At 69.9% G+C, this 52,281-nt stretch carries 39 protein-coding genes and 7 pseudogenes; 28 read left to right on the top strand and 18 right to left on the bottom strand.

Annotated features, from left to right (window positions below; translation table 11 throughout):
• Positions 1 to 512: pseudogene (locus K7G60_RS25055) on the bottom strand (hypothetical protein); the annotation flags it as partial.
• Between the two features lie 365 nt (positions 513 to 877).
• Positions 878 to 1,288 carry an STAS domain-containing protein gene (locus tag K7G60_RS25050; protein WP_225803192.1) on the bottom strand — a complete coding sequence of 137 codons (411 nt, stop codon included), beginning with the start codon at positions 1,286 to 1,288 and terminating at the stop codon, positions 878 to 880.
• 112 nt (positions 1,289 to 1,400) lie between these two features.
• Between K7G60_RS25050 and K7G60_RS25045 the strand changes: the two genes are divergently transcribed.
• Positions 1,401 to 1,733: a helix-turn-helix domain-containing protein gene (locus K7G60_RS25045; protein WP_225803191.1), complete on the top strand. Its 333-nt coding sequence runs from the start codon at positions 1,401 to 1,403 to the stop codon at positions 1,731 to 1,733.
• A gap of 156 nt (positions 1,734 to 1,889) precedes the next feature.
• On the opposite strand, the pseudogene K7G60_RS25040 reads toward K7G60_RS25045, so the two are convergent.
• Positions 1,890 to 2,148: pseudogene (locus K7G60_RS25040) on the bottom strand (IS5/IS1182 family transposase); the annotation flags it as partial.
• Between the two features lie 334 nt (positions 2,149 to 2,482).
• Positions 2,483 to 2,956: an ATP-binding protein gene (locus K7G60_RS25035; protein WP_374115675.1), complete on the bottom strand. Its 474-nt coding sequence runs from the start codon at positions 2,954 to 2,956 to the stop codon at positions 2,483 to 2,485.
• Positions 2,957 to 3,475: 519 nt separating this feature from the next.
• Between K7G60_RS25035 and K7G60_RS39475 the strand changes: the two genes are divergently transcribed.
• A complete protein-coding gene (locus tag K7G60_RS39475; protein ID WP_374115674.1) occupies positions 3,476 to 3,901 on the top strand; it encodes a transposase in 426 nt (141 codons plus the stop codon).
• An 86-nt stretch (positions 3,902 to 3,987) separates the two neighbouring features.
• Here the strand turns inward: K7G60_RS39475 and K7G60_RS25025 are convergent, their stop codons facing one another.
• Entirely contained in the window at positions 3,988 to 4,647 is a 660-nt protein-coding gene (locus K7G60_RS25025) for a substrate-binding domain-containing protein (RefSeq protein ID WP_374115677.1), read from the bottom strand.
• Between the two features lie 65 nt (positions 4,648 to 4,712).
• Here K7G60_RS25025 and K7G60_RS25020 point away from each other — a divergent pair.
• The 3 genes and pseudogenes from K7G60_RS25020 to K7G60_RS25010 all read left to right on the top strand — a co-directional run.
• Positions 4,713 to 4,919, top strand: a pseudogene (locus K7G60_RS25020) (glycoside hydrolase domain-containing protein); the annotation flags it as partial.
• Between the two features lie 61 nt (positions 4,920 to 4,980).
• Positions 4,981 to 5,334: a discoidin domain-containing protein gene (locus tag K7G60_RS25015; protein ID WP_225803195.1), complete on the top strand. Its 354-nt coding sequence runs from the start codon at positions 4,981 to 4,983 to the stop codon at positions 5,332 to 5,334.
• A gap of 614 nt (positions 5,335 to 5,948) precedes the next feature.
• Positions 5,949 to 6,545 (top strand): DUF2165 domain-containing protein, encoded by a 597-nt coding sequence (locus tag K7G60_RS25010; protein WP_225803189.1) that lies wholly within the window; start codon positions 5,949 to 5,951, stop codon positions 6,543 to 6,545.
• 151 nt (positions 6,546 to 6,696) lie between these two features.
• Here the strand turns inward: K7G60_RS25010 and K7G60_RS25005 are convergent, their stop codons facing one another.
• The 4 genes from K7G60_RS25005 to K7G60_RS24990 form a co-directional block, all read right to left on the bottom strand.
• A complete protein-coding gene (locus K7G60_RS25005; protein ID WP_225803188.1) occupies positions 6,697 to 7,155 on the bottom strand; it encodes an FAD-dependent oxidoreductase in 459 nt (152 codons plus the stop codon).
• Positions 7,136 to 7,462, bottom strand: a complete 327-nt coding sequence (locus tag K7G60_RS25000) for a hypothetical protein (protein ID WP_225803187.1) — start codon at positions 7,460 to 7,462, stop codon at positions 7,136 to 7,138. The genes K7G60_RS25005 and K7G60_RS25000 overlap by 20 nt, the downstream gene beginning before the upstream one ends.
• 297 nt (positions 7,463 to 7,759) lie before the next feature.
• On the bottom strand, positions 7,760 to 8,101 hold the full coding sequence (locus K7G60_RS24995) for a DUF5713 family protein (RefSeq protein ID WP_225803186.1): 342 nt from the start codon (positions 8,099 to 8,101) through the stop codon (positions 7,760 to 7,762).
• 328 nt (positions 8,102 to 8,429) lie between these two features.
• A complete protein-coding gene (locus K7G60_RS24990; protein WP_225803185.1) occupies positions 8,430 to 9,338 on the bottom strand; it encodes a LysR family transcriptional regulator in 909 nt (302 codons plus the stop codon).
• A 95-nt stretch (positions 9,339 to 9,433) separates the two neighbouring features.
• Here K7G60_RS24990 and K7G60_RS24985 point away from each other — a divergent pair, with 95 nt between their 5' ends.
• Positions 9,434 to 10,315 carry a PhzF family phenazine biosynthesis isomerase gene (locus K7G60_RS24985; RefSeq protein WP_225803184.1) on the top strand — a complete coding sequence of 294 codons (882 nt, stop codon included), beginning with the start codon at positions 9,434 to 9,436 and terminating at the stop codon, positions 10,313 to 10,315.
• Positions 10,316 to 10,402: 87 nt separating this feature from the next.
• On the opposite strand, the gene K7G60_RS24980 is transcribed toward K7G60_RS24985, so the two are convergent.
• Complete coding sequence (locus K7G60_RS24980; RefSeq protein WP_225803183.1) at positions 10,403 to 11,188, bottom strand: MerR family transcriptional regulator; 786 nt, start codon at positions 11,186 to 11,188, stop codon at positions 10,403 to 10,405.
• A gap of 172 nt (positions 11,189 to 11,360) precedes the next feature.
• Between K7G60_RS24980 and K7G60_RS24975 the strand changes: the two genes are divergently transcribed.
• A complete protein-coding gene (locus tag K7G60_RS24975; protein ID WP_225803182.1) occupies positions 11,361 to 12,587 on the top strand; it encodes a serine hydrolase in 1,227 nt (408 codons plus the stop codon).
• 404 nt (positions 12,588 to 12,991) lie between these two features.
• Positions 12,992 to 13,087: pseudogene (locus tag K7G60_RS24970) on the top strand (IS5/IS1182 family transposase); the annotation flags it as partial.
• A gap of 82 nt (positions 13,088 to 13,169) precedes the next feature.
• On the opposite strand, the gene K7G60_RS24965 reads toward K7G60_RS24970, so the two are convergent.
• Together K7G60_RS24965 and K7G60_RS24960 are read right to left on the bottom strand one after the other, a co-directional pair.
• On the bottom strand, positions 13,170 to 14,888 hold the full coding sequence (locus K7G60_RS24965) for a lamin tail domain-containing protein (RefSeq protein WP_225803181.1): 1,719 nt from the start codon (positions 14,886 to 14,888) through the stop codon (positions 13,170 to 13,172).
• Positions 14,889 to 15,262: 374 nt separating this feature from the next.
• Positions 15,263 to 15,760: pseudogene (locus tag K7G60_RS24960) on the bottom strand (transposase family protein); the annotation flags it as partial.
• 144 nt (positions 15,761 to 15,904) lie between these two features.
• On the opposite strand from K7G60_RS24960, the gene K7G60_RS24955 reads away from it, so the two are divergent.
• A complete protein-coding gene (locus K7G60_RS24955) occupies positions 15,905 to 16,144 on the top strand; it encodes a hypothetical protein (protein WP_225803180.1) in 240 nt (79 codons plus the stop codon).
• 43 nt (positions 16,145 to 16,187) lie between these two features.
• Positions 16,188 to 16,656 (top strand): annotated as a pseudogene (locus K7G60_RS24950) (IS5/IS1182 family transposase); the annotation flags it as partial.
• 57 nt (positions 16,657 to 16,713) lie between these two features.
• On the opposite strand, the gene K7G60_RS24945 reads toward K7G60_RS24950, so the two are convergent.
• Positions 16,714 to 17,112, bottom strand: a complete 399-nt coding sequence (locus K7G60_RS24945) for an ATP-binding protein (protein ID WP_225803179.1) — start codon at positions 17,110 to 17,112, stop codon at positions 16,714 to 16,716.
• 276 nt (positions 17,113 to 17,388) lie between these two features.
• Here K7G60_RS24945 and K7G60_RS24940 point away from each other — a divergent pair, with 276 nt between their 5' ends.
• The 3 genes and pseudogenes from K7G60_RS24940 (at position 17,389) to K7G60_RS24930 (ending at position 18,846) form a co-directional block, all read left to right on the top strand.
• A complete protein-coding gene (locus K7G60_RS24940; RefSeq protein WP_225803178.1) occupies positions 17,389 to 17,805 on the top strand; it encodes an STAS domain-containing protein in 417 nt (138 codons plus the stop codon).
• A 110-nt stretch (positions 17,806 to 17,915) separates the two neighbouring features.
• Positions 17,916 to 18,144 (top strand): annotated as a pseudogene (locus K7G60_RS24935) (hypothetical protein); the annotation flags it as partial.
• 285 nt (positions 18,145 to 18,429) lie between these two features.
• Positions 18,430 to 18,846, top strand: a complete 417-nt coding sequence (locus K7G60_RS24930; protein WP_225803177.1) for a CBS domain-containing protein — start codon at positions 18,430 to 18,432, stop codon at positions 18,844 to 18,846.
• 139 nt (positions 18,847 to 18,985) lie between these two features.
• On the opposite strand, the gene K7G60_RS24925 is transcribed toward K7G60_RS24930, so the two are convergent.
• Positions 18,986 to 19,939, bottom strand: a complete 954-nt coding sequence (locus tag K7G60_RS24925) for a helix-turn-helix domain-containing protein (protein ID WP_225803176.1) — start codon at positions 19,937 to 19,939, stop codon at positions 18,986 to 18,988.
• 71 nt (positions 19,940 to 20,010) lie between these two features.
• Between K7G60_RS24925 and K7G60_RS24920 the strand changes: the two genes are divergently transcribed.
• From K7G60_RS24920 to K7G60_RS24900, 5 genes are all read left to right on the top strand, one after another.
• Positions 20,011 to 20,670 (top strand): DJ-1/PfpI family protein, encoded by a 660-nt coding sequence (locus K7G60_RS24920; protein ID WP_225803175.1) that lies wholly within the window; start codon positions 20,011 to 20,013, stop codon positions 20,668 to 20,670.
• 331 nt (positions 20,671 to 21,001) lie between these two features.
• A complete protein-coding gene (locus tag K7G60_RS24915) occupies positions 21,002 to 22,582 on the top strand; it encodes a sigma-70 family RNA polymerase sigma factor (protein ID WP_225803174.1) in 1,581 nt (526 codons plus the stop codon).
• Positions 22,583 to 22,983: 401 nt separating this feature from the next.
• Positions 22,984 to 25,347, top strand: a complete 2,364-nt coding sequence (locus K7G60_RS24910; protein WP_225803173.1) for a non-reducing end alpha-L-arabinofuranosidase family hydrolase — start codon at positions 22,984 to 22,986, stop codon at positions 25,345 to 25,347.
• A gap of 39 nt (positions 25,348 to 25,386) precedes the next feature.
• Positions 25,387 to 28,014, top strand: a complete 2,628-nt coding sequence (locus tag K7G60_RS24905) for an RICIN domain-containing protein (protein ID WP_225803172.1) — start codon at positions 25,387 to 25,389, stop codon at positions 28,012 to 28,014.
• Positions 28,015 to 28,631: 617 nt separating this feature from the next.
• Positions 28,632 to 30,419, top strand: a complete 1,788-nt coding sequence (locus K7G60_RS24900; RefSeq protein WP_225803171.1) for an ABC transporter ATP-binding protein — start codon at positions 28,632 to 28,634, stop codon at positions 30,417 to 30,419.
• A 96-nt stretch (positions 30,420 to 30,515) separates the two neighbouring features.
• On the opposite strand, the gene K7G60_RS24895 is transcribed toward K7G60_RS24900, so the two are convergent.
• A complete protein-coding gene (locus K7G60_RS24895) occupies positions 30,516 to 31,184 on the bottom strand; it encodes a WD40 repeat domain-containing protein (RefSeq protein WP_225803170.1) in 669 nt (222 codons plus the stop codon).
• 264 nt (positions 31,185 to 31,448) lie between these two features.
• Positions 31,449 to 32,597 (bottom strand): DUF418 domain-containing protein, encoded by a 1,149-nt coding sequence (locus K7G60_RS24890; RefSeq protein ID WP_308082117.1) that lies wholly within the window; start codon positions 32,595 to 32,597, stop codon positions 31,449 to 31,451.
• Positions 32,598 to 33,111: 514 nt separating this feature from the next.
• Here K7G60_RS24890 and K7G60_RS24885 point away from each other — a divergent pair.
• The 5 genes from K7G60_RS24885 to K7G60_RS39240 all read left to right on the top strand — a co-directional run bounded on the left by K7G60_RS24885 (position 33,112) and on the right by K7G60_RS39240 (position 38,742).
• Complete coding sequence (locus K7G60_RS24885) at positions 33,112 to 33,738, top strand: response regulator (protein ID WP_374115676.1); 627 nt, start codon at positions 33,112 to 33,114, stop codon at positions 33,736 to 33,738.
• Positions 33,735 to 34,856 carry a sensor histidine kinase gene (locus tag K7G60_RS24880; RefSeq protein WP_225803169.1) on the top strand — a complete coding sequence of 374 codons (1,122 nt, stop codon included), beginning with the start codon at positions 33,735 to 33,737 and terminating at the stop codon, positions 34,854 to 34,856. Before K7G60_RS24885 ends, K7G60_RS24880 begins: the two co-directional genes overlap by 4 nt.
• Before the next feature lie 565 nt (positions 34,857 to 35,421).
• Positions 35,422 to 36,846 (top strand): nucleobase:cation symporter-2 family protein, encoded by a 1,425-nt coding sequence (locus K7G60_RS24875; RefSeq protein ID WP_225803168.1) that lies wholly within the window; start codon positions 35,422 to 35,424, stop codon positions 36,844 to 36,846.
• A 61-nt stretch (positions 36,847 to 36,907) separates the two neighbouring features.
• Positions 36,908 to 37,606, top strand: a complete 699-nt coding sequence (locus K7G60_RS24870) for a helix-turn-helix transcriptional regulator (RefSeq protein ID WP_225803167.1) — start codon at positions 36,908 to 36,910, stop codon at positions 37,604 to 37,606.
• A gap of 560 nt (positions 37,607 to 38,166) precedes the next feature.
• Entirely contained in the window at positions 38,167 to 38,742 is a 576-nt protein-coding gene (locus K7G60_RS39240; protein ID WP_225803166.1) for a L,D-transpeptidase, read from the top strand.
• Positions 38,743 to 38,893: 151 nt separating this feature from the next.
• On the opposite strand, the gene K7G60_RS24860 is transcribed toward K7G60_RS39240, so the two are convergent.
• Positions 38,894 to 39,331: an MmpS family transport accessory protein gene (locus tag K7G60_RS24860; RefSeq protein WP_225803165.1), complete on the bottom strand. Its 438-nt coding sequence runs from the start codon at positions 39,329 to 39,331 to the stop codon at positions 38,894 to 38,896.
• Positions 39,332 to 39,663: 332 nt separating this feature from the next.
• On the opposite strand from K7G60_RS24860, the gene K7G60_RS24855 reads away from it, so the two are divergent.
• The 5 genes from K7G60_RS24855 to K7G60_RS24835 all read left to right on the top strand — a co-directional run bounded on the left by K7G60_RS24855 (position 39,664) and on the right by K7G60_RS24835 (position 51,250).
• On the top strand, positions 39,664 to 48,831 hold the full coding sequence (locus K7G60_RS24855) for a DNRLRE domain-containing protein (RefSeq protein WP_225803164.1): 9,168 nt from the start codon (positions 39,664 to 39,666) through the stop codon (positions 48,829 to 48,831).
• A 28-nt stretch (positions 48,832 to 48,859) separates the two neighbouring features.
• Positions 48,860 to 49,387 (top strand): SUKH-4 family immunity protein, encoded by a 528-nt coding sequence (locus K7G60_RS24850; protein WP_308082108.1) that lies wholly within the window; start codon positions 48,860 to 48,862, stop codon positions 49,385 to 49,387.
• A 108-nt stretch (positions 49,388 to 49,495) separates the two neighbouring features.
• Positions 49,496 to 49,924: a hypothetical protein gene (locus K7G60_RS24845; protein ID WP_225803163.1), complete on the top strand. Its 429-nt coding sequence runs from the start codon at positions 49,496 to 49,498 to the stop codon at positions 49,922 to 49,924.
• Positions 49,925 to 49,938: 14 nt separating this feature from the next.
• A complete protein-coding gene (locus tag K7G60_RS24840; protein ID WP_225803162.1) occupies positions 49,939 to 50,436 on the top strand; it encodes an Imm21 family immunity protein in 498 nt (165 codons plus the stop codon).
• A gap of 454 nt (positions 50,437 to 50,890) precedes the next feature.
• Positions 50,891 to 51,250, top strand: coding sequence for a hypothetical protein (locus tag K7G60_RS24835; RefSeq protein ID WP_225803161.1), 360 nt, complete (start codon positions 50,891 to 50,893; stop codon positions 51,248 to 51,250).
• A 9-nt stretch (positions 51,251 to 51,259) separates the two neighbouring features.
• Here the strand turns inward: K7G60_RS24835 and K7G60_RS24830 are convergent, their stop codons facing one another.
• A complete protein-coding gene (locus K7G60_RS24830) occupies positions 51,260 to 51,919 on the bottom strand; it encodes a deoxynucleoside kinase (protein WP_225803160.1) in 660 nt (219 codons plus the stop codon).
• Between the last annotated feature and the right edge of the window lie 362 nt (positions 51,920 to 52,281).

Raw genomic sequence — 52,281 nt, 5'->3', positions numbered from 1 at the left:
GACGGGCCGGCCGCGTAGGGTGGCGCGGCCCGCTTCCGCGTCGACTGTCTCCACGACCGTCCGGGACCGCCGGCCGGGGCCGGCGCCGGCGGCCGGGACCAGGCCCAGGGCGGGGGTCGGCGCCGGGCCGAGACCGGCACCCGCAGCCGGCCCGCCGGCGAGGCAGTGCGGCGTGCAGCCGAGGTGCAGGAGCCATGCGGCTCGCCGGGTGACGACCGCACGGGTTCGCGCTCCTCCGGCCGCGACGCGGACCACTCCGCCCCGGTAGCTGCGAGGGCCGGGGGCCCGATGCCGACCGAGGAGACGTGCGCGTAGGCGTTGTCGTCGGAGTCCGGGTCGCTGATGACGTCGTCCCGGATCTCGTCGACGGTGTCGGCGTCCTGGGCGGCCCGGGCGTCGACGAGGTGGCCCCGGATGCGGCGGACCGCGGTGGACCTCTGCTGGAGGGCAGGACGGGAGCGTTCGGCCGGCACTTGGCTCCGACGGACCTGGTGGACGGGGCGGATCTCCATTCGCCGACCCCAGTAGGCGCTGTCGATTCCGGCATCACCTATGGAACGGCAAGGATCACCGCGCGATCGTGCCTGTCCCGGACCCGGCGATCAACGGACTCGTGGTTATCGGTGAGAACGATCATGGTGCCCCAGGCGGTGATCGCCTCTTCCGGGAAGAGTGGCAAGCCCTGTGGGCCAGTCCTCCGACGAGCTTTGGAAAGGGCCGTCGAGGCGGCCTGGCGGGTGTTGTCGAGTTCCGTGAGGACGCGGGTGACGTGCTTCTCCACCGTGCGGGGAGGGCAGGAAGAGCGTGTCGGCGATCTCCTGGTCGGTGGCGTCTCGGGCGACCGGTCGGCGACCTCCTTGGCAGCCGTCGCGTGCGTTCACGAGGCGACGGCTTCGTCGACGGTTTCCCGGATCTGCAGAACGCCGTCCACGCCGGTGATCGCACAGAGCCGCCGGACCCGCTCCGACGGCGCCACCACGCGCAGCTTTCCCGTCTGGTGGATGAGGATCACCAGATTCAGGAAGGCGGAGTCCGCGAAGGTGACCCCGGAGGCGTCCAGGACCACCTTCGGATGCGTTTCGGTCGCGGTCTTCAACACATCGGCCAAGGGGCCGATGGAGTGCATGTCGTAATCGCCGCGGGCCTCGACGACCTGCGCCCCGCAGCACTCGTACTGGATCACCAGGTCCTGCCGTGACGCGTCCTTGGCGCTCTGCTCCGGCACCAGCTTCCTGCTGGGCGCGGTCAGGAGTGCGGACGCGACGGCGTCATCCTCGCTCCAGGGCACTCTCGGACTCCCTCCGGCAATCCCTCCGCGAAAGGGAAGGCGCGACATCGATTACAGGAAAACTATGTCATGCATTTTGGTTCTGGCAACTGAGGTCCGTAAAATCCGGGGCATGGTTGGATCCCCTGAATCTCACACCGGATGGACGTTCATCACGAACCACGCGCGTGTACTGGCCGCCATCGCGGACAACCCGAACGTTCGCATCCGTGACATCGCCGCCCACTGCCGGCTCACCGAGCGTGCCGTCTCGCGGATCATCGCCGACCTCGAACAGGACGGCTACCTCTCCCACACGCGAGAAGGCCGCACGAACACGTACCGCATAGAGCCGGACAGGGTGCTGCGCCACCCCGCCGAAGCCGGCCTCCCCCTGGCCTCTCTGTTGTCCCTGCTCGTACAGGACGAGTCCGAGCGCACCGGCCAGCAGTCGGTCCCCCACTGACACCCCCGGCCGACTCCGCCGGCGCGAACCGCATCCGGTCACCGAGCCTGGGTTCCGTCCCGACCGTGGCTGAGTGTGGCGGACGGCGGTCTGACCTGAAGCATGTTGCAGAAAGCCGTGTCCGATCAGGTCAGGGCCGGTTTGTGGCTGCTCTTGTCACGCGGTGAGGGCGGGGTGGTGCAGGGGGGCGACGGCCTGGATGACGTGGTGGAGGCCGTCGCCCCTGTCGGCGGTCGCGGAGGACCTCGTAGTGCTTCGTGCGGGCGAAAGCGTGCTCGACGCGGGCCCGGACCTTGCGCTGTCCGGCATTGTCCTCCTCCTCGCCCGGCAGCAGGCCCGTCCCCGGCCATTTGCGGTGCGGGACGACGAGCCCGGTGTTGAGGCAGGCGACGACCGCCGGCACGGTCACGCCCTCAGGCCGTCGTCGGCGAGATCCCGAACAGCGGTGCCGGGCCACGTCTTCAGGAAGATCCGGCGTCTCTGCCCGCTCCCAACACCCGTACGCAGGCTGGTACTTGGGTCGTGAGACCTCGCGAGGATCGTGTCCCGGCTCAGTCCACGCGTAGCACCAGGATCAGAACCACCGCTCCCTCACCGGCAAGTTCCACGCCATTCGGGGTTCCGCCACCGGTGTCCGCCACATCTCGTGTCCACACACATCGCACGTCACAGCTGGATGCTGTCATGACGACTCCGCACCCACCGCCGGCAGTGGAGCCCTCGACCGACCCGCATTCCGTCAGCAGTTCTCACAGCCGGCGACCGGCGGCCGCACCGCTGGGATCGTCGGCCAAGGCGATCGCCGCGGTGATGCGCTTGCCCACGGGCTCACGGTGCACGGCGAAGCTCTGGCCGACCGCCATCACGATCTCCAGCCCGTGCTGCCCCACCCGGGACGGATCGGGCTCAAGGAGGGCCGGCAGGGCGGGATTGCTGTCCCACACCGTCACCTCGACCGAGCCGCCGACGACCTCCAGGGTCAGCAGGCACGGGCCGGGCGCGTACTTGCGGGCATTGGTGACCAGTTCGCTGACCACCAGCTCCACCACGCTCATCGCGCGCTCGGACACCGGCAGACCGTGCACGGCCTGGACGTCGCTGAGGAAGGTGCGGGCCAGTTCACGGGCGACGGCGATGTTCTCGCTGCCCTCGAAGACGCCGGACGCCGACACGATGTCCGCCATCAGCGGCCGGCCGGCCGCAACGCCTGATGTCTGCCCCATCCTTCTTCCCCTTCACCACGCGCCCTTGTGTGCGCGGCCTCGTATACCCCCCGATCGGATCCTCACACCGAGCGGGCGTCGGATTTCCGCAAGGGAGGGGCGGTACCGGTCGGACCGCGTCGTCGAGGGCGATGTCGAGCCCGCGCCGTGTGCCGGCGAGGTCGAGCGGACGGGTGACCTGCCTGGCAGGGAAGCCGAAAAGGACGTGCTGCTCCGGCCGGCTCCGTGTGCCGGTCGGCTCGTGAACGAAGGCGGATTCGCCGAAGCCGACGCCCGCCGGATCCAGCAGGATCCGCTCGGTCCGCGGGGTGCGCACCACGTCGAGGGCTTCGCGCAGGCGTTATGTGTACTGCCGTGACGGGCAGGGCGGCGACGCCGAAGTGCACACGGTCGTCGTCAAGTAGGTGGCGCGCCGGAGAGCACTGGCACGGGCCGTGAGCATGAGGGGGACCCGGCTTGAGGATCTGTCCTCTGCCGCCTCCGCAGTAGGGCGCTCAGGGCGCCGGGAGTGTTCAGGACGTGGGCGTAGACCCTGGAGTCCAGGGAGTGCCTTTCGGACCATCGGATCGTTGGTCCGGTCGTGCGGGACGGCAGACTTCTGACGCCGCTTGGGCGGCGATCGCTCCGTTGCTGTCGTCTGCGGGGCGGGCTCGTGGCCGGTGGCGGGATCACCGACAGGTGCTCGAGGCCGTCGTGTTCACGTTCCGCACCGGCCTGCCCTGGAGGAACCCGCCGGAGCGGCTCGGGCCGTGGCAGACCGTTCACGGGCGGTTCGCCCGCTGGGCCGCGGAACGGCACCTTCGACCGCCTGCTGACAGTGCCCGATCCCGGGCGGAGGTGGACTGGCTGGTCGCGATCGACCCCACCATCGTCCGCGCGCATCAGCACGCGGCCGCCGAAGGGGGCTCGAGGAACGCGGCCTGGGACGCTCCCGCGGCGGGCTGACCAGCAAACTCCACCTCGCCGCCGTCAGCCTCGCCGGCACCCTCATCCGACTCGACACATGATCGACAGGGCGCCCCCAGGCAGCCTCAGACGACGGTGCCCCCGCAGGAGGTGCGGATCTTCAGCTCCGGCATCAGCTGGATGTGGTGGACGGGCAGCGCCGATTCGTCGTCGAGGCGGCGCAGCAGCAGCTTCACCGCCGCGGAACCCACCGCGCGCTTCGGCGGCGCGACCGCCGTGAGCGGTGGTGCGGCGAGCGCGGCGAAGACGTCGTCGTACGAGATCAGCGCCAGGTCGTCGGGCGCCCGCAGACCGCGGGCGCGCAGCAGCGGAATGAGCTGGACCGCCTCCTGGTCGTTGTGCACGAGGACGGCTCGCACGCCTTCGGCGACCGCCTCGGCGATCCGTTCGGCCACGGTCTCCGAGTCGAGGTTGGGCCGCTGGATGTCGACCACCGGCCGCGGGGCGAGCCCCAGCAGCCGGACGCCTTCCTCGTAGCCGGCCCGCGCCCGGTGGGCCGTCCAGGTGTCGTCCCGGGCGGCGAGGAGGACGGACTTGTGGCCGAGTGCGCGCAGGTGGCGGAGGGCGAGCAGCACGCCGTGGCGATGGTCGGAACCGACCGAGTCCAGGTCGGCGGCGGTGCCGTCGGGGGTCGTAGGCCGTTCGACGAGGACGGCGGGCACCGGCAGGCCGCGGACCCACTCCGTTTCGCCGGGGCCGGCGTCCGGGCGCCAGTTGGGGGTCAGCAGCAGACCGTCGAGCCCGGTGTCGAGCAGCTGGTCGACCTGGGCCCGGCGGCCTCGCAGACCTCATGGGCGGCAAGGCCACCACGATCGCCCGCCTGGACCACTTCTTCCACGACGCCGCGGGCAACTGGCTGCTGCGGGGCGGCGGGGCGCGGAAGTACGACCCGACCAACGAACCCGACATCCACGCTCCGTGGCTGTACAACGAGCTCGGCAAGCCCTGGAAGATCCAGGAGACGGTGCGTCAGCTCGTCGACACGGTCTACACCACCGGCCCGTCGGGCCTGCCCGGCAACGACGACCTCGGCACCATGTCGGCCAGGTGCGTGTGCCATCTCGGAAGCTCCGTCCAAGGCCGTCAACGGCAGCCTCTCCGACAAGTTCCGCACGCTGACGTCGTCGAAGTGGCTGCAGGTCGATCTCGGGGCGAGCGAGCCGGTCACCAGAGTCGTGGTCAAGCACGCGGCACTCGGCGGCGAGTCGGCGACCTGCAACACCAAGGCGTTCACCATCAAGACGTCGACGGACGGGACGACCTGGACCACGGTCGCGACCGTCACCGGCAACACCGCGGCGGCGACGACCCATCCAATGAACGTCACCGCCCGGTACGTACGGATCGAGGTGACCACCCCGACCCAGACGACCGACCAGGCCGCACGGCTCTACGAGCTCGAGGTCTACTGAGCCGGCCACAGACGGGCCGCCGCTTTCGCGGCGGCCCGTCCTTCGTGTCCGAGCGCCAGGGGTGCCTGTTGGGGCAACCTCCCTGCCAGGCAACCGACTTCAGCCTCTGGAAGAGCCCAAGTGCCTTGGGGGAGTAGCTGACGAAACGTTCTTGGTCTGCTGGCGGTATCGGCGGTACACCATCATGACCAGCAGGAATGACGTTCCAGCTCGACGGCGGAGCGATGCCGGGCCGTGCGCGGTCCGGATCTTGAGTGCCCGGCTTCGTCGGCGCTTCCCGTCACGTCGGGGTGCTGAACCGACCGTGCGACGCGGAGCCGTCCGAGGTCGGGAGTCGGTTCGCTCCGCGGCAGTTCCGTCGCCGGACGGGCACTGCCACCGACTGCGATGTCCAGCCGTGGTGGGGGTCACCCACAGGCATGTCGCCAGGCGCCGCTTCGGTCGATGGCGGTGTCCGCAGCCGCCTCTGCGACCGCTTCGGGTATCGGCATGGAGACGCTTCCCCGGCACGTGGAGGGACCGGTGCACGGCAGGGCGGTGAAGGGTCGTGCCAGTGGGGAAGGGACGGTACGACCCGCGGTCCAAGCCGCGGGACGGTGAAGGAGGACACGTCCATGACACAGTCTCACCGGCCGATCGGCCCCGACTCCGGCATCCGTTCCCCCGGAACGGCCCCCGCCGCCCAGCGGAACTGGCTCCTCCGGCTGGGCGCGCCGCCCGTCGCGGCGGCCGCGTTGACGGCGACCGTCGCGCTCTACACGGCCCTGGTGGCCTTCGGGAACATCACGGACTTCGGAACCAACCAACAGTTCGTCCAGCACGTCCTGAGCATGGACACCACGTTCAAGGACCCCGACCTGATGTGGCGGGCGGTCACCTCCCCCGCCCTCCAGAACGCCGCTTACGTCGCCGTCATCGTCTGGGAGACACTGGCCGCGGCGGTCCTGCTCGCCGCCACCTGGTTCTGGATCACGGGGCTGCGCCGCGACGCGTACGACCGGGCCCGCGCGGCGAGCACGGTGGGGCTGGTGATGGTGCTGCTGCTCTTCGGACTCGGCTTCCTCGCGATCGGCGGCGAGTGGTTCGCCATGTGGCAGTCGTCCGACTGGAACGGTCTGGACGCGGCAGCCCGCAACGTCACGCTGGCCGCCTTCGCACTCCTCTTGGTGCACCTGCCCGGCGTTCGCCGGCCAGGTGCCGAACGGACCTGACGCGCCCTGCGCCGCACAGGGGCCGCGGTCTGCCCGTCACCGGCGCGCCGCCCGCGGTCTGGATACGGCGAGCGGATGCCGAGGCGCGGGTGCCGGCCGCGCCGCGGGGCTGGGCGTGGGTGTGACGAGGGCGGCGGCGGTGCACGTGAGCTCAGCGAGGCGATCTCCGCCCGCGGACAGGCGGATGGCCCACGCCACGCAGTCGGCTACGCCAGGTCGTATGTTCTTGGACAGGCCTCGGCCGTCGTACCCGGCTTGTGGCCCCGTCTGCCCGGAACCCGGGAGTCCCGCCCGTGCCGGCGAGGTCCGCCGTCTCGGGCCAACGCGCCGCCGGGTGGGGCCGGTGCAGGGATCCGGGCAGCCTGCCCGACGCGGTCAGACCGGCGGTGAGCGGGTCGGGGTCCGCAGCGCGGGCGCCCGAATCGGCCGTGCCCGCCTCCAGGACGAGGACCCGTCGACTGTGCCGGCCGAGCCGGTGTGCGACGAGCGAGCCGGCGACACCGGCACCCACGACGATCACGTCGTAACGCGTCACCGGTCGCTCCCCTCGGCCCAACTCCCGTAACCTCCGGGATCCGCGGCGGGCGCGGTCAGACCGGCCGCCTTCCATACGAGGCCCTCGGCATAGGCACGCGGGGACACCAGCCCTCATGGACGGCCCGGCCAACTGCCGTGTACCAGAGGTGCGTGACCGCCTGGGCCGCTGCCCGTGACTCGCCGCGCAGAGTGGCCGTCGGCTTCTGCGGCTCGTGCAGGGCCTCGTTCAGCAGCCGCTCGTACCGTTCCGCTCCGAGCTCCTGGGCGGCCACAGCCCGGTACGTCTCGACGAGCCCGGTGACCTCCAGCTCCGCTCGGTCGAAGCCGGTCAACCGTGCCGACAGGGAGATGAAGCGCCGTGTCCCATCCGTGATGGGCACACCGGCATCGGTGCCCGCCGCCCGTCGACTCATGCCGCTGTGACCCCGGATGGCCTGATCCTGCCGCCGCTGGCTTGGCCTGCCCGGGCCCGCGGCCATCCGCGTGACGAAGCGTATCCGCTACTTGGAGTGACGGAAGGGGCGCGAGTGGTATCGCCTTTGGTGCTGGTTCCGGTAGGGCGACTTCCATGCCGGCAACCAGACCTGCGGCGTTGTGAAGAGCCCGAGTGCCTTCGGGGAACGGCTGCAAAAAGGTTCTCGGTCTGCTGTCGGAGGTGGTCGCCTTCCCGTCCTCGTTCACCAGTCCCGGCCGGCGGTCAACTCCTCCGCATCCGCTTCCGTGAACCCGTACGCCGAGGCGACGAAGCAGAACTCCTCACAGATCCATTCCCGCGCCACCGTCTCGATTTCGCTCCCGGCCGCCACGAACTCGCTGTCCAGCAGGTTGAACTCCTCCGTCGCAGCCTGGGTGAGCGCATACAAGCTCTCCAGTTCCGACGGCCGCTCGGTCTCAATGCGCTCGCACAGCCGCAGCAGGATCGCCTTACCCCGGTCGACCACGTGATCAGGGAAGTACGGGTCGCCGTACATCTGCCGCAGGAACGCGTGTCCCGCTACCTGCTGGTTTGTGATCGGCATGGCACTTCCCCACCTCTGCGAAAACCTGACGCGCCGATCATGCACAGCACCACTGACAACGGCACCCCAACGGGCGCCAGAGCCTACGCGACCAGGACTTCCACCACAGGCCGTAGCCCTCATGCGTGGCCGGGAGGTCCGGACCGCCGCCAAACGATGGCCACGGAGACGACCAAGGATCCAGGAAGCCTCCGGTCGCTGATGTCCGATCAGTCATGGAAATCCGGTCGGAGCCCCGCGAGTCCTCACGCCGCACGCACCCCGACTCCCCACCCGCTCTCGGCCGGCGGGCGCCGAAGGCGAACGCCTCCCGCCGGGACGACCGCGTTCACTGCGGGAAGTGGTGCGGCAGTTCGGCGGTGAGTGCCGCGGCTGCGGGGGAGAGCCAGCGCCGGCGGTGACGGGCCAGCTGGACGGCGACGTCGGGGAACCGCGGTCCGGGCACCTGCGTCAGACGGCCCGCTGCGAGCGCGTCCGCGACGTTGGCGCGGGCCAGCAGGCTGAGGCCGAGGCCCGCGGCGACACAGGACCGGGCGGCCTCCAGACTGCCGAAGCGCGTGATCCGGGGCTGAGTGCCTCCGGCCTCGGTGAGCAGCCGGTCGACGAAGCGGTCGCTGTACGAGCAGCCCTGTTCGTGCAGGAAGTAGTCCTGGCGGGCCAGCTCCGCCCAGTCGACGGGCGCGTCAGCGGCGTTGCGGGCGACGGGATGCTCGGGGGAGCAGACGAGCACCAGCGGCTCACGGGCCAGCGGCGTGCACGAGATGTCACGGAAAGCCGTCTCGTCCTCCAGGAGAAGTGCCAAGTCCAGCTCACCGGTGCGAAGCGCGGCGACCGCGGTCGCGGTCCCCATCGTGCGCAGGTCCACCTCGATCCCCGGGTGACTGCGCCGCAGCGCGGCGATGACTCCCGGCAGTCGCGCGGACACCAGTGTCTCGCCGGCCGCGACCACCACGTGCCCGGTCACCCGGCCGTCCGCGCCACCTGCCGAGGCGGCGACCGCCCGCAGCCGGGACTCGGCCTCCAGCACCGCTTCGACCTGTGCCAGCGCCTCACGCCCGGCACCGGTGAGTACCACTCCGCGCGGCAGCCTGTCGAACAGGCGCAGGTCGAGCTCCTTCTCCAAGGCCTGCACCTGGGCGGTGACGGTGGACTGGGCCAGGTGCAGCCGCTCCGCGGCGGCGGTCAGGTTCTCGGTCCGGGCAACGGCGGCGAAGGTGCGCAGCAGTCGAGTGTCCATGCTGTCGAACCTAACCCATTCCATCGGGTAAACCGATGGATCGGATCGAAAACCATCGTTTGTAGGGATGTCTGTGCGGTGCCACAGTAGGGGGCATGAACCTGAGGACACGCCCCGAAATCCTGCGCTACGCCGCCTTCACCACCGACCCCGCCGGTGGCAACCCGGCCGGCGTCGTCATGGACGCGGCCGCGCTGGACGAAGCCGCCATGCTCGCCATCTCCGCCGAAGTCGGCTACTCGGAAACCGCGTTCGTCACGGCCGCTGACGACACGGCACGCCGGTTCCGACTGCGCTACTTCAGCCCGCTCGCCGAGGTCGCCTTCTGCGGCCACGCCACCGTCGCCACCGCGGTGGCCCTGGCCGAACGGATAGGCCCCGGCCCGTTCGTCTTCGACACACCGGTGGGTGAGATCGCCCTGGACACCTCCGCCGAGCCCGAAGGGCCCGTGACGGCGACGCTCACCAGCGTCCCCACCCGCTCTCGGCCGGCGAGCGACGAGGAGGTGAACGCCTCCCTCGCGGCTCTGCGCTGGTCCCCGGAAGACCTCGACCCCGCACTGCCGCCGCACGTCGCCTTCGGCGGGAACGAGCACCTGGTCCTGGCCTCGGCCACCCGCGAGCGTCTCGCGGCCCTCGACTACGACTTCGACGCCCTGGCCGAGGTCATGCACCGTCACGGCTGGACCACGCTCCAGCTGGTCTGGCGCGAGACCCGGGAACTCTTCCACGCCCGCGACCCCTTCCCGGTCGGCGGCGTCGTCGAGGATCCGGCCACCGGTGCCGCGGCCGCCGCCCTCGGCGGCTACCTGCGCACTCTCGACGCCCTCCCGCCCACCGGGGTCCTCACCGTCCGCCAGGGGGAGGACCTCGGCCGACCCAGCCTGCTCCGGGTCGAAGCCTCCACCGCTCACCCGCGGGTACGGGTGAGCGGGCAGGCGGTGGCGATCACGGGTGCGAGCACGAGCACCAGCTGAGGAGAACCCCGGACGCACCGAGGACGTCCTCAGGCCGCACACGCCCGAGACGGGCCCCACCAGCCGAACCCGTTCCGAAAGGATCGGTCAGCGGTGGGGCACGGCGATGCCGGCGGCGCGCAGTTCCGTCTCGACCAGAGCGTTCAGCCGGGCTATGGACGGCGCCCGGTCCTCCATGTGGTGGTTGACCATCCCGTAGCGGGCGGCGGTGTCGGGACGCTCTTCGAACCCGGACGGCATCGACAGGAGTTCGCGTCGGGCCAGTAGTTTGCCGGCCAGTTCGCGGGCCAGTTCCTCGATCCGCGGGTCGTCCGGATCCCAGTTCCTCGCCTCCCAGCCGCGCTTGGTCAGCTCGACGGTCTCGGGGTCGGCGAGCGATTGTTCGAGCCAGGTCATGAAGCCGTCGAAGATCTCCGGGACCAGTGCGCGAGTCAGTACGAGGGCTTCTCGCTGACCGGTCACATAGGCGGGGTCGAAACCGAGTCCGGCCAGTGCTTCCAGGATCGCGCAGGCCCGGTCGGGCAGCAGGGCGCGGTCGCCGTGGTCGAGGCGGTGCAGCCTGTCGCGGCGCGCGGTCAGGTCCTCGATCCGGGCGGTGAGCTCGCGGTGGACCTCCTCCAGGGTGGCGGCGAAGGCCTCGGGGCCGGCGTCGAGGAGGTCGCCGATCTCGGCCAGTGGAACCCCGGCCGCGGCCAGGGTGCGGACCTGGACCAGACGGAACAACTCGTCCGAGCGGTAGCGGCGGTAGCCGGAGGCGTCGCGTTCCGGCTCGGCGACCAGGCCGAGTCGGTGGTAGTGCCGCACGGTCTTGATCGTGACGCCCGCGTACGCCGCCGCCTGACCGATCGTGAGCCCGAGCCCGTCCGCCGTCACCCTGACGCTCCTCCGTGTCGCTGGTCGTCGCGGGGCGAGGATAACGCGCCCGGGTCCGCCCTTGACCTTGACCCTGGGTCAAGGACGCAGCCTCTTGCCACGGCCCTTCGAAGGGCCGCGCGGCCACCGGGGAACGGCCGTGGGAAACGCCACCGCGAACAGGAGACACGCCATGGAAACGAACGACAGCGGCTTCACCGAGGCGGGACTGCGCCGGCTGCGCGAGGTGCTGGAAGGGCACGTGGAGTCCGGAAAGATCCCCGGTCTGGTCGCCCTCGTCGGCCGCGGGGGGCGGACGCACGTGGAGGCGATCGGCACGATGCGGCACGACGGCGGCCCGCCGATGTGCCGGGACACCATCTTCCGGATGGCGTCCACGTCCAAGCCGGTCACCATGGCGGCGGCGATGGTCCTGCTCGACGAGTGCCGGCTGCGACTGGACGACCCCGTGGACCCGTGGCTGCCCGAACTCGCCGACCGGCAGGTGCTCAGGCGGCCCGACGGCCCGCTGGACGACACCGTTCCGGCGCGGCGGCCGATCACCGTACGGGACCTGCTGACCTCCACCTTCGGGCTCGGCACCGACTTCGAGTCGATGGCCTCGCCGATCAGGGCCGCGACCTTCGAGCGCCTCGACTACAGCGTGGCCTCCGGTCCGGCGCCCCACCAGGACGAGTGGATGCGCCGCCTGGGCGAACTCCCGCTGCAGTACCAGCCCGGTGTGCGCTGGCAGTACGACCTCAGCAACGAGGTGACCGGCGTGCTCGTCTCCCGGGTCGCCGGACAGCCGCTGGAGGCGTTCTTGCGCGAACGGATCCTCGATCCGCTGGGTATGAATGACACCGGCTTCCACGTGCCCGCCGACCGGATCGACCGGCTGCCGCCCCTGTACGGGCCCGACCCGCAGACGGGCGAGTTCGCCGTCTGGGACCAGGCGGCAGGGGGACTGTTCAGCGCCCCTCCCGTGTTCCAGGGCGCGGGCGGGGGACTGGCCTCCACCGCCGACGACTACCACGCCTACTTCCGCATGCTGCTGAACCACGGAGTGCACGACGGCGAGCGCATCCTGTCCCGGGCCGCCGTCGAGTTGATGACCACCAACCGCCTCTCCCCGGAGCAGATGAAAGCCCGGGGAGCAATGTTCGACGGCGTCGCCCACCTGTCGTCCGGCCAAGGTGCGGCTGGTGGCTGGGGGTTCGGCATGTCGGTGGGCACCAGCCGCGACGACTACGCTCCCGTCGGCCGGTTCGGCTGGTTCGGCGGCACCGGAACCACCGCCTATGCGGACCCGACCCACCGGCTCACCGGCATCCTGCTCACCCAGGTCGGACTGTCCACCCCGGATTCGCCGCGGGCCATGGCCGACTTCTGGACCACGCTCTACCAGGCCCTCGACTGACGAAGTCCACAGCACCGGGGCGGACCGGGCGGGCGGGTCCGCGGAAGACCGGGGCGGACACGCCGGCCGAGGCCTTCACTTGACCGGGTCGCTCGGGCCCGCCGACGAGGAACGGATACCTCGCCCGCCGCCTGCATCCGCGACCGGCGGATCGCCGACCTGCGCGCCTCGCTTCAGCGTGCAGTCCCTCCGTCGGCCTTCGCCGCCGGAGGGGAGGCGGACACCGACCCTGCTTGAGACGCATGCGAACCTCATTACTGAAACGATCAGTAGAGACTGAGCTCTTTCAGAGTGGCCACTGATCGAGTGACCCGGGCCGAGTCAGGATGAGGGCCGCACCGCACAGGGCTCCGTGCCGTTGAGGGAGGTGTTCGACGTCTCAACCCCTCGGCACAGGAGCCCTGTTGGTTCTCCGTCCTGCCGCACTCGACCTGCCTCATGCTCTGGTCGAGTGGGTATCCATGCTCATCGTCACCCGTGAGGGTGACCGCCGCTGCAACAACGGCCACCACCCGCCGTCCACCAGTCGGCCGGCTCGAACCCTGCTGATCTCACTTCGCAGCCGAGCCGGTGGACCGGGGCTCAGTAGGCCGTTCCGTCGGCGTGCCGGCCGGGCGAGCTGGTCAGCGAGCTGATGGTGTTGTGCTTGACCCAGCCGCCGGTCGCCGAGCCGTCGGGGCTTCGGTTGATGGACACGCCGTCGGAGTCGGCCTGGCTTGAGGTGTAGGTCATCGACTGGACCGTCGTTCCGGTCGAGTCCCGCAGGATGACCTGGTCACCGCTGTTGGACAGGTTGAGGCCGCCGGTGCTGGCCGCCACCGCGACGATGCCACCGGGGATCGCGGAGCCCGCGCCGAACACAGTGATCGCCTTGCCGGGCTGCAGCGTCGTACCGGCCGCGAACGTGTGGCGCACTGCCGTCCCGTCCCGGAGGGTCCAGCCGGCGATGCCGATGGCCGTGCCACCGGTGTTCACGATCTCGATGGCCTCGCCGGCGGTGCTGCTGCCCGGTTCGTTGGCCAGTACCTCGTTGATGACGACGCCGGCGGGGCCGCCGCCGGCGGTGACGGTGACGTTCTGGGTCGTGGTGCGGGCGGCTCCGTCGTTGTCCGTCACCGTCAGCGAGACCGCGTAGGTTCCGGCCGATGCGTAGGTCACGGTCGGGTTCGTCGCCGTCGAGGTCTGGCCGTTGCCGAAGTCCCAGCTGTGGCTCACGACGGTGCCGTCGGAGTCGGTGCTGCCGTCGGTGAAAGTGCAGGTGAGAGCGGTGCAGGAGTGCGTGTACGAGGCCGTGGGCGGCTGGTTCGCGCCGCCGCCACCGCCTAGGACGAAGTCGTAGCGAGCCAGCACCGGGTAGTGGTCGCTCGTCGTCGTCGCGTAGTTCGGGACATAAGCCTGGGGCTGGAAGGCTTTCGCCGAGCCTGCGACGTACTTGGCCTGCACCTCGTTGGTGTTGAGCTGGTGGTCGATGAAGTCCGGATAGCCCGTCGTCGACGCCACGCCCGCCAGCGAGAGGGCCCGCGTCGGGAACGTGTAGCGTGCCGCGTCGTTCACGAAGTTGGCGTACGGCGAAGCCTTCCCGGACGTGATGGAGGTGTCGACGTCGTCGTTCCAGTCACCGACGACGAAGACGTTCTGTGTGGGGTAGGTCGTGTCGAGGTAGGACTTCAGGGCCTGCGACGCGGGGTTGCGCAGGTTCCACGCGTCCTGGGTGGAACCTGCCTTCGCGTGCAGGACGATGAAGACGAGGTCACGGGTGACACCGTCGAACGTGCCACGCAACGTGAACTCCACCGGCGGACGGCCGGCGAAGTTGCTGTTCTGGTCGGTCAGGATGACCTTCGCGCTCACCAGGGTGGCCATGCTGGAGCGCCAGACGAGGGCGACCTTCTGCTCGGTGTTGCTGAAGTCCGAGTAGTACTGCGCACCGTTCGTCACGATCGGGTCGTTGGCCACGACCCCGGTGTACCCGGGCATGCCCGCCACGAGGGTGTCGAACGCCGAGGTGCTGACGACCTCGGAGAGGCCCCACACATCCATGTCGGCGCCCGCCATGACGTCGCGGACGTTCTGCTGCTGAAGCGCCTCGTCGGTCGGGCCGAAGTCCGGCGCACCGAACCACTCGACGTTCCAGTTGCCGACGTCGAGCTGTGTCGACGATCCCTGCGACGGAACCGAGGCGGCGGCGTTCGCCGTAGGGGCGGTGGTGAGCGTTGCCAGCGTCACGGCGGCGGCCAGGCAGGCGGTGCCGAGCGCGGCGGTGCGGCGGGGGCGTCTGGCAGGTATGTGACGAGGTGACACGAGGGTGCCTTTCGCGAGCGGTTGCGGACGGTTCGCGGAGCACCGCACCGGGGGCCTGTGGGGGGACACGCCGTGGCGGCAGGGCAGTTCTATGCGGGTCGGGTTGCGCGCGGGGGACCGGAGGGTTTCCTCCGCATGTCACTTCTACGCGCGTTGCACAGTGTGCACCGGGCGCCGGGTGCGGCGCCATATCTCCGACAAGGGCCATCTGTTGGGCGGCGCTCCCCGCGGCTGGCACCGGAACCTGCCCCCGAGGTCTTCGGCGCCCCGAGGCCGCGACCCTACTCAATACCTGCGCCGCCGTCTGCGAGGACTGTGCCGAGCGCGTGCACGGGGAGCCCTTGTCGCGGGTTCCTGAAGACTGGGCATTCTCGGCGTTGACGCTCCAGGGTGAGGACGGCTGCGGCGATGGCCGTCATGCGATTGGGGCTGCAGCGGGCTTTGCGGAAGATGCGCCAGGACTTGAGTCGCGCGACGCTTCGTTCGACCGGCGCTCGCGCCGCCGACAAGGCCCGGTTGATCGTCCGCTGGGTCGTGGTGAACTCCCGGCCGGAAAGCCGTCTGATCGGTGTGGTCACCCAGGGGCCGGCCCCGATGCAGGCACGGTCGGCGAGGACGGGGACGCCCTGGCGTTCGCAGATCCGGATGACGCGGTGGGCGCGGGCCGCGGTCAGGTCGTGCGTGCGGCCGGGCAGGGCGGGTGAGAGCCACAGCAGGTTGCCCGCGGGATCGGCGACGACCTGCACGTTCACGCCGTGACGGCGGTGCTTCTGCGAGAAGTCGGCCCGGCTGTCGCCGACCCGGTCGCACTCGGCGGGCGTCCCGTCGGGCAGGACGTCTTCCGGATCGTCCTCGCGCAGCACGCGGCAGAGGTTGGCGGACACCGGCAAGGACGATCCCCACCGCCAGGTGAGGCTGAGCTTCCTGGGCTGATCGAGACGGTCGAGATCGTCCTGGGGGCCGCCGATTCTCCTCGCGCTCCGGCGAAACGGGAGGAAGAGGCGCGGTACCCCACCATGAACGAAGTCGAGCGGCCGTACGACGGCTGCGGAAGTCGCCTGCTCGGCGTACGCCGGCTGTCGCGGGTCAAAGCTGCCACGACCTCGCCCGAGCGGAAGCGGGAAGACGTGCTGACGTCTGCCGCCGCCGTCGACCGGCTCGGCCGCAACGCGGTCGACTGCCTCAGCACCGGCTGCAAGATGCGCGACGAGGGCAGACCCCTCGTCTCCTACGAGCTGGTGCGTGATTGCGGATGAGGCGTCGTTGCTGGTGGGGGGCATGATCCGGGCTGTGACGATCATGTTCAGTCGGACGGTTCTCGCGCTTCGGTTGTGCACGGGACATCTCCCGGCAGCGTCTCGCTCGCCTGGTCGCGGAGTTGGCCGGCCCGTGGCAGGCCGGTATCGAGGGCCGCCGTCGTGCGGCGCGTGGTGGGGCCGGGAGGCGGGCTGCGGGCGCCGGCGCCAGGCATCGGCTGGTCTTCGTGGACCGGCCGGCCGCCACGCTGATCCCTCCGCGGCACGATCTTCCGCGCTCGGCCATCGCTCTGCTGCTCGATGTCGACCGTTCCGCCGTCACCCGGGCCGTGGGGGAGATGCAGGCGCTTCTGGTCGAGCGGGGATGCGCGGTTCCCGGCCGTCCTGATCTGCGGGTGCGGACCCTGGCCGATGTGTTCGCCTGTGCCCGGGCCGAGGGTGTCGAGCTGCGGCTGGGCGCCACCGGGGTCCAGGTCCGACGACCCTTGGGCGGCCGCGGCGGGCGTTGCGCGATGGACGGAGCGCCAGGACGCTTTGGTGGCTCTGGTATGCGCCCTGCACCGGCGAGGTCAGCGAGCTTGGTCGATGTGGGCGTGCACGGTCTTGCCGTGCTCATCACTGTGTACGGTCAGTTCGCTGGTCAGGCGGGCGACGATGGCCCAGCCCCGGCCGCCTTCACTGGTGGTGTCGGTCGCCCTGGGACGGGGTGGTTCGGGGCTGGGATCGCTGACGTCGATGTCGAGGCCGTCCGGCTCCAGGGACAGGTCCAGGGAACAGGCGCCGCCGGCGTGCCGCACGGCGTTGCTGACCAGCTCGCTCACCACGAGAGCGGCGGCGTCCTCCACCGTCTGCTTCACCAGGCTGCCGGCGAGCAGGGCCTCCCGAACAAGGCGGTGGACCTCCGCTCTGGCCCTGGCCGCGGCGTAGGGACCCTGGACATCGCAGTGCCGCCTGAGGGGGGCCGCCATGATCGCTCCTCCTGCCCGTGCGGTCTCCGAAACGGCCTCTGCCCACCGCCGCCACCAGCCATGCACGCGGCGTAGTCGTCCTTGCTCGGAATGCGGAGCTGTCCTGCCGATGTGCTGCCCCTCCTGCCGGAGGACGCTCCACTCGGAAGCACGACAGGAGGGGTGATGCCGTTACTCGCCCGGCTGTCCGCGTCGGGAAGCGCAGGGAGTCGCCGCAGGGCGCAGACTGGTAGAGAGAAGCCGCCTCGTCCGTTGGTGGAAGCCAGGCGTATGTGCATGATCGCGGTTCGTGGTTTCGCGGAGGACGGGGCCCATCAGGGTCTCCTGGGGGTAGGACCTCACACCTGTAGGTCGCCCGGCGGCGTCGCGACGGTAACGCGCGAGCCCACCGCCTCCGCCGGGACCTGGCTGCTCAGCGCACGGGGCGAATTCGACAGGGACACCCTGCCCTGCCTGCACAGCGCGCTCTGCGCCGCGCGCAGGGCACGGGCCGGACGGATCGTTCTGGACCTGTCGGGGGCCACCTTCGGCGATTCCTCCTTCCTTCAGGAGCTCATCGAAGCTCACCGTCGGCCCGGTCGTCTGCTTCTTGTCGGACCATTGGCCGGCCAGATCAGACGGTTGCTGGAGTTGACCGGGATGGACCGGGTCTTCGACCTCGCCGACGATCGCCACAGTGCCGGCCTCGTGTGACCCGCCCCTCGCACCCTCCAGCGTGACCGTCGCCACCTGGGCCTGCTCACCGACCGTACCTTCGACCTGGAGCGGCTGGTGGAGCGGCGTCGTGTTTCATGGGAGGCGGCGACTCCGACAACACCTTCGTCGTCGTCCAGCCCGACGAGGTGGACCCCGTCTGGTTCGCCTCCGTGGCCGGTCCTGGGGGAAGGAGGCCACGAGATCGCCCGTCGTGACACCGCCCGCAACGAGCACGAGGCGACCACGGCGACCGGCATCGACGCCATCGCCCGCGACCTCAGCATCTGGTCGGCCGCTCGCGACTTCCCCGGACGGCTGACCGGACAGGCCGGCGAGTTCCCCACACGGCCCGGTCGCGGTCGAGGGACGCCAGGCCCTGCGGTGCCGGCGGTGTCGGAGGATCGGAGGCCTCGGCCTGTCGCACCGCCTGCAAGACCGCCCGCCCGGACATGAAGAGCGTGAAGTGCCCGCAGCATGGGAGGCCGGCTTTGCGGCGGTGGGGTGGAGGAGGTTCCGCGGGTGTTACGCGGCCGGTGTGCGGGATACGCGTGTGTTGACGGTCCGCGCCCGAGGGGGTGCGGGCCGGCACGAACCGCAAGTGCACATCAGGAAGGCAGTGTGATGACGACCGCACGCGAGATCATGACCGAGGGCGCCGAGTGCATCGGCGCCGAGGAGACCGTCCTCGAAGCCGCACGGAAGATGACCCGGATGGGTGTGGGTGCCCTGCCGATCTGCGGCACCGACGACAGGCTGAAGGGGATGCTCACCGACCGCGACATCGTCGTGAAGGTGCTCGGCGCGGGCAAGGACCCGGCCCAGGTGAAGGCGGGCGAGCTCGCCCAGGGCGAGGCGGTCACGATCGGGGCGGACGACGACGCGGGGGAGATCCTGCGCACGATGACGTCGCACAAGGTGCGGCGGCTGCCGGTGATCGACGGTCACCGCCTGGTCGGCATGGTCGCTCAGGCCGACGTCGCCCGCGCGCTGCCGGACCCGCAGGTCGGCGACCTCCTCGAGGCCCTGTCCACCGACTGACGGCGAACCTCCGTCCCCGGTGTCCGTCCCGGCGCCGTGTGCCGGGACGGACACCGTGTTCGGCCCGGACCCCGCGGTGTTCGTTCCGGTCCGGCGCGCCGGACCGGAGCGGGGGTCTCGGGTGCTCCGGTGATGCCGCTCAGTGCGGGAACTGGCTCCGGTAGACCGAAGGGCTCACGCCCATCCTTTCCCGGAAGTGGCGGCGGAACCCCGCGACGGTCATGCCCACGCGGTCGGCCACCGCGTCGATCGGCTGGTCCGACGCCTCCAGCAGCGCGGCACCGACCCGGATCCGCTGGTCCGTGATCCAGCGGCCGGGCGGCGAGCCGACCGCGTCGGCGAAGCGACGTTCGAACTGCCGCACCGAGAGATGCGCCATGCCGGCCAGTTCGTCGACGGTGACACGCCGGTGCAGATGGTCCAGCGCGTACCCCACCGCGGCGCCGATCGGATCGTCGGACGGCGCCCTGCCCACCGGATGCTCGGCGAACTGGGCCTGGCCCCCTTCGCGGTGCGCGGCCACGACCATGCGGCGGGCGACGCGAGTGGCGACGTCCGCGCCGTGGTCCTTGCGGACGAGGTGCAGACAGACGTCGATGCCGGCGGCGGTACCGGCGGCGGTGACGACGGACCCGTTGTCCACGTAGAGCACCGACGCGTCGACCGTCACCTTCGGATACCGCTCCTGGAGCAGACCGGCGTACCGCCAATGCGTGGTCGCCTTCTTGCCGTCCAGCAGGCCGGCGGCCGCCAGGGCGAACGCACCGCTGCAGACGGACACCATGCGGGCCCCTCGCGCGAAGGCGTCCCGCAGCGCGTCCAGGACGGTCGGGGAGACGTCGCGGCGCACGTCCGGCACTCCCGGGACGATGATCGTGTCGGCGTGTCGGAGCCGGTCCAGCCCGTGGTGCACGACGAGGTCGAAGCCGCCCACCACCCGGTGGGGACCGGGCCTCTCCGCACACAGTTCGAACCGGTACCACCGGTCCACGTCCAACTCCGGCCGCGGAACCGCGAACACCTCGGTGACCGTGGCCCATTCGAACGGAGCCATCCCGTCGAACACGAGGCAGGCCACCCGGTGATGTCGCATGACGGAATCCTAGCGATGGATGCCGTTTCCGGCACTGCCGGCCGGTGCCCCCGCCATCCGATCCTTGGGTCATGAAGCCTGACACCACCGCTCCATCGACCTTCGGAATGCTTGTCTTCGACGAGGTCGAGGTCCTCGACATGGGAGGCCCCTTCGAGGTCTTCAGCACCGCCGGACGGCTGGCCCGCACCGCCGACGACAGGCCCCTGCTGCGCGTCCTGACCGTCGCGGCGACCGATCGCCCGGTCCGCTGCCGCGGAGGACTGAGGGTCGTACCGGATCACACCCTCGATGACGACCCGCCCTTCGACGTGCTGGTGATCCCCGGGGGCGTCACCACGGCGGCCGAGGCGGACCCGAAGGTCATCGACTGGCTGGCCAGGCGCCGGAAGACCTCCGTGCTGACGTTCAGCATCTGCACCGGAGCCTTCCTCCTGGCCGCCACCGGGGCACTGGACGGCCGCCCGGCCACGACCCACTGGGAGGACCAGGAGGAACTGGCCCGACGCCGGCCGGACATCCGGGTACGCACCGACGTCCGATGGGTCGACGACGGCGACATCATCACCTCCGCCGGGATCAGCGCCGGCATCGACGCCAGCCTGCACATCGTGGGCCGCCTCTTCGGTGAACGACTCGCCCGCCGCACCGCCCGCCAGATGGAATACACATGGACACCTGAACACGCACCCGAAGCCGACCGGGACGACGAAACCGACAGGCGGAACTGAAGCGTTCGAGAACGGAACGTGCGTCGCCCTGGACGCGGCGACGCCGTCCGGACCCGGGGCCAAGCGGTGCAGGTCCCGGGCTCGTTGCCGGTTCGGCCCCGAAGACCGGTGCGCGGAACCCGCGTCCAGGGGCCGGCGGCCTGCTTGCGTGGCCCATCGGATTCCGGCGGGAGACGAAGTCGGGCCTACGGGACCGGGTTCTCGGGGCGTGCGGCTCAGCATCGGCACGGCCCAGCCCGTCCACCCGAGGCGCGGGCTTTGGCCGTGTACCTTCGCCGGGGCTAGGGTATGCCGCCGTACTCGGCGGATCACTCCCCTGAAGAAGGTGGGAATGGGGCTCATGGATGCGGACCACGCGGAGCTGGTCGTCGCGGCGCAGGCCGGTGACGACCGGGCGCGCGAGGAGCTGATCTCCGCGTACCTGCCGCTGGTCTACAACATCGTCGGGCGAGCGCTGAGCGGACATGCCGACGTCGACGACGTCGTCCAGGAGACCCTGCTGCGCGCGGTGCGCGACCTGCCTTCCCTGCGTGCCCCGGAGAGCTTCCGGTCCTGGCTGGTGTCGATCACGCTCCGCCAGATCAACACCCACTGGCACCGGCAACACGTCTTCGCCGACCGGACCACGGTCATCGACGAGGCGTACCGGATACCGGACGCCGGCGCCGAACCCGTGGACGTGACGATCCTGCGGCTGCACGTGTCGGACGAGCGCCGTCGGGTCGTCGAAGCCGGCCGGTGGCTCGACCCGGACCACCGGATGCTGCTGTCGCTGTGGTGGCAGGAGTGCGCCGGCTTGCTGAGCCGTGAGGACATCGCCGCCGCGACGGGGCTCACGGTCGCCCACGTCGGAGTGCGCCTGCAGCGCATGCGCGAGCAGCTGGAGCTGTGCCGGACGATCGTCGCCGCGCTCGAGGCCGACCCGCGCTGTCCGCAGTTGGCCGAGACCGTCGCCGGCTGGGACGGTCACCGCGCGTCGGTGTGGCGCAAGCGGATGGCGCGGCACACCCGTGACTGCCCGGTCTGCACGGCGACGACGACAGAACGGGTTCCGGCCGAACTGCTGCCCCTCAGCCTCACGACGCTGGCCGTCCCGGCCGGACTCGTCGCCGCGCTGGCCGCCAAGGGCCTGCTGTCGGGTACGGCCGCCGGCGCCGCCGGGCTGGCCACGGCACCCGTCGCCGTCGGCACGGCGACGGGGGGAGGCGGTCCGCACGGCGCGCTGACCGGCAAACTCCACGCGGTGACCGCTCATCCGCTGGTGAGCCTCGCCACCGGCGCGGTGCTCATCGCCGGGACCGCCACCTACGCGACCTGGCCCGAACCGGCGCCTCGGGAGCCCGGCGTCGTCGCCGCTCCCACGGTCGGCATTCCCGCGCCGATCCCGTCGCGCACCACCACGTCGGCCGAACCGCCTCCGGTGAGCCCGTCTCCGGTGACTCCGTCCCCGACGGGTCCGTCCGCCGTCGCGGCCACCGTCCCCCTGGGTGCGCAGTCGCTGGAGTCCGTGGACCGACCCGGCCTGTTCGTCACGTACGCCGGCGACTTCGCGACGCTCGGCCGAGTCTCCGCGTCCAGCAGCGCGCAGGGAAGGCAACGGGTCACCCTCACGGTCCTCGGGGGACTGGCCGACCCACGGTGCGTCACCTTCCGTGCGGCGGACGGCCGGTACCTTCGCCATCAGTACCTGCGGCTACGGCTGAGCACCGACGACGGCAGCGAACTGTTCCGTGAGGACGCCACCTTCTGTCCGGGCCCCGGGACGGTCGCCGGGTCGGTGACCCTGCACGCGCACAACTATCCCGGATCGGTCCTCCGCCACCGGGACGGTGGCGTCTGGCTCGACGGCTCCGACGGCACCCGGGCCTTCGCGGGCCAGGCCTCCTTCGTCGTGCGCAGGGCGTGGGCCTGAGCACCCGCTCGTCGGGCGATCCGGCCGAGTGAGCAGTGACAGCCGGTGATCCTCCAGCACGATCCTGCCGTCTCCCGCACCACGCCGTGACCGGCGTTCACCGTTGACGAGTCCGGTCGTGCCCTCTCCGCGGGCGCGGCCGGACCGCGGCGCCCGGCATAACGCTTTCTGCCTGCGAGATGCATCACCGGGCAATCCTGCGGGCGGCGCGACTTTTCTGTTACGAGCCCGCGCGCCCGGAAGCCTCCACTTCAGGGGTGTCCTTCCTGCCGCCCGCCATGACGTACCGGCGCGGCAGGCGGACGTCCCCCACTGACGTGTCCCCTGAAGAAAGTTCCTCCCATGACGCAGCACATCCACCCGCTCCGGGCGACCGGTACGCAGGGCCCCCGAGGAGAGTCATGAAGGGCCTGCACCGGCTCCGCCGGCGTCGCCGGGCACTGGCGACAGGACTGTCGGCCGCGGCAGTGGTGGCGGGTGTCGTGACGCTCCTCCCCAGCTCCGCCGGAGCCGCAGGCCTGGGGACCCAGGCGACCCCCTCGGGCCGGTACTTCGGCACCGCGGTGGCCGCCGGCAGGCTCGGCGACTCGGCGTACACCGCGATCGCCGACCGGGAGTTCAACATGATCACCCCGGAGAACGAGATGAAGTGGGACGCCATCGAGCCGTCCCGCGGCCGTTTCGACTTCGGCCCCGCCGACCGGATCGTCGACCGCGCCCTGGCACGCGGCCAGCGCGTACGGGGCCACACCACGGTCTGGCACTCGCAGCTCCCCTCCTGGGTCGGCTCCATCCGCGACGCGAAGACGCTGCGCAGCGTGGTGAACCACCACATCACCACCGAGATGACCCACTACAAGGGCAAGATCTACGCCTGGGACGTGGTCAACGAGGCGTTCGCCGACGGCGGCAGCGGCCGGCTCCGTGACTCGGTCTTCCAGAAGGTGCTGGGCGACGGCTTCATCGAGGAAGCGTTCCGCACCGCCCGCGCGGCCGACTCCTCGGCCAAGCTCTGCTACAACGACTACAACATCGAGAACTGGTCGGACGCCAAGACCCAGGGCGTCTACCGCATGGTCAAGGACTTCAGGTCCCGCGGCGTGCCCATCGACTGCGTCGGGTTCCAGAGCCACCTCGGGGCGGGCGGCCCGCCGGCGAGTTTCCAGGCCACCCTGGCCGGCTTCGCCGCCCTGGGCGTCGACGTCCAGATCACCGAGCTGGACATCGCCCAGGCGTCACCCACCCACTACGCGAACGCGGTCAGCGCCTGTCTGTCCGTGGCCCGGTGCACCGGCATCACGGTGTGGGGCGTCCGTGACGGCGACTCCTGGCGCAGCGGCGAAAGCCCCCTGCTGTTCGACGACGACGGCAAGCCCAAGCCCGCGTACACCGCCGTCATGAACGCCCTCAAGTCCGGATCCGGCACCACCCCGGCCAAGCCGGCCGGCGGTACCGGGGAGATCAAGGGCGTGGCCTCCGGCCGCTGTATCGACGTCCCCGGCTCCGCCACCGCCAACGGCGCCCAGGCGCAGCTGTGGGACTGCAGCGGACAGGCCGATCAGCGCTGGACCCACACCGCCGCCAAGCAGCTGAAGGTCCACGACGACAAGTGCCTGGACGCCAAGGGCAAGGGCACCGCCAACGGCACCTCGGTGGTCGTCTGGGACTGCAACGGCGGCGCCAACCAGCAGTGGAACATCAACACCGACGGCACGATCACCGGCGTCCAGTCCGGGCTGTGCCTCGACGCCGTCGGCGCCGCCACCGCGAACGGCACCAGGATCCAGCTGTACACCTGCGCCTCCGTCGGCAACCAGAAGTGGACCGCTCCGTCCGGGACGGGCGGCGGCACGTGTGCTCTTCCGCCGACGTACAAGTGGAGCTCGACGGGTGCCCTCGCACGGCCGTCGAACGGGTGGGACGCGGTGAAGGACTTCACCCACGTGGTGCTGGGCGGCAAGCACCTGGTCTACGCGTCGAGCGCGTCGGGAACCTCGTACGGCTCGATGGCGTTCAGCCCCTTCACGAACTGGTCCGGCATGGTGTCGGCCGGCCAGACGAAGATGAGCCGGAACGCGGTGGCGCCCACACTGTTCTACTTCGCGCCCAAGAAGATCTGGGTCCTTGCGTACCAGTGGGGTGCGTCCCCCTTCAGCTACCGCACGTCCAGCGACCCCGCCGACCCCGACAGCTGGTCCGCGCCACGGCCGCTCTTCACCGGCAGCATCCCCCGCACCGAATCCGGCACCGGCCCGATCGACCAGACCCTGATCGCCGACGACCGGAACATGTACCTGTTCTTCGCCGGTGACAACGGCAAGGTCTACCGGGCCAGCATGCCGATCGGGAACTTCCCGGGCAGCTTCGGCTCGTCGTACACGACGGTCATGAGCGACACCGTGAAGAACCTCTTCGAGGCGCCCCAGGTCTACAAGGTCAAGGACCAGAACCAGTACCTGATGATCGTCGAGGCCCGGGGCGCGAACGAGCACCGCTACTTCCGCTCGTTCACCGCCACCAGCCTGAACGGTTCGTGGACGCCCCAGGCCGCCACCGAGAGCAACCCCTTCGCGGGCAAGGCCAACAGCGGCGCCACCTGGACCGACGACATCAGCCACGGCGATCTGGTCCGCGACAACCCCGACCAGACCATGACCGTCGACCCCTGCAACCTGCAGTTCCTCTACCAGGGCAAGTCCCCGGACGCGGGCGGCCCCTACGACCGACTGCCGTACCGGCCGGGCGTCCTCACCCTGCAGCGCTGAGCTGCCCGATCCACGGTCGCACAAGGAGAAACACCCCCCATGAACAACCCCACGAACGGCGGGCGCCGCGGGCGTCACCGCCGTCGCAGGACCGCCACCGCCCTGCTGCTCGGTGTGCCCGTCACCGTCGTGCCGTACTTCCTGTTCGTGCAGGACGACTCGCAGGCCGCGACGATCGACGGCGGTGCCTACTACAAGCTGGTCTCCGCGCGCAGCGGCAAGGCGCTCGACGTCAACGCCTTCTCCACCGCCGACGGCACCCGCATCCAGCAGTGGACCGACCAGAACACCGCCAACCAGCAGTGGAGACTGCGCCCCACCGGGGACGGCTACTACGAGCTGGTGAACCGCAACAGCGGCAAGGTGCTGGGCATAGCGGGCGACTCGACCGCCCGGGCGGCTGTCGCCGAGCAGCAGACCGACAGCTCCTCCGCCTCCCAGGAGTGGCGGATCGACGACGTGAGCGGTTCCGATGCCGTCACCTTCACCTCCCGCAGGAGCGGCCAGGTCCTGGACGTGTCCGGAGGCTCCACGGCCGACGGCGCGGCAGTCGTCCAGTACCCCGGCCATGGCGGCACCAACCAGCAGTGGAAACTGGTGAGAACGGCCGATGCCCCGGCCACCGGGACCGGACCGTACACATGGAAGAACGCCCAGGTGGTCGGCGGCGGCTACGTCACCGGGCTGGTGTTCAACCCACGGGAGAAGGACCTGCTGTACGCGCGCACCGACATGGGCGGCGCCTACCGCTGGGACGGCGCGGCCGAGCAGTGGCTCCCGCTGACCGACTGGCTCGGCGAGAAGGACTGGAACCTGCTGGGCATCGACGCACTGGCCACCGACCCCGTCGACCCCGACCGGCTCTACCTCGCGACGGGCACCTACACCAACGACTGGGCCGGCAACGGCGCGATCCTGCGCTCCACCGACCGGGGCCGCACCTTCCAGCGCACCGATCTGCCGTTCAAGCTGGGCGGCAACGAGGACGGCCGCGGGGCGGGCGAACGGCTCGTGATCGACCCCTCGGACAACCGCACCCTGCTGCTCGGCACCCGTAAGAACGGGCTGTGGCGCAGCACCGACCACGGCGTGACGTGGAGGCAGGTCTCCTCGTTCCCCGTCAAGGACGGGGCGAGCAGCGGCGCGGGCATCTCCTTCGTGACGTACGGCCCGGCCGGCAGCAGGACGGTCTACGTCGGCGTCGCCGACAGGTCCACCTCCCTGTACCGCTCCACCGACGGCGGCAGCACCTGGCAGGCCGTCCCCGGGCAGCCCACCGGCCAGATGCCGCAGCACGGCGTCCTCTCCGGAGACGGCTCGCTGTACCTGACGTACACCGACGCGCTCGGACCCAACGGCGTGACGGGGGGCTCGGTGTGGAAGCACACGCCGGCCGGCGGGGCGTGGAAGAACGTCTCGCCGTCACAGGGCGGCTACGGGTTCTCCGGTCTGGCCGTCGACCCGCGCAAGCCCTCCACGGTGATGGTCACCACCCTCGACCGCTGGTGGCCCGAGGACGAGATCTACCGGACCACCGACGGCGGCGCGACGTGGACGGCACTGGCCGGGAAATCGGTACGGAACGCCTCGGCCGCTCCGTACATCGGCACCCACACCGGGCACTGGATGACCGCCTTGGCCATCGACCCCTTCGCCTCCGGGCACGTGCTGTACGGCACCGGCAACGGCATCTGGCGCAGCAAGGACGCCGACGCCACCGACAGCGGTGGCAGCAGCCACTGGACCGTGGGGGCGCGGGGTCTTGAGGAGACCGCGCTGATGGACGCGATCGCCCCGCCCGGCGGTGCCGCCGTCATCACCGCCATGGGCGACCAGGGCGGTTTCCGCCACGACGACCTGACCAAGGTGCCCGCCGGGCGGCTGGGCAACCCGATGATGACCAACAGCACCGACATCGACTTCGCCCAGTCCGACCCCTCGGTGATGGTCCGTGTCGGCCGTGGCGGCGCACAGGACGGTGCCTATTCCACCGACGGCGGCATCAGCTGGAACGGCTTCAGGACGGAGCCGGTGGCCGGTGCTCAGGACGGTCGTGTCGCGCTCGCGGCGGACGGCTCGACCATCGTCTGGACCGAGGCGGGTCAGGTCCCGTACCGCTCGACCGACAAGGGGGCGAGCTGGTCGAAGGTCGGCGGCCTGGGCACCGACGCCGTGGTCGTCGCCGACCGCTCCTCGGCCAGGACGTTCTACTCGCTGACCGGCGGCACGCTCCACGCCAGCACCGATGGCGGAGCGACCTTCACGGCCCGGGCCACCGGCCTTCCCGCCGACGGCCGGCTCAAGGCCGTCCCCGGCGTCGCGGGGGACCTGTGGATCGCCGGCGGTGGCCAGGGGCTGCTGCACTCCACCGACGGCGGCCGCACCTTCACCACGCTCACCACGGTGAAGTCCGCCTCCGCCCTCGGCTTCGGCAAGGCCGCCCCCGGCGCCTCCTACCAGGCCCTGTACCTGATCGGCACCGTCAAGGACGTCACCGGGGTCTTCCGATCCACCGACAAGGGCGCCACCTGGCTCCGCGTCAACGACGACGCCCACCAGTGGGGCGGCATCGGCGGCGTCGGCGTCGTCACCGGCGACCCCGACACCTTCGGCCGCGTGTACGTCGGCACCAACGGGCGCGGCCTCCAGTACGGCGACCCGTCCTGACCCGACGCCTGAGCGGACGCACGTGTGCGCCTGAGCTGACGTGACATCAGCGATGGAAGCCGCCCTTCCCGACCGATGAGACCTTTCGGTGGGAGGGCGGCTTTCCGCTGTGGAGCCGCCGGGATTCGCAGGCGGCGCGTCGTCCTCGATCACGACGAAGCCGCAGGGCCCGGATCCGGCTCCGTCGTCCCCGACACCTCCTTCGCCGGCATCGGCCGCCCGGTCGCACCGCTTGCGGACTGCCCCAGCCACTTGGCGGGGGTGCACCCGACGGTCGCCGGATGGCCGACGGGACGCCCGGGCTTCCAGGCTGGTGGCATGACACACCGTGCACACGAGAAGGAGCCCGGCGCCGTCCTCCGGCCCCCGGCCGGAGCAGTGGGTCGTCGCGACACCGGGAGGCCCAGGAGCGAGTTCTGGGAGTTCCTCGTCATGGGGCGGTGGCGAGCGGCCTCTGCCTGGTCGTCGTACGCCCTGAACTCCGCGATGCCGCCGTCCACATGCTTGCCGTGACGGCCGTCGAACCGGCCCCCTGACCGAGCCCCGAGGCCCCCGTGCGGGCCGATGCCGTACGCCGTCGACGAGGGGCGCGGCCGACCCCGTAGGAGAGGAATCCTGTGAACACCGCATCCGCCCCGGAGCCGACGGGTGCCGAGTCCCCCCGCGTCCGCGAGACGCTCAAGGCGCTGTACGGGTACGTCCGCCCGCACCGGTGGGCCGTCGTACTCGGCCTGCTGCTGGCGTTGGCAGGGGCCGCCGGAGGGCTGCTCCAGCCGCTCGCCACGAAGGCGCTGGTCGACCGGCTCTCGGCCGGCGGCACGATCGGCACCGTCCTGCTGGCCCTGACCGTGCTGGTGCTGCTGAGCACGGTGGCCGAGGCGTTCGGCGCCTATGTGCTGGAGCGGACGGCCGAGTCGGTGGTCCTGGCCGCTCGCCGCAGCCTGATCGGCCGGATGCTGCGGCTGCGGCTCGCGGCGGTGGACCGGATGCAGCCGGGCGATCTGATGTCACGGGTGACCTCCGACACCACGCTGCTGCGGGCGGTCAGCACCCAGGCGGTGGTCAACGCCGCGACCGGGACGGTCACGCTGATCGCGGCGGTCGTGGTGATGGCCTTCCTGGACGCCGTCCTGCTCGGCGTCACGCTCGCCGTGGTCGCGGTCGTCGGCGCGGGTGCCGCCCTGGTCATGCCGAGGATCGGGCAGGCCGCCGAGCGCTCGCAGGAGGCGGTCGGGGAGATGTCCACCGGCCTGGAGCGGGCCTTCGGCGCGTTCCGCACGGTGAAGGCGTCCGGCGCGGAGGAGCGGGAGACCGCCCGCGTCGAGGCGTCGGCCCGGCGGGCGTGGCGCCACGGCGTGCGCGGCGCGAAGTGGGAGGCCCTGCTGGGAACGGCGGACAACCTCGCCGTCGAGCTGGCGTTCCTCGTGGTGCTCGCGGCCGGCGGGGCGCGGGTGGCGTCCGGGGACATCCCCGTCTCCACCCTCATCGCCTTCCTGCTGTACCTGTTCTACCTGATGGAGCCGGTGTACAAGCTGGTCGAGGCCGCCTCCGCGTACCAGGAGGGCGCGGCCGCGATCTCCCGGATCGAGGAGGTGGACCGCCTGCCGGCGGAGCCGCCGGCCACGCGGGAGCCGGTGCGGACCGAGGGGCGTCCGGCGTCGGTCCGCTTCGAGGACGTGTCCTTCCGCTACGGGCCAGGGCTGCCCCGCATCCACCAGCAGGTGGACTTCGAGGTGCCGGGCGCCGGGATGACGGCCTTCGTCGGGCCTTCGGGAGCGGGCAAGTCGACGGTCTTCTCGCTCATCGAGCGGTTCTACGAGACGACCGGCGGCCGCGTCCTGATCGACGGCAAGGACGTACGCCAGTGGCCCCCGTCCGAGTTGCGGTCCGCCATCGGGTACGTCGAGCAGGACGCGCCCGTGCTGGCCGGCACGCTGCGGGAGAACCTGGTCTTCAGCGCCCCCGACGCGACGGACGACGACATCCGCGCCGTCCTCGTCCGGACCGGGCTCGACACCCTCGTCGAGCGTCTCCCGCACGGCCTGGACACCCTGGTCGGGCACCGCGGCTCGAAGCTGTCCGGCGGCGAGCGCCAGCGCGTCGCGATCGCCCGCGCGCTGCTGCGCCGGCCCCGGCTGCTGCTCCTGGACGAGGCGACCTCGCAGCTCGACGCCGTCAACGAGCTGGCTCTGCGGGACGTCATCGCCGAGACGGCACGCGAGACCACCGTCCTGGTGGTGGCGCACCGCCTGTCGACGGTGACGGACGCGGACCGCATCGTCGTCATGGACGCCGGCAGGGTCCGCGCGATCGGCACCCACGAGGAGCTGGTGCACCGGGACGAGCTGTACGCACGGCTCGCCGCGACCCAGCTCCTGCTCCCGGCCGGCTGCCCCGGCGGGTGAGGGACCTGCCCCGCCGCACGGCGGGGTCGGCCCGGCCGTGGTGCGGGGGTGGCGCCGGACAGACGCCGGACACCGAGGCACCCCGGGAAGACGTGATCACCCGCCGGGACCACCGCGGTGGAACTCGTAGACGTACACGCCCCGTGTACCGCCGACGACGACGCCGAGACCGTCGGCGGGCCACGCGCAGCTGCACAGGATCCCGTCGGTGCGCATCATGCTGACAGCTCGTCCCGACCTCGGGTCCCAGACCCGCACCGTCCCGTCCTCACCGGCGGTGGCGAGCCACGTGCCGTCCGGCGCGACGGCCGTGCGGTGCACCGTACCGGTGTGGCCGGTGAGGGTACGCAGGAGAGCAGGGTGCGGCAGGTCGGGCGGCGTCCGGTGGTCACGGAGGGCGGGGTGGGGCCATCGGGCCTCCCGGGCAGCGACCTGATCGCGCCATACGGGGAGCGGGCGGAGCCGGCTGTACAGGATGGCGGTCACCGCGTGGGCCGGCTCGGTCGCTCCGAGCAGGTGCGCGACGCCGGAGAGGTCACGCGCCCGCTGTGCGGCCGTGGGCGTGGGGACCTGGGCGCAGTCCGTCCAGGGTGCGGTCGGGCCCCGGTGGTGCAGGCGGGTTTCGACCCGGCGCAGGTCGCATGCGAGGGCTTCGGCCTCCGTGGTGCGGTGTGCGGCCAGGAGATGGGTGATGGCGTGGTCGAGCAGGTAAGGGTCGGTCAGTTCCCACCACGCGGCAGGGGGCCTGCACGACAGCGGTTCCACCCGCCGCCAGAGCCGTCGTCGCCTCGTCCGACAACGCCGACACCTCCCGTCGCACTTCGTCGCGCAGGTCGTACGCCGCCGGCTGCCGGGGAACTCTGCCCTCAACCTCCCTGTAAACGCGGACGCTTCGGGATGGGAGGCTCCCCGTTCTGGGCACCGGCAGTCGGTCACGGACCCGGTATCAGGGCAGCGCCGGGCCGCCTCGACGGTGAAGTCGGGCCATGCCACCGCGGCACAGTCTCGCCGCGATGGCATGGCCCGGCGTCATCGGATGTACTTCGCCGGCCTGGTGGCTGCGTTGAGGAGAGCCTCCAGCGGTCCACGGCGGAAGAAGCGGGACCAGGCCGCGGCGAACACGATCGCCCCGAGGATGAACGTGAGCACGGGGATCCAGGAGGTCTGGGTGCTTTCGCCGGCCGATGCGCCGAGCATGGACTGGGCGAGGAAGTGGCCGACGTAGGCCGTCAGGGACATGGTGCCCACGGCGACGACCGGCTTCGCCAGGCTGCGCAGGCGCGGCAGGCGATCCATGAGCAGCGTCGCACCGACGATCACGAGGATGGCGACGCCGACGCTGCCGATGATGTCGAAGGTGGTGCCGCTGTGCGGTCCGGCGGACAGCAGTTCCGAGGCCGCCCGCCGGGGGGCCTCGAAGGATCCGCTGCCGAAGGACGACGCCTTCTCGAACCCGGCGGACGACTTACCGTCCTCCGCCATGCTGCGCAGCGCGTCCTTGCCCGCCAGCAGCAGGGACAGCCCGTACGCGCCGGCGGTCAGGGCGGCGCGGAGCGCGGCCAGGCGCCGCTGGACGGCGACGGCCGACAGGTCGAGGCGGGCCAGCGCCATGCCGGCGACCACGAACGACATCCAGGTGATCGTCGGGTAGAAGCCGGTGAGCAGCAGGTCGAGCACGCCGACCTCGCTGAGCTTCTTGAGCGGGTCGTAGGCGTCGACGGTCTGCTGGACGGACGTGCTGAGCAGCGAGTTCAGGAGGAACGCCAGCTGGGGCGTGACGAGCGCGAGCCCGGCCGCGGTGATCGCCAGTGCCTTGGCGGACAGCCGCAGCAGGGGCAGGGCGAGGAGGAAGTAGACGCCGTAGAAGCCGAGGATGATCACGCCCCCGTACTCCATCGCCAGCACGGTGCCCAGCGCGAGCAGGACCACGGCGCGGATCGCGATCCGGGCCTTCGCCTGTCGGCCGGTCAGGCCGGTCTTCGGTTCACGGCGGCCGGCGATCAGCATCAGCGAGAACCCGGCGAGGGTGGCGAACAGGACCGACGAGTGCCCGTCGGCCAGGTACCGGACCCAGGTGCCGACGCCGTCCGTGGCCGACAGCACCGGGCCGATGTGGACGATGTACATGCCGAACACCGCCAGTGCGCGGACCAGATCCACCCCGACCAGGCGTCCCATCGAGGGGCCGCCCGCGACCCTCCCGTCGGACTCGGACGAGGCTGCGGGCCGTGGAAGCGACTTCTCCTACGGAGCCGGTGTCTCCTGCGGCGGCTGTATCTGTGTCATACGGACAATCTCCGGGTGCCGTCAGGAGGCGGACCATCCGACAGGCTTCGGTGACACCCCCGCCGACCGGCCGGGGCCACCCCCGCCGACCGGCGGAACAGCACCCGGGCGCGCGTGCCGTGAGGGGTCCGAGCCTCGCCGCCGGGCCGTCGACGGGCCGGAGCGCACCCCCCGAACGGCTGGAGCCGGCCCGCCAGGCGTCCACGGTCCACGGTGATCGCGCCACCGCGTACCCTGCCGGACGTACTGTCGACGGCAGGCGAACGCCGTACGAGAACGTGAACGCCCCGACGCGGGGTGTACGGGTCGCCGAGAAGCTGGACAGATCAGACAAGTGTGAGGCGGAACGCCGGTGATCCGGGTAGTGGTGGTGGACGACGAGGCCCTGGTGCGCTCCGGCTTCCAGATGATCCTGAACGCGTCCGACGGCATCCAGGTCGTGGCGACCGCGGAAGGGGCGCGGGCGGCCGACGTGATCCGGCGCGAGCGGCCGGACGTCGTGCTCCTCGACATCCGCATGCCGGACGTGGACGGTCTGACCGTCCTGCGGCAGATCCAGACGCTGCCCGAACCGCCGCACGTCGCCATGCTGACCACCTTCGACACCGACGAGTACATCCTGACCGCGCTGCGCTCGGGAGCCGCCGGTTTCCTGCTCAAGGACACCGAGCCCGAACAGCTCGCCCAGCTGGTGCGCACCTTGGCAGCAGGCGGGGTGGTGATGTCGCCGAAGGCCTCCCGCGCGCTGCTGCGCAGCCATCCGGGGGCGGGAGCGCCCCAGGACGCGGACGTGGCGCGCGTGAACCTGCTCAGCGACCGGGAGCGCGACGTCCTCGTCCTGGTCGCGGAAGGACTGTCCAACGCCGACGTCGGCGCCCGCATCCATCTGAGCACGGGCACGGTCAAGGACCACGTCAGCTCCATCCTGACCAAGCTGCGGGTCTCCAGCCGTGTCCAGGCCGCGCTGCTCGCCGAACGGGCCGGACTGCTCAGCGGGAACGGCGACCGCGCGGCACGGGACGACGGACGATGAGCACGGGCCGGACGCTGTGGCGGCGGGTGCCGGCCCGGGTGGTCGACGCGGGCCTCGTCGGGCTCGCCGTGCTCGACGCCTGGATCAACCTCTACGACGAGGGGACCCCCCTCGTCTGGGCCTGCGTCACCCTCGCCTGCGCAGCGCTGTTCCTGCGCAGGCGCTTTCCGCTGTCCGTCTTCCTGCTGACGCTGCCCATGACCCTGTTCATGGACGTGGCGGTCGCGCCGATCGCCGCCCTGTACACACTGGCCGCGTCCACCCGCGACCGCCCGCTGCTGGCGGGCTGCGCCCTGCTGAACGCGGGGGCGGGGACCCTCGCCTGGCCGCTGTCCGACGCTTTCACCGGCGACCGGGCCTGGACGCTCGTCCAGTTCGTCTACACGCTGGCCACGGCCCTCGCCCCCGTGCTGTTCGGCCAACTCGTCCAGGCCAGGCACGACGTGGCCCTCCAGCTCGTCGAGGTCGAAGAGGCCCGGGAACACGAGCGTGCCCTGCACGCCCAGACCGTCCTCGCCCGGGAACGGGCCCAGCTGGCACGCGAGATGCACGACGTCGTCTCCCACCAGGTCAGCCTCATCGCCGTACAGGCCGGAGCCCTGCAGGTGGCCGCCAAGGACCCCGACGCCCGCGAGGCCGCCCGCACCATCCGCACCCTGAGCGTCGACACCCTCGACGAACTGCGCCACATGGTCACCCTGCTCCGCGCCTCCGGCGGCAGGGAGACCGAACTCGCCCCCCAGCCCACCCTCGCCGGCCTCCGGCAACTGGTCGCCAACAGCGGCATCGAGACGACCCTGACCGGCGAGCTTCCGGCCGACATCAGCACAACCGCCCAGCGCACCGTCTACCGCACGATCCAAGAAGCCCTCACCAACGTGCGCAAACACGCCCCAGGAGCCCGCGCCGACGTACGCCTGTGGCACGACGCGCACCACTTCGGCGTCACCGTCACCAACACCGCCCCCACCCGCCCGTCCGTCGCCCTGCCCAGCGCCCGCCACGGCCTCGTCGGCCTGAGAGAACGCGCCGAACTCCTCCACGGCACCCTCACCGCCGCACCCACCCCCCAGGGCGGGTACGAGGTCGAACTCCGCGCCCCCGTCCGGTCCGACTGAACACCACCCGTCCGACGCGGCCGGAGCTCCTTCTCGGAAGGCGACCTCGAGCCCGTCCCTCCGGCCGAGGTGCTGACGACAATCGGCGTGGCGACGATGACGAGGACGTGTTGGATTCCGAAGCGGAGGATCCGGCCCTGGAGGAGAGTCGAATGGATTCGGGCGCCAGTGCGCGAGGGCGCCCGTCCTCGTCAAGGGTGCGCGCACAGAGGTGCCGTGACTGTGGGGCACGCCATCCCTGGGCTGGCGAGGGGCAACGAAATCCGCACTCGATGCGGTCGATGCCCATGGATTCATAAGTTACCGAGGGGTTTTGGTTAAAAAACCATGGCCCGCTGCCTTGCGTGATGCCCTGCCCGTCCGCAAGGATCTGTGCCTGGCCCGGGCCCTTCGCCCCGGCTCCCTCACGCCTCCACGTCTGGACGCCTGGCCGCGCCGGTAACCCCGTGCCGCCAGCCGGTGAACCGCCTGATCCGCGCGGCCGCCCGGACCCCTCCTTCGAGGCTCACCGCGCGACCCGGCGTCGCGCCCCCTCTCATTCACCTACCCTCAAGGCAAGGCAGAGATGGCACCACAGGCCTCGCGCCGACGATCCCTCACCACCCCGCACCCGGTGGACGAGGTACTTCCACTCCCCACCCTCGCGCTCTACGGATTCCAGCACGTCCTGGCCTTCTACGCCGGTGCGGTGCTCGTACCGGTGATCCTCGGCAGCAGCCTCGGCCTTTCCGGGCAGGAGCTCGTCTACCTCATCAACGCCGACCTGGTCACCGCCGGGATCGCCACCATCATCCAGGCGTGGGGTTTCTGGCGGATCGGAGCCCGGCTGCCGCTCGTTCAGGGCGCGACCTTCACCGCGGTCTCGCCCATGATCGCCATCGGACAGGGTGCGGGCGGTGGCACCGCCGGCCTCCTCGTGGTGTACGGCGCCGTGATCACGGGTGGAGTCGCGGCCTTCCTCTTCGCCCCTTTCGCCGGGCGGCTGACCACGTACTTCCCCCCGATCGTCACCGGCACCCTCCTCACGGTCATCGGCATCGTCCTCATCCCGGTGGCGCTCCAGGACGTCGGCGGCGGCTCGGCACTCATGGACGGGCCCCACTACGGGGACCCGGTCAACCTCGCGTACGCGGGCGGAACCCTCTTGTTCATCCTGCTGGTGATGCGGTTCGGCGGTCAGCCCCTGCGCAGCGTCGCGATCCTGCTCGGACTGGTGGGAGGAACCGCCGTCGCCTGGCTGCGCGGCGACGCCGACCTCGGGGCGGTCGACCAGGCGGACTGGCTCGGCGTCAGCGCTCCCTTCCACTACGGTCTGCCGCACTTCTCGGTCTTCCCCATGCTGGCGATGGTCGTCGTCATGCTCATCACCATGGTGGAGACCACGGGAGACGTGTACGCCATGGGCGAGATCACCGGACGGAGGGTCGACGGCGACACGGTCAGCCGCGCGCTGCGCGCCGACGGCGTCGCCACCGTGCTGGGCGGGGTGCTCAACTCCTTCCCGTACGTGGCGTTCGCGGAGAACATCGGTCTGGTGCGCATCTCCCGCGTCACCAGCCGGTTCGTCGTCGTCGCGGCCGGCGTCTTCATGATCCTTCTCGGCCTGGTGCCGAAGGCCGGAGCCTTGGTGGCCTCCGTCCCCCACCCCGTGCTCGGCGCGGCGGCCGTCGCGATGTTCGGCATGGTCGCCACCGTCGGCATTCAGATCCTCGGCAAGGTCGACCTGAGGGAGGAACGCAACGCCATCATCCTGGCCGTCAGTCTCGGCACCGCGATGCTCCCGACGGCCGTCGCGCCCTTCTTCGAGCGCATGCCGACCGAGGTGCGGGCCGTCCTGGGCAGCGGAATCACGCTCGGCACTCTGACGGCTGTCCTGTTGAACCTGTTCTTCCACGCCTTCGAGAGTCGCCGGAAGCGGGAGGACATCGACTGGGACGGCCTCGCCGCGTACGACGACGGGACGGGTACGCAGACCGCTACGGCCCGCTGACCCCCTTCCCGCTCCGCCGAGCCCGGCGTTCCGCGGAGCCGCTCACTGAGGTGATCTGCACATGCCCACCCCTCCGTTCTCTCCCGCCCAGGCCCGGGCCGCCCGTCTCCGTATCGGCCTGACCCGTGAACAGGTCGTCGTCGGCATCGCACAGTTGGGGTTGCGCCGCTCCGTGGAAGCCCTCGTGTCCTGGGAGTCGGGGGCGGTGGCGCCTTCGGAGGCCGAACTCTTCGCGCTGGCCAGCGCGCTGTGGTGCCCTGTGCCGGTGCTCATGGACCTGAAGCCGAGATCTCTTCGCGAACATCGTCTGGCCCGGCAATTCAGCGCCGAGCGGCTGGCCCTGCGCATCGGCATGGACGTGCACGACTACGCCCGCGCCGAGAGCGACCACCGCTGGAGCGGAACCGACCGGCAGGCCCTGCTGCTCGCGGACGCCCTGGGCCTCGAACCGGGCGAACTGCTGAGGGCCATCGGGCGGGCCGGCGACCTCGACGGTCGGCTCCGCCAGGCCGTCGAAGGCCGATGGAAGCAACACGCCGCCCCGCTCGCGCGGCTCGTCGGCGCACCTGAGCGCACGGTGACGCGGGCGCTGCGCATCCTGCACCAGGAGTACGCCCGCTTCAACGAGCGCTACATGGGCCATCTCGTAGCTCGCAGCGACAGCGCACGACTGAAGGAGATCGCCACGGAACGGACCGATTGGCTGCACGCCCTGTCGGACCGTTTCCTCCACCTCGTCGCCCATGACTCCTCGACCTGAGACCACGCTCCGCGCGGGAGCGGAGCCGGCCGCGAGGTCGGCGCGGGCGCCGACGGTCGTGTCCGTAATGTCCTGTGCCTGGTATCGGTGGCCGTGGAGCCTGTATAACCGGCCGCCTTGATGCGCGGCGGTGCGTGCCGCGCTGTTCCGGCGAACCGAGGAATCACTTCGTGCTGCACTCTTCTCGTAGGTACGCGTCCATACTGGCTGCCGTCGGGGCGATGACCCTTGTGTCGGCCTGCGGAGGCCAGAAGGAACCCGCCGACTCCGCGGCTTCCGTCGCGCCCGGCGCCGATCTGGGTGACCACGAGGCCGAGGGCGGCTCCGCGTCGGCGAGCCCGTCCGTCTCCGCCTCCGCTTCCACCTCCCCTTCGGCCTCGGCCTCCGCGTCGCCCTCCGTGTCACCCTCGGCGTCCAAGTCCCCATCTGCCTCTGCCGGGCCGTCCGGGAGCCCGGCCCCGAAGGCGAAGCCCACCGGTGGTACGACCGGCGGCGGGACGGACAGCGGGTCCGGAGGGCAGACGTCCCAGCCCGTCGCGGCGCCGGACTTTCCCGTACCGGTGAACATCGGCAATGCCACGCAGGTCATCACGGTCAAGGCCGCCGGCTCGTACGCCACCGTCACCGCCTGGCAGAAGGACTCCTCCGGCTGGAAGGCGCAGTTCTCCACCAGCGCCGGACGCGTGGGCTCCAACGGTGTCGTGGACGGCGCGACCCGCACCCAGAGCACGTACACCACGCCTTCGGGCACGTACACGATCACCGAGGGCTTCGGCGTCGAGTCCAGCGGGACCGCCATGCCGTACACCAAGGTCGACGACCGCCACTGGTGGGTGCAGGACCCGGAGTCGAAGTTCTACAACCAGATGCACACGGCCGAGGGCGCGGACTTCCCGCTCACCGAGTCCGGCGAGCGCGGCAGCGAGCACCTGGTCAACTACCCGACGCAGTACGCCAAGGCGCTCGTCATCAACTTCAACCGGTGGCCCGCCGTACCCGGCCGTGGCGCCGGGATCTTCCTGCACGTCAACGGCAGCGGTGCGACGGCCGGCTGCGTGTCGGTGCCGCGGGCGACGATGGACCGGTTCATGGGCTGGGTCAAGCCGTCGGCGAACCCGCGGATCGCGATCGGCTGAGCCGTGTCGGGGCGCTCTGAGCCTCACGGCAGCCGACATCGTGCCGCGTGACGCAAGACGGCCGGGACCCTGTGAAAGGGTCCCGGCCGTTGGCGTTCGGAGTGGCCGGCCTGTCCCTTGGTCCACACGCCGACATCGGAGGCGGCGAACGTTACCCATCACCCTCGGGCAGCTCGCCGGTGCAGGTGGCACGCCCGAACCCGCCCATGGCCGTGGCGCGCTGGACGTGCTTGCCGCCGACCGCGAGCGTGCAGGACGCCTGGCCGCCCTTGCCGTCGAGGACGACGGCGATGATCGGAGCCTTGCCGAGGGGCACCTGAACCGACTTCGTCCACGGAAGGGTGACCTTCTCGACCGTGGCCGTACCGGCCTCGCTGCGGGCGAGGTACGAGACCTCGGCGGTCCCCGTTCCCGTGACCTCGTACAGCACCTCGGCCGTCGGCACGGCGCGCGGCTTCGGCCGCTCGTCGGTGTCGAGGATGCCGTAGCCGACGAGCCCGAGGCAGGCGAGCAGGGCGATGCCGCCGATCAGGAACCCCCGCCGGTCCGCGGACCTTCCCGCGCTCTCGTGTTCGTTGTCTTCCCGCACGGCGTTTTCCGCGAGTTCATTGGACGGCATGAGAGAGCCCGGCTTTCGGTCGGCTGACAGATGAACCGGGTGGTTATACACCACGCCGCCGGATGAATGCGAGCGAGTGGAAGAACCGGGCGAACCGCACCCCATTCAGGCCATCAATTGTCCTTAATGTCGTGGGGGTTGACCGGGTCTTTCGGGAGTGGTTAGAAAGCCCGCTGCAATGCCCGTGAACTCGCGGTTCGTGTCTTCTGCGCGATCACTTCACATTGCGCCAAGCTGGCCGGAAACCTCCGCGCCAGCTCGTTCGGCGTGCCCATTTCGCGTCCGGCGATACGGGTACGTCGATGCCGAAAGGTATTGAGGTGAAAGTTCCGTACAGGAGACTTCTCTCCTGTCTCGTCGTGTCCGCGGTAGCGGGCGCGCTATTGCCGCAGGTCGCCTATGCGGCTCCGCAACCACCGGCGAACAACGACGACGACAAGGGCGTCTTCGACACGATCGCGGGCTGGTTCTCGGACGACGACGAGGGGCTGAGCAAGCCCCCGGCCGGCGGGAACCTGGAGATACCCAGCCGGGAGAAGCTGCCGAAGGGCGAGAAGCTCCCGAAGGCCAAGCGGGTCAAGGAGCTGACGGCCAAGCGCACCTCGCAGGCGCGCTACTGGCAGCTCTCCGACGGCCGGATCGAGGCCGAGCTGACGGCGGTGCCGACGTCGTACCGGTCCGGCGCCTCCTGGAAGCCGGTCGACACCACCGTGCGCGCCACCCAGGCCAAGGGCTTCGACTTCGCCAACACGGCCAACACCGGCAAGAGCTGGTTCGGCTCGGACGCCGACAGGTTCATGCGCTTCGAGGCGGAGACCGGCGGGGCGGTCACGTTCGGCCTGTCCGGCGCCGGGGCGCTCAAGCCGGAGGCGAAGGGCGACCGGGTCCTCTACAAGGACGCCGTCGCCGGCGCGGACCTGTCCTACCGGGTGGGCAACGGCCAGGTGAAGGAGGACATCGTCCTGGCCGGACGCCCGGCCGGCCCGGTGTCGTTCACCTTCGCCCTGGACACCGAGGGCGGCCTGACGCCCAAGGCCCGCAAGGACGGCTCGATCGCCTTCTTCGGCGAGGCCCCGGGCACCCCGGTCATGGTGATCCCGGCTCCGTACATGACGGACGCCAAGAAGGACCCGCAGTCGGTCACCGGCGGCACGTACAGCACCAGGGTCAGCCAGAAGCTGGTCCGGGACACGGACGGCAAGGGCTGGAAGCTGACCCTCACGCCGGACGCGAAGTGGCTCGCCGCGAAGGAGCGGCAGTACCCGGTCGTGATCGATCCGACGATCACGATCACGCCGATCGCCTCGGCCTCCGAGGACACCATGGTCCTGTCGGACCAGCCCGGGGCGAACTTCAACAACACCTGGAAGCTGTCGGTCGGCAAGACCGACACCGGCATCGCCCGCTCGCTGATCAAGTTCCCGCTGGACGAGATCCCGGCGGGAGTGAAGGTCGACGCGGCCCGGCTGAGCCTGTACTACGACCAGTCGCACACCACCAACGGCAACACCGTCGCCCTGGAGGCGCACCGGGCCACCGGAGCGTGGAGCGAGGCGGGCGCGACGCCCGCGACCTGGTCCAACACCAGCGCCCTGGTGGGCGAGCTGTCCGGCACCACCGTGCAGCTGGACGACGGCGACGCCGGCACGGCGGCGGTCGGCGAGTGGCCGCGGGCAACCACGACCGGCGGGGCCGCGACCAACGACGACTACGCCTACAACAAGAACGCGCTCACCGGCGAGTCGTACACCTGGCAGCCCAGGGTCCCGGAGACCGACACCTACCGGGTGGACGTGCACTACCCGGCCGCGGCGGACGCGGCCACGGCCGCCCCGTACACGGTCACCCACAACGGCGGCACCAAGAACTACACGGTCAACCAGACCGGCACCGGCGGCGTGTGGAAGACCCTGGACGCGGCGGAGCTGAGCTTCGCCAAGGGCAACGCCGGCAAGATCGTCCTGGGTGACACCGGCTCGTCCACGACCCGGACGCTGGCCGACTCGGTGCGGCTGGTGAACCCGGCCGAGATCACCAAGGCGGCCTGGGACTACAACAAGTGGCACGACTTCCCGGTCGCCGACACCGTCCAGAAGTGGGTCTCCGGCACGGCCGTCAACCACGGCTTCGTGCTCAAGGCCAAGGACGAGTCGGCCACCGCCCCGACCGGAGGCCCGCGCTACGAGGCGGCCGACGGCAACACCTACGGCGGCGAGACCTCCACCTACCCGCGCCTGACGGTGACCTACGGGGCGGTCGGCACCTCGCTGAACTCGCCGACCGTGGTCCACTCCACCGGCCCGGAGCTGTCCTGGCCCGCCTACGCCAACACCAGCGGTGACACCGGTCTGGACATCGTGGAGTACCAGCTGCACCGCTCCACGCAGCAGGCCTTCACGCCGTCCGCCGCCACCCTGATCGCCCCGATCCCGACGGGCACGACCGCGTACACGGACACCACGGCGGTACCGACCCCGGACTCCTCCTCCAGCGAGATCGGCAAGTCGTACTACTACCAGCTCGCGGTCAAGACCAAGAACGGCCAGCTCCTCGGCTCGCCGACCCGCATCGTGGGCATCCCGAAGGCCGGCCGGACGATGAAGATCATCCAGGCGGGCCAGGTCGACACCACGCTCTCCTCGCAGCAGCCGACCGTCAACCACGACGGCCTGGTCTCCGGCAAGGCGCAGACCTGGCTGAGCGTCGGCAACAACTCCGGCACCTACGGCAAGACCCGCGCGGTGCTGAAGTTCCCCACCACATCCATCCCCACCACCGCCACGGTGCTGGAGAACAAGATGTACATGTGGGGCGCGGAGACCACCAGCACCACCAACGGCGCGATCTACGAACTCCACTCCCTGACCCGGGACTTCACCGAGACCCAGGCCACCTGGAACAACGCCAACTCCACCACCCCGTGGACCACCGCCGGCGGCGACTTCTCCGCCACCGTCTCCGACACCGTCCCGCAGATCACCGACGAGGTCGGCCGCCACTGGTGGGACGCCACCGGACTCATGCAGTCCTGGGTCAAGACCCCCGCCAACAACAAGGGCGTCCTGGTCAAGCTGAAGGACGAGACCACCACCGGCCCCCAGGAACGCACCCTGTTCCTGTCCGCCGAGGCCTCCGACCCGCAGCTGCGTCCGTACATGCAGGTCATCTACGTCGACGCGACGACCGAGGACACGTACTACGCGCCCACCACCCCGGCCCGGATGACGCCGAACTCGCAGTACACGGTCGAGTTCACGGTCACCAACACCACCGCCTCGGCGTGGGCGGCCGGCGAGCGGGTGCTGTCCTACACCTGGAAGCTGCCCGACGGCACGGACGTCACCACGGGCGGCAACCAGCTGTCCACCGCGATCCCGGCCCTGCTGCCGGGCAAGTCGGCCACCATCCAGGCGCAGGTCAAGACCCCCATCAACTCCGATGAGGGCAACAAGCGCCTGGACTACGTGCTCGGCTGGGACGTCAAGAAGGTCGCCGACGGCACCTGGCTGTCCGCCGGTACCGGCGGCATCCCGTCGCTGAAGCAGAACGTCACGGTCGAGGACCCCACCTCGAACACGCTGGGCATGGAGAAGTTCTACTCGTACTCGGGCAAGAACACCGGTGCCGGGTCGAGCTTCATGAACAACCTGGCGTCCGGCAACGGCGTGTGGCAGTACAACGCGATCAACAACCCGGGCCGCGGTCTCAACACCTTCGCGCGCCTGGCCTACAACACCCTGGACACCTCGGACACGGTCCTCGGCCACGGCTGGTCCGCGCAGATCTCCGGTCCGACGCGCCTGGGCGCGCCGCTGGACCTCCACCCGAACCCGAACCCGACCGAGGTCCGGCTCCCGGACGGCGACGGCACCACGCACGTCTTCCGCAAGCAGGCCGACGGCACGTGGAAGGCCCCGGCCGGCGTCCACTACAAGGTCACCATGAAGGCCGGCCTGGACTGCAAGCCCACCAAGGACCCGGTCCCCGACGCCTGGACGCTCACGCGTCCCGACGGCACGCGCTTCCTCTTCGGCTGCGACGGCTACATGACGTCGGTCGTCGACAACGACGGCAACACGCAGACCTTCACGTACGAGGAGCGCAGGTCCAACAACAAGCCGACCAAGTTCCTGACCTACATCACGGACCCGGTCGGCCGGCAGTCGCTCACCGTCGAGTACTACAAGAAGGGTGACGCGACCTACTCGTACATCGACGCCACGGGCGCCAAGGCCACGGGTTCGAACCTGACGAACTCGAAGATCTACGACCACGTGAAGTCCATGACGGACGTCTCGGGCCGCAGGATCTCCTTCTACTACACCGACAAGGGTCTGCTCGGGCAGATCGCCGACGGTGAGTCGTCCTCCCAGCCCAAGGTCTTCAAGTTCACCTACGACGCCACGCAGGGGAACAAGAACGTCAAGCTGGTCAAGGCGACCGACCCCCGCGGCAACGCCACGGACCTGGCGTACTACGCGCCGCAGGTCGGTGACGACCCGAAGTACCACTGGTGGACCAAGACGCTCACCGACCGTCTGGGCTTCGCCACCGGTTTCGCGTACAAGGCGAACACGGCGAACACCAAGTTCACCGACACCACGGTGACGGACGCCGAGAACCACGCCACCGCCTATGTGACCGACGACTTCGCCCGTCCGGTCCAGATCACGAACGCCAAGTCCGAGACCAGCAAGATGAGCTGGGACGCGGACAACAACGTCGTGTACATGGAGCAGGCGAACGGCGCCAAGGCGGCGTTCTGCTACGACCCCAAGACCGGTTACCCGCTGCGTCAGTGGGACGCCGAAGTCACCAAGTCGTGGTCGGCGTTCAACCCGACCGACTACTGCAACCCGGCCTCCTACCCGGCCAACGCGACGAAGTTCGAGTACCAGACGCGTCTCGACGGCTACTCCGCCGACCTGTGGCGGAAGACCAGCCCGCTGGGCAACGTCTGGGAGTTCGGCTACGACCAGTTCGGCAACCAGACGTCGGTCACCGACCCGGAGGGCGTCGCCTCGGCGACGGCTGACGACTACAAGTCGACGACCACGTACGACTCCTACGGCCAGCCGCTGGTGGACACGGACGCGAACGGCCACACCACCACCTACGCGGACTACGGCCCGCACGGCTACCCGGCGACGATCAAGGACGCGCTGAACAACAGCACGACCTTCGTCTACGACGAGCGCGGCAACACCAAGGAGGTCGTCAACGCCAAGGGCGTCAAGGTCACGCAGAACTACGACTACTTCGGTCGCCCGCTGGACCAGAAGTCGCCGAAGGACCAGGCGGCCGGCGTCTACATCACCACTCCGGCCCCCGTGTACGACGCCAACAACAACACCCTGAAGGCGTTCGGGCCGAACGGCGCCGAGACCTCCTCGGTCTACGACGCCGCGGACCAGGTCACCGACGCCCTCGCCCCGAAGGACGAGGCGACCGACCCCGAGCGGCGTACGACCACCACGTACGACAAGGTCGGCAACGTCAAGACCGTCACCGAGCCCAAGGGCAACCTGACGACGACGGTCGGCGACTACACCACCACGTACTCGTACGACCCGGTCTACCAGCCGGTGGCGGTGCGGAACGCCAAGGGCGACACGGTCTCCTCGACGTACGACAACGTCGGCAACCTGATCAAGGTCGTCGACCCGAAGAAGAACGCCACGTCCGACCCGGACGACTTCACGACGAAGTACGAGCACGACCTCAACGGTCGGGTCGTGAAGGCGACGGACGCGGCCGGCAAGTTCACCACCCTCCACTACGACCTCGACGGCCGCACCGACAAGGCGACGGACGCCGAGGGCAACACGAGCGAGACCCTCTTCGACCGGCGTGGCCTGACCAAGGAGGTCAAGGTCCCGTACTCGAAGGACGGCTCGGGCGTCATCACGTACCGCACGACGCGGTTCGAGTACGACGAGGTCGGAAACCAGACCAAGACGATCAGTCCGCGCGGTGTCGAAACGACCGACGACGCGACCGACTACACGTCCGAGACGATCTACGACGAGCTGAACCGGGTCAAGGAGCAGCTCACGCCGTTCGACAAGGACGACGCCCGGTACTCGACCCCGGACCGGACGATCTACTCGTACGACTCGGTCGGCCAGCTGTCCGAGGTCTCGGCTCCGCCGTCGCGGGGCCAGTCGGTCCGTAACACGACCACGTTCGAGTACTACGACAACGGCTGGAACAAGTCGGCCAAGGACGCCTTCGACATCACCACCGCGTACGACTACAACGCGCTGGGCCAGCAGACGAAGAACACGCTGACCTCGGCCGGCGGTTCGTCGCAGCGGACGATGACGTGGGACTTCTACCCGTCCGGCAACCAGAAGGCCCGCTCGGACGACGGCATCCCGGTCGGCAAGCAGGTCGTGGTCGTCGACTCGTCGGACGTCCACAACACCGCGACGCAGGGCGCCTGGGACACGTCCCAGGCCGTGTCGCAGTGGGGCTATGACGTCCGAACGAGCGCGGCGGGCACGGGTGCGGACACCTTCACCTGGCAACTGAACATCCCGCAGGACGGGACGTACGAGGTCTTCGCCCGGCACGGCAGTGTGACCGGCGCGGCCACGAACGCCCCGTTCAAGATCACCTACAACGGGGGTGAGACCACCAAGCCGGTCGACCAGTCCACGGGCGCCGGCACCTGGGTCTCGCTGGGCTCGTACTCCTTCACGGAGTCCGGCACCCAGAAGATCACGCTCGGCGACAACGCCAACGGCACGGTCGTCGCCGACGGCGTCAAGCTGGTCCGCTCCAACACGGGCGAGACCGACAACGAGAAGAAGGACTTCACCTACAAGTACGACGCCAACGGACTGCTGACCGAGGTCAAGGACCTCTCGCCCGGCGCCAAGGCCGACTCGTACGCGATGACCTACGACGAGCTCAACGAGCTGACGAAGGTCGAGGAGAAGCTGGGCAGCACGGTCAAGAACACGACCGCGCTGACCTACGACGCCAACGGCAACCCTCTGGAGACCACCCACGACGTGACGTGGTCCAAGGCGGAGTACGACGTCCGCGACATGATCAACAAGATCACCAACGCGGACACGCCGACGGCCGGCAACCAGCAGATCACCAGCTTCACCTACACCGACCGCGGCCAGCCGCTGAAGCAGACGAAGCCGAACGGCAACACCGTCGACTACGCGTACTGGCTCAACGGCGCGGTCAAGTCGCAGGTGGAGAAGAAGTCCGGCGGCACGGTCGTCGCCTCGCACGACCTGGAGTACGACCCGAACGGGTACCGCTCCAAGGACACGGCGAAGCTGATGAACGCCGACAACGCGGCGGACTACCTCGACACCGTCTCGACGTTCGCCTACGACCCGCAGGACCGCATCGCCAAGGTCACCAAGACCGGCCACGGCGCGGGCACCGAGGAGTACGTCTACGACGGCAACTCGAACATCGTCGAGCAGACGACGGCCGGGGTGACGTCCACGTCGACGTTCGACCGCAACCGTCTGCTGAAGACGACGGCGGGCGGTGTCTCGTCCACGTACAACTACGACCCGCTGGGCCGCCTGGACACGGTCTCGTCGAACGGGTCGACGCAGGAGAAGTACTCGTACGACGGTTTCGACCGGATCGCCAAGCACACGGCGGGCACGGGCGCGACCGCGAAGTCGACGACGTACGTGTACGACGCCTTCGACCGCACGGCGCAGGAGACCACGTCCGGGACGGCGGGGAAGACGACGCTCTTCACCTACCTGGGCATGGAGTCGAAGGTGCTGCGGGAGGAGGTCGCCGGCAAGGCGACCAAGTCCTACCAGTACAGCCCGTGGGGCCAGAAGCTCACGCAGATCAAGCACAAGGACACCGGTCCGCACGAGTACTCCCAGTACCTCTACCACCCGAAGGGTGACGTCGAGGCGGTCACGAAGGAGGACGGCAACGCCCGGGCGACGTACGGTTACACGGCGTACGGCTCGGACGACGAGTCGAAGTTCACCGGTGCGGACAAGCCGGACGCGGCGAACCCGGACAAGGAGTCGTACAACGAGTACCGGTTCAACGCGCACCGGTACGACGACGGTTCGGGAACGTACGACATGGGCTTCCGCAACTACAGCCCGGGTCTGAACCGCTTCCTGACCCGTGACATGTACGGCGGCGCCCTGGACGACATGTCCCTAGCCACCGACCCGTACACCGGCAACCGCTACGCCTTCGCCGGCGGCAACCCCATCTCCTTCGTGGAGCTGGACGGCCATCTGTTCGGCATGGACATCTCCCTGTCGGACATCGGCCACGCGGCCCTGGACGTGGCCGGCATGGTCCCGGTCATCGGCGAGGCGGCGGACGTCGCCAACGGCATCTGGTACGCGGCGGAGGGCAACTACGCCGACGCGGCCCTTTCGATGGCGGCCGCGATCCCGGGCATCGGCGCGGCGGCGACGGCGGCCAAGTACGCCAAGAAGGGCGCCAAGGCCGCGGACGCGGTCAAGGCCGCCTCGAAGACGACCAAGGGCTCGAAGGCGACCAAGGCAACCAAGCCGAAGCCCGCGGCGAAGTCCAAGGGTGGCGCCAAGCACGCCGAGCCCAAGGGCAAGAAGTGCGACTGCCAGTGCCCGAAGACGAAGAAGAACAGCTTCGTCCCCGGCACGAAGGTACTGATGGCCGACGGGTCCGAGAAGAACATCGAGGACCTCAAGGTCGGCGAGTACGTCCTGGCCTCCGACCCTGAGACCGGCGACCTCCAGGCCCGTCGGATCACCGACACCCGTGACCACAGCGGCGCCAAGCACCTGTTCACCCTTACCGTCGACCCTGACGGCAAGAACGGCGACGCCAAGCCTGAAACCATCACGGCCACTGACGAGCACCCGTTCTGGGTGCCGGACTTCGGCCAGTGGGTGAATGCCGAGGATCTCGAGCCCGGCATGTGGCTCCAGACTGCGGCCGGCACCTGGGTCCAGGTCACGGCGATCGACGACGCTCACCGCACCCAGCGCGTCCACAACCTCACCGTCGACGGTCAGCACACGTACTTCGTCGTCGTCGGCGAACAGGCGGTGCTCGTTCACAACTGTGGGCAGGTTCCGTACGGCTCGACGCGGTTGAGCCAGGCCGTCCAGAGCGCCCGTAAGGCTCAGGGGAACAAGGACAACAACTATGCGTCAGCATTGTTGGTCGACCCCGATACGGGTGTAGAGGTGGGTGTCATTGTTGCCCGATCGGCCGGCAAGAAGCATGCCGAACAGACGATCATAGAATCGATCAGGAGCGGTAGCCTTCCGGGAGTCGATGAAACCTACATCGCCAAGATATACTCGGAATTCCAACCGTGCTCTTCTCGGTGCTCCAAACTCATGGACAAACTCCCGAATCTCAAGGAGAGGACATGGAGCTGGGACTGGGATAAGTCGGGTACACCCCTTGCCGAGGCATCCCAGGCCGCTAGGAAGGCGGCAGTGGGTCAACTCTTCTAGGTAGCAACTGTTCGGGGTCGGCGGATCAATGAATCCGCCGACCCCGAATACATTTCGATCGGGAGAAATGATGGGCGACACAGTTCGTTGGAGCGAGGGGCGGGCAGATGCTGTGTCCGATTTTCGAGCGAGGAAGTTCCTGGTGGATCACGGACTTCCAGAAGCTTCCCTACTTTTCGAAGCCGATCAAGGGGAACCGGACATTTTTGCGACGGATGCAGGGGAGGAGGTGTTGATGATAGGGTCTTTCGACGAAGACTTCCACTTCTTCGTGAAAACCCGCTCGGGGGAGGTTCTGTTCGGGCTGGAGCAAGACCCTGAACCGTCCTTCGCGAATTCGAGTCTGGCTGCATTTGTGGAATGCCTGCGATGGGTCGACCGCGAATTTCCGTTCTACTCGTTCGAGGACGACTCGGCAGTGAAGGCAGCTGCCGGGGACAGAGTCCTGGAATTCCTCCATTCCGTCGATCCGGAGTGCGTCAGTGCCGCGGACGGGTTCTGGATGTCATTCGTCCAGGACGTGGGAGTCGGCGACTACTACGAAGGGGCGCTGTAACTTCATACAGAAGATCGCCGACGCCGCCCGACTGACTGGTTCCCAATGATGGTTGTCAAGCCGCGGGTCGTAGGCTGCGGCCCATGGAATCGTTGATCGCTGCCGTCCGTGAGCAGGAAGAAGCTGCCCGTTTTCTCGCTTGGCCGGGTGGCTTCGACCTTGACCGAGGCGATCATGAAGAAGGACCGGGCCGATCCCGAGGTCGTCTGTCCGATCGGCGACTACGCGGTCGAATCGATCCCGGCGCGGAGCAAGTCTCAGAAGTTCGACGAATCTCCGGGTGGGGAAAGGGACCAGATCAACGAGATCGGCAGCCGATTCGGGTGCCACACCTGCGGGATCATCTTCTCCTTCGGGTCGAAGAAGGGGTACGTTCCCGACCACCAGCCCATCAGTTCTTGGGTGCCTGACGGATTCCCGCAACGGCTGTATCCGCAGTGCCTCAAGTGCAGTAGGGAACAGGCGGGATGGGCGAGGCAGCTGGCACCTATCATGTGGCCCATCTACGAACGAATAGCCAAGGAACTCGGATACTAGGAGGAGCGTGCTCCGTGGACCTCGCATGGATTGAGTCGGAAGGCGGGCCGGTGATCGTCCTGGAAGAAGCCCTGAGGCACCTCTGGGGTGGTTACACGAATTCGGACTACGACAATGCCTGCGAGGTCGACGGCTACGCAGGCCTGGTGCCGTTCGAAGAGCCGGCGGCACCAGGCCCGGCGTTGGCGATCAATGACATTCCCGCCCCGACCACCTATATGGAAGAGTTCGGTGCCATCGTTCAGTGGATCGCGGCTCCCAGCGATTCTCGAATCGTCGAGGTCGTGCGAGCGGGCATCGATGTGGTGGACGCATGGGAGGACGGCCCGATCGTGCGGGTGAACGGTCGACTGTCCCTCTTCGACGCCGCATTGCCCGGAACGGAAGCCGGCGCGGACGAACTCCTCCTGATGGAGATCGAGCCCGGGGCCTATCGGCTGAAGACCGCCGACATCGAGTCGGCCAGTGGCACCTGTGCACGCGTGCACAAACTCGATCGGTTGATCGAGTGAGTCATCACAGGTGGGCTCCGGTGTCGATCGGGCCCCCACGCTCGTAAGTGAAGGAACGAGAAGCCTCGCCGGCCTTCGGCGGGGCTTCTCGCACGCAGGGACTCGCCCTGTGCGGGCATCCTGCGGCCCTCGCTTCTCCGCTCCCGCAGCGGACGAGACCCGGACCCGGTGCCTCTGATCTGTGCTGGAGGTCGCATGGGCATTCAGGTCGTGGATACGAGTGCATCCTCGCGGCGCCCGACGAGGCCGTTCCTTTCGTCGACGGGACTTCTTTCCTCGGCGCTCCGGGGTTCTGGTCCTCGTACTTCCCGGGGCAGGGTGTCGCGGAGGAGGGGTTGGTCCTCGAGGCGTTGGGGGACGAGGAGGAGGCCGTGGAGGAGACGGACGGGGCGCTGCGGGGCCGCCGCCGGGGGTCCTCGTCCGCTTCGGCGTCCCGGCGGCGCCGGCGTCCGCGGTGGCGGAGCCGCTGGTCGTGTGGGCCGGCGTCCCCGCCCCCGAGCCGATGGTGGTGGGGGTGCTGATGGCCGGACAGGTGGCGGCCGCCTTCTGGGCGGGCGGAGGCCATGCACCGCTCCCGCTCGCCCGGGGCGCCCTGGCCGCGTTCGGCGCGGGCCTGCTCGGCACGGTGGCCTTCGGAATGCCGGCGAGGCTCGTGGGCTGCCTCACCCCGGGCCCGGACCCCTGCGCCCCGCTCCCCGGGGCGCTCCACTTCCACCTCGCCCTCACGGTGGCCGCCGTGGGCACCCTGCCGGCCTGGGGCCTCCACGCGCTCGCCGTCCGGGCCCGCCGGCCCCGGACGTGGGGCCGGTCGTAGAGCGCGGGCTCAGACGCGCCGGCCCGCCGCCAGGGCGTCCTTGACCTGCTGCGCCACGCGGGCCGCGTCGTCGGGGTTGTTCACCACGTCCGTGCGGTTCATGTCGATGACGAGGACGTCGCTGGCGGAGTAGTGCTTGTGCACCCAGTCGTCGTAACCGGACCACAGCGTCCGGTAGTACTCGACGAGGCCCTCGTCCTGTTCGAACTCGCGTCCCCGCAGGCCGATGCGGTGCAGCACCGTCTCGAAGTCCGCCTTGAGGTAGACCATGAGGTCGGGCGCCTTGCGGTACGGCAGGCCGTCGATCTCGCGCATCATCTCCTCGAGCAGCCCCTCGTACACCCGCATCTCGAGGGAGCTGATCCGGCCCAGTTCGTGGTTGACCTTGGCGAAGTACCAGTCCTCGTAGATGGACCGGTCGAGCACGTTGTCGCCCTGCTTGTACGCCTCCTTGATCGCGGCGAACCGCGTCTGCAGGAAGTACAGCTGGAGAAGGAAGGGGTAGCGCTTCGCCTGGATCTCCTCGGGGCTCGCCGAGTAGAAGAGCGGAAGGATCGGATTGTCTTCCACGCTCTCGTAGAAGACGTCGCTGCCCAGCTCCTTGGCGAGCAGTTCGGCCACACTCGTCTTGCCGATTCCGATCATGCCTCCGACGCAGATCACCGGCATACCTCACTTCTCCCTGGAGCTCTTCTTCTCGTGGACGGGGGGCCGGGCCTCCCGCACCACTGAGACGCACGCCGGTGGTCCCGCGATTCCCGGGATTCTCGTGATCAACGTCATGAGGACCGTCAGGCCCGAGACCTCGCTCCGGACCGTATTGGACGGACCGGAGCGCCTCGGCTGGGGGCGGCCGTTCCGCAGCCGCCGCGCACAGCGACAGGCCGCGGCCCCGCGGCCGCCTTGAATCTTAGGTGACGATCCGCCCCGTACCGGCCGGTGTGCCGCGACCGGCGGCTCGGCGGGGCCCCGTGCGGCGCCCCGCCCCCCCCCTCCCCCCCGCCCCGCCGCCCCCCCCGCCAACCCCCGGC

Source organism: Streptomyces sp. NK15101 (assembly GCF_020400725.1).
Classification (GTDB): Bacteria; Actinomycetota; Actinomycetes; order Streptomycetales; family Streptomycetaceae; genus Streptomyces.
Note: the sequence above shows the minus strand (reverse complement) of the source record. Positions and strands in the feature narration are given on the sequence as shown.

Excerpts from the sequence above, each read along its gene's own strand:
- K7G60_RS24910 (WP_225803173.1), top strand. The coding sequence starts at position 22,984 with ATGAAGGGCCTGCACCGGCTCCGCCGGCGTCGCCGGGCACTGGCGACA.
- K7G60_RS25005 (WP_225803188.1), bottom strand. The coding sequence starts at position 7,155 with ATGGAAGGCGGCCGGTCTGACCGCGCCCGCCGCGGATCCCGGAGGTTA.
- K7G60_RS24945 (WP_225803179.1), bottom strand. The coding sequence starts at position 17,112 with ATGGCGGCCCCCCTCAGGCGGCACTGCGATGTCCAGGGTCCCTACGCC.
- K7G60_RS25045 (WP_225803191.1), top strand. The coding sequence starts at position 1,401 with ATGGTTGGATCCCCTGAATCTCACACCGGATGGACGTTCATCACGAAC.
- K7G60_RS24870 (WP_225803167.1), top strand. The coding sequence starts at position 36,908 with ATGCCCACCCCTCCGTTCTCTCCCGCCCAGGCCCGGGCCGCCCGTCTC.
- K7G60_RS24975 (WP_225803182.1), top strand. The coding sequence starts at position 11,361 with ATGGAAACGAACGACAGCGGCTTCACCGAGGCGGGACTGCGCCGGCTG.
- K7G60_RS24855 (WP_225803164.1), top strand. The coding sequence starts at position 39,664 with ATGCCGAAAGGTATTGAGGTGAAAGTTCCGTACAGGAGACTTCTCTCC.
- K7G60_RS24885 (WP_374115676.1), top strand. The coding sequence starts at position 33,112 with ATGATCCTGAACGCGTCCGACGGCATCCAGGTCGTGGCGACCGCGGAA.
- K7G60_RS24920 (WP_225803175.1), top strand. The coding sequence starts at position 20,011 with ATGAAGCCTGACACCACCGCTCCATCGACCTTCGGAATGCTTGTCTTC.
- K7G60_RS24880 (WP_225803169.1), top strand. The coding sequence starts at position 33,735 with ATGAGCACGGGCCGGACGCTGTGGCGGCGGGTGCCGGCCCGGGTGGTC.
- K7G60_RS25010 (WP_225803189.1), top strand. The coding sequence starts at position 5,949 with ATGACACAGTCTCACCGGCCGATCGGCCCCGACTCCGGCATCCGTTCC.
- K7G60_RS24925 (WP_225803176.1), bottom strand. The coding sequence starts at position 19,939 with ATGCGACATCACCGGGTGGCCTGCCTCGTGTTCGACGGGATGGCTCCG.
- K7G60_RS24995 (WP_225803186.1), bottom strand. The coding sequence starts at position 8,101 with ATGCCGATCACAAACCAGCAGGTAGCGGGACACGCGTTCCTGCGGCAG.
- K7G60_RS24940 (WP_225803178.1), top strand. The coding sequence starts at position 17,389 with ATGATCGCGGTTCGTGGTTTCGCGGAGGACGGGGCCCATCAGGGTCTC.
- K7G60_RS25035 (WP_374115675.1), bottom strand. The coding sequence starts at position 2,956 with ATGGGGCAGACATCAGGCGTTGCGGCCGGCCGGCCGCTGATGGCGGAC.
- K7G60_RS24915 (WP_225803174.1), top strand. The coding sequence starts at position 21,002 with ATGGGGCTCATGGATGCGGACCACGCGGAGCTGGTCGTCGCGGCGCAG.
- K7G60_RS24830 (WP_225803160.1), bottom strand. The coding sequence starts at position 51,919 with ATGCCGGTGATCTGCGTCGGAGGCATGATCGGAATCGGCAAGACGAGT.
- K7G60_RS24985 (WP_225803184.1), top strand. The coding sequence starts at position 9,434 with ATGAACCTGAGGACACGCCCCGAAATCCTGCGCTACGCCGCCTTCACC.
- K7G60_RS24930 (WP_225803177.1), top strand. The coding sequence starts at position 18,430 with ATGACGACCGCACGCGAGATCATGACCGAGGGCGCCGAGTGCATCGGC.
- K7G60_RS24905 (WP_225803172.1), top strand. The coding sequence starts at position 25,387 with ATGAACAACCCCACGAACGGCGGGCGCCGCGGGCGTCACCGCCGTCGC.
- K7G60_RS24990 (WP_225803185.1), bottom strand. The coding sequence starts at position 9,338 with ATGGACACTCGACTGCTGCGCACCTTCGCCGCCGTTGCCCGGACCGAG.
- K7G60_RS24875 (WP_225803168.1), top strand. The coding sequence starts at position 35,422 with ATGGCACCACAGGCCTCGCGCCGACGATCCCTCACCACCCCGCACCCG.
- K7G60_RS24890 (WP_308082117.1), bottom strand. The coding sequence starts at position 32,597 with ATGGGACGCCTGGTCGGGGTGGATCTGGTCCGCGCACTGGCGGTGTTC.
- K7G60_RS24850 (WP_308082108.1), top strand. The coding sequence starts at position 48,860 with ATGAATCCGCCGACCCCGAATACATTTCGATCGGGAGAAATGATGGGC.
- K7G60_RS24955 (WP_225803180.1), top strand. The coding sequence starts at position 15,905 with ATGAACGAAGTCGAGCGGCCGTACGACGGCTGCGGAAGTCGCCTGCTC.